This is a genomic window from Rhodococcus sp. 3258 (assembly GCF_031456475.1).
GTDB lineage: Bacteria > Actinomycetota > Actinomycetes > Mycobacteriales > Mycobacteriaceae > Rhodococcoides > Rhodococcoides fascians.
Genome location: NZ_JAVDUT010000001.1, coordinates 1,546,057 through 1,589,913, shown reverse-complemented (window position 1 = coordinate 1,589,913; position 43,857 = coordinate 1,546,057). Strand labels below are relative to the sequence as shown.

Annotated in this window: 38 protein-coding genes (1 of these 38 only partly in view); 20 read left to right on the top strand and 18 right to left on the bottom strand. The window is 64.1% G+C overall.

Annotated features, from left to right (window positions below):
- Positions 1-140: 140 nt before the first annotated feature.
- Genes J2X62_RS07360 through J2X62_RS07330 form a run of 7 tightly spaced genes read right to left on the bottom strand, consistent with a single transcriptional unit; the run spans position 141 to position 7,507 of the window.
- Positions 141-1,214 (bottom strand): SDR family oxidoreductase, encoded by a 1,074-nt coding sequence (locus J2X62_RS07360; protein ID WP_310179180.1) that lies wholly within the window; start codon positions 1,212-1,214, stop codon positions 141-143.
- A gap of 46 nt (positions 1,215-1,260) precedes the next feature.
- Positions 1,261-2,001: a sulfite exporter TauE/SafE family protein gene (locus tag J2X62_RS07355; protein ID WP_080731235.1), complete on the bottom strand. Its 741-nt coding sequence runs from the start codon at positions 1,999-2,001 to the stop codon at positions 1,261-1,263.
- Complete coding sequence (locus J2X62_RS07350; RefSeq protein WP_310179174.1) at positions 1,998-2,993, bottom strand: oligopeptide/dipeptide ABC transporter ATP-binding protein; 996 nt, start codon at positions 2,991-2,993, stop codon at positions 1,998-2,000. The genes J2X62_RS07355 and J2X62_RS07350 overlap by 4 nt, the downstream gene beginning before the upstream one ends.
- On the bottom strand, positions 2,986-4,011 hold the full coding sequence (locus J2X62_RS07345; RefSeq protein ID WP_283551029.1) for an ABC transporter ATP-binding protein: 1,026 nt from the start codon (positions 4,009-4,011) through the stop codon (positions 2,986-2,988). The genes J2X62_RS07350 and J2X62_RS07345 overlap by 8 nt, the downstream gene beginning before the upstream one ends.
- A complete protein-coding gene (locus tag J2X62_RS07340; RefSeq protein ID WP_310179168.1) occupies positions 4,008-4,994 on the bottom strand; it encodes an ABC transporter permease in 987 nt (328 codons plus the stop codon). The genes J2X62_RS07345 and J2X62_RS07340 overlap by 4 nt, the downstream gene beginning before the upstream one ends.
- Positions 4,995-4,998: 4 nt before the next feature.
- Positions 4,999-5,928 carry an ABC transporter permease gene (locus J2X62_RS07335; protein ID WP_310179165.1) on the bottom strand — a complete coding sequence of 310 codons (930 nt, stop codon included), beginning with the start codon at positions 5,926-5,928 and terminating at the stop codon, positions 4,999-5,001.
- A gap of 1 nt (position 5,929) precedes the next feature.
- Positions 5,930-7,507 (bottom strand): ABC transporter substrate-binding protein, encoded by a 1,578-nt coding sequence (locus tag J2X62_RS07330; protein WP_222061602.1) that lies wholly within the window; start codon positions 7,505-7,507, stop codon positions 5,930-5,932.
- A 436-nt stretch (positions 7,508-7,943) separates the two neighbouring features.
- Here J2X62_RS07330 and J2X62_RS07325 point away from each other — a divergent pair, with 436 nt between their 5' ends.
- Both J2X62_RS07325 and J2X62_RS07320 read left to right on the top strand, forming a co-directional pair.
- Positions 7,944-8,843, top strand: a complete 900-nt coding sequence (locus tag J2X62_RS07325; protein WP_179274288.1) for a 2-hydroxyacid dehydrogenase — start codon at positions 7,944-7,946, stop codon at positions 8,841-8,843.
- Positions 8,840-9,235, top strand: coding sequence for a universal stress protein (locus J2X62_RS07320; RefSeq protein WP_027495308.1), 396 nt, complete (start codon positions 8,840-8,842; stop codon positions 9,233-9,235). Before J2X62_RS07325 ends, J2X62_RS07320 begins: the two co-directional genes overlap by 4 nt.
- A 3-nt stretch (positions 9,236-9,238) precedes the next feature.
- Here the strand turns inward: J2X62_RS07320 and J2X62_RS07315 are convergent, their stop codons facing one another.
- Entirely contained in the window at positions 9,239-10,132 is an 894-nt protein-coding gene (locus J2X62_RS07315; RefSeq protein ID WP_027495309.1) for a LysR substrate-binding domain-containing protein, read from the bottom strand.
- Between the two features lie 173 nt (positions 10,133-10,305).
- On the opposite strand from J2X62_RS07315, the gene J2X62_RS07310 reads away from it, so the two are divergent.
- Both J2X62_RS07310 and J2X62_RS07305 read left to right on the top strand, forming a co-directional pair.
- Positions 10,306-11,814: a SulP family inorganic anion transporter gene (locus J2X62_RS07310; RefSeq protein WP_310179152.1), complete on the top strand. Its 1,509-nt coding sequence runs from the start codon at positions 10,306-10,308 to the stop codon at positions 11,812-11,814.
- 34 nt (positions 11,815-11,848) lie between these two features.
- Positions 11,849-12,253 (top strand): MerR family transcriptional regulator, encoded by a 405-nt coding sequence (locus tag J2X62_RS07305; protein ID WP_032383326.1) that lies wholly within the window; start codon positions 11,849-11,851, stop codon positions 12,251-12,253.
- Between the two features lie 11 nt (positions 12,254-12,264).
- Here the strand turns inward: J2X62_RS07305 and J2X62_RS07300 are convergent, their stop codons facing one another.
- On the bottom strand, positions 12,265-13,974 hold the full coding sequence (locus tag J2X62_RS07300) for a ribonuclease J (protein WP_045841016.1): 1,710 nt from the start codon (positions 13,972-13,974) through the stop codon (positions 12,265-12,267).
- A 252-nt stretch (positions 13,975-14,226) separates the two neighbouring features.
- Between J2X62_RS07300 and J2X62_RS07295 the strand changes: the two genes are divergently transcribed.
- Genes J2X62_RS07295 through J2X62_RS07280 form a run of 4 tightly spaced genes read left to right on the top strand, consistent with a single transcriptional unit; the run spans position 14,227 to position 18,799 of the window.
- Entirely contained in the window at positions 14,227-15,717 is a 1,491-nt protein-coding gene (locus tag J2X62_RS07295; RefSeq protein ID WP_310179147.1) for a SulP family inorganic anion transporter, read from the top strand.
- Positions 15,718-15,774: 57 nt separating this feature from the next.
- Positions 15,775-17,313 carry an NAD(P)/FAD-dependent oxidoreductase gene (locus J2X62_RS07290; protein ID WP_310179145.1) on the top strand — a complete coding sequence of 513 codons (1,539 nt, stop codon included), beginning with the start codon at positions 15,775-15,777 and terminating at the stop codon, positions 17,311-17,313.
- On the top strand, positions 17,310-18,155 hold the full coding sequence (locus J2X62_RS07285) for an SDR family NAD(P)-dependent oxidoreductase (RefSeq protein ID WP_310179141.1): 846 nt from the start codon (positions 17,310-17,312) through the stop codon (positions 18,153-18,155). Before J2X62_RS07290 ends, J2X62_RS07285 begins: the two co-directional genes overlap by 4 nt.
- Positions 18,152-18,799 carry a TetR/AcrR family transcriptional regulator gene (locus J2X62_RS07280; protein WP_310179138.1) on the top strand — a complete coding sequence of 216 codons (648 nt, stop codon included), beginning with the start codon at positions 18,152-18,154 and terminating at the stop codon, positions 18,797-18,799. The genes J2X62_RS07285 and J2X62_RS07280 overlap by 4 nt, the downstream gene beginning before the upstream one ends.
- A 7-nt stretch (positions 18,800-18,806) precedes the next feature.
- Here the strand turns inward: J2X62_RS07280 and J2X62_RS07275 are convergent, their stop codons facing one another.
- Genes J2X62_RS07275 through J2X62_RS07265 form a run of 3 tightly spaced genes read right to left on the bottom strand, consistent with a single transcriptional unit; the run spans position 18,807 to position 22,631 of the window.
- On the bottom strand, positions 18,807-20,075 hold the full coding sequence (locus tag J2X62_RS07275; protein ID WP_371832695.1) for a glucarate dehydratase family protein: 1,269 nt from the start codon (positions 20,073-20,075) through the stop codon (positions 18,807-18,809).
- Positions 20,075-21,001: a 5-dehydro-4-deoxyglucarate dehydratase gene (locus J2X62_RS07270; RefSeq protein ID WP_032374779.1), complete on the bottom strand. Its 927-nt coding sequence runs from the start codon at positions 20,999-21,001 to the stop codon at positions 20,075-20,077. The genes J2X62_RS07275 and J2X62_RS07270 overlap by 1 nt, the downstream gene beginning before the upstream one ends.
- A gap of 31 nt (positions 21,002-21,032) precedes the next feature.
- Positions 21,033-22,631: an aldehyde dehydrogenase (NADP(+)) gene (locus tag J2X62_RS07265; protein WP_310179133.1), complete on the bottom strand. Its 1,599-nt coding sequence runs from the start codon at positions 22,629-22,631 to the stop codon at positions 21,033-21,035.
- 288 nt (positions 22,632-22,919) lie between these two features.
- Between J2X62_RS07265 and J2X62_RS07260 the strand changes: the two genes are divergently transcribed.
- The 5 genes from J2X62_RS07260 to J2X62_RS07240 all read left to right on the top strand — a co-directional run bounded on the left by J2X62_RS07260 (position 22,920) and on the right by J2X62_RS07240 (position 28,664).
- Positions 22,920-24,266, top strand: coding sequence for an enolase C-terminal domain-like protein (locus J2X62_RS07260; protein ID WP_310179131.1), 1,347 nt, complete (start codon positions 22,920-22,922; stop codon positions 24,264-24,266).
- A gap of 29 nt (positions 24,267-24,295) precedes the next feature.
- Complete coding sequence (locus tag J2X62_RS07255; RefSeq protein ID WP_310179127.1) at positions 24,296-25,249, top strand: 2-hydroxyacid dehydrogenase; 954 nt, start codon at positions 24,296-24,298, stop codon at positions 25,247-25,249.
- Positions 25,250-25,322: 73 nt separating this feature from the next.
- Complete coding sequence (locus tag J2X62_RS07250) at positions 25,323-26,522, top strand: L-talarate/galactarate dehydratase (RefSeq protein WP_094622545.1); 1,200 nt, start codon at positions 25,323-25,325, stop codon at positions 26,520-26,522.
- A 170-nt stretch (positions 26,523-26,692) separates the two neighbouring features.
- Positions 26,693-28,006 carry a potassium transporter TrkG gene (locus tag J2X62_RS07245; protein ID WP_310179380.1) on the top strand — a complete coding sequence of 438 codons (1,314 nt, stop codon included), beginning with the start codon at positions 26,693-26,695 and terminating at the stop codon, positions 28,004-28,006.
- Positions 27,999-28,664: a TrkA family potassium uptake protein gene (locus J2X62_RS07240; protein ID WP_027495332.1), complete on the top strand. Its 666-nt coding sequence runs from the start codon at positions 27,999-28,001 to the stop codon at positions 28,662-28,664. Before J2X62_RS07245 ends, J2X62_RS07240 begins: the two co-directional genes overlap by 8 nt.
- Here J2X62_RS07240 and J2X62_RS07235 read toward each other — a convergent pair.
- Both J2X62_RS07235 and J2X62_RS07230 read right to left on the bottom strand, forming a co-directional pair.
- Positions 28,648-30,123 carry a mannitol dehydrogenase family protein gene (locus tag J2X62_RS07235; protein WP_222056984.1) on the bottom strand — a complete coding sequence of 492 codons (1,476 nt, stop codon included), beginning with the start codon at positions 30,121-30,123 and terminating at the stop codon, positions 28,648-28,650. The genes J2X62_RS07240 and J2X62_RS07235 overlap by 17 nt on opposite strands.
- Entirely contained in the window at positions 30,120-31,154 is a 1,035-nt protein-coding gene (locus J2X62_RS07230; protein ID WP_032383310.1) for an NAD(P)-dependent alcohol dehydrogenase, read from the bottom strand. Before J2X62_RS07230 ends, J2X62_RS07235 begins: the two co-directional genes overlap by 4 nt.
- 116 nt (positions 31,155-31,270) lie before the next feature.
- Between J2X62_RS07230 and J2X62_RS07225 the strand changes: the two genes are divergently transcribed.
- From J2X62_RS07225 to J2X62_RS07205, 5 genes are read left to right on the top strand one after another with little or no spacing between them, the layout of a single operon-like run.
- Positions 31,271-32,296 (top strand): sugar-binding transcriptional regulator, encoded by a 1,026-nt coding sequence (locus J2X62_RS07225; protein WP_032367122.1) that lies wholly within the window; start codon positions 31,271-31,273, stop codon positions 32,294-32,296.
- A gap of 14 nt (positions 32,297-32,310) precedes the next feature.
- On the top strand, positions 32,311-33,645 hold the full coding sequence (locus J2X62_RS07220) for a sugar ABC transporter substrate-binding protein (RefSeq protein WP_027495335.1): 1,335 nt from the start codon (positions 32,311-32,313) through the stop codon (positions 33,643-33,645).
- A complete protein-coding gene (locus J2X62_RS07215) occupies positions 33,642-34,592 on the top strand; it encodes a carbohydrate ABC transporter permease (RefSeq protein WP_032367121.1) in 951 nt (316 codons plus the stop codon). Before J2X62_RS07220 ends, J2X62_RS07215 begins: the two co-directional genes overlap by 4 nt.
- Positions 34,592-35,458 (top strand): carbohydrate ABC transporter permease, encoded by an 867-nt coding sequence (locus J2X62_RS07210; protein WP_027495337.1) that lies wholly within the window; start codon positions 34,592-34,594, stop codon positions 35,456-35,458. Before J2X62_RS07215 ends, J2X62_RS07210 begins: the two co-directional genes overlap by 1 nt.
- A gap of 11 nt (positions 35,459-35,469) precedes the next feature.
- Positions 35,470-36,576 carry an ABC transporter ATP-binding protein gene (locus tag J2X62_RS07205; protein ID WP_027495338.1) on the top strand — a complete coding sequence of 369 codons (1,107 nt, stop codon included), beginning with the start codon at positions 35,470-35,472 and terminating at the stop codon, positions 36,574-36,576.
- Here the strand turns inward: J2X62_RS07205 and J2X62_RS07200 are convergent.
- Positions 36,573-37,046 (bottom strand): DUF3995 domain-containing protein, encoded by a 474-nt coding sequence (locus J2X62_RS07200; RefSeq protein WP_310179109.1) that lies wholly within the window; start codon positions 37,044-37,046, stop codon positions 36,573-36,575. The two genes, J2X62_RS07205 and J2X62_RS07200, sit on opposite strands and share 4 nt — an antisense overlap.
- 77 nt (positions 37,047-37,123) lie before the next feature.
- Here J2X62_RS07200 and J2X62_RS07195 point away from each other — a divergent pair, with 77 nt between their 5' ends.
- Positions 37,124-38,839 (top strand): AMP-binding protein, encoded by a 1,716-nt coding sequence (locus J2X62_RS07195; RefSeq protein WP_371128956.1) that lies wholly within the window; start codon positions 37,124-37,126, stop codon positions 38,837-38,839.
- A gap of 288 nt (positions 38,840-39,127) precedes the next feature.
- On the opposite strand, the gene J2X62_RS07190 is transcribed toward J2X62_RS07195, so the two are convergent.
- From J2X62_RS07190 to J2X62_RS07180, 3 genes are all read right to left on the bottom strand, one after another.
- On the bottom strand, positions 39,128-39,913 hold the full coding sequence (locus J2X62_RS07190) for an alpha/beta fold hydrolase (RefSeq protein WP_204847324.1): 786 nt from the start codon (positions 39,911-39,913) through the stop codon (positions 39,128-39,130).
- A gap of 64 nt (positions 39,914-39,977) precedes the next feature.
- Entirely contained in the window at positions 39,978-41,603 is a 1,626-nt protein-coding gene (locus J2X62_RS07185; RefSeq protein WP_310179102.1) for an ATP-binding cassette domain-containing protein, read from the bottom strand.
- A gap of 133 nt (positions 41,604-41,736) precedes the next feature.
- A complete protein-coding gene (locus tag J2X62_RS07180) occupies positions 41,737-42,282 on the bottom strand; it encodes a hypothetical protein (RefSeq protein ID WP_310179100.1) in 546 nt (181 codons plus the stop codon).
- 91 nt (positions 42,283-42,373) lie between these two features.
- Here J2X62_RS07180 and J2X62_RS07175 point away from each other — a divergent pair, with 91 nt between their 5' ends.
- Positions 42,374-43,857, top strand: partial view of a penicillin-binding transpeptidase domain-containing protein gene (locus J2X62_RS07175; RefSeq protein ID WP_310179098.1) — the 5' portion only. The gene runs 346 nt beyond the window's last position; the window shows 1,484 of its 1,830 coding nt (coding positions 1-1,484); its start codon is at positions 42,374-42,376; its stop codon lies beyond the right edge, outside the window.

Here is a 43,857-nt window from a genome sequence, read left to right as displayed (position 1 = left end):
CCGACACATCACATGAAAGACAGCCATCGGCGTCAGAGCGGAAACGAGTCATACCTTCCACCTCGACGAACAACTCCAGTATCACTGAGTGGAAACTCGTAGCAGGGGTCGAGTTTCCACGCACGTGCGGCGCAGCCGCTCTAAGGAATCAGGCGCGCATCTCGGTAACGCTGAATCACCGAGGCGATGGCATCCGGCGTGGAGCGGAAGCCCAGGAAGCCGGCCTTCTTGGACTTGTTCATGTCCGTCAGGCATTCCATGTCGCGGCCGAGGTCACCGTCGGTGTGCCACCACGATGCGAGGCGGGTGACATCGCTCTCCACCAGATCGTGCTTCTCGGCGATGCGCTTCCACGCGGCGGCCGCATCGGACATGCGGGGTTCGAGGGGACGCGGCTCGGTGTCGAAGCCCTCGGGCTCGACGCCGAAGTGCTCGGCGAACTGCGGCCACAGCCAGCGCCAGCGAAAGACGTCACCGTTGGCGATGTTGAACGCCTCGTTGCGCGCGTTGTCGTCGGTTGCGGCCCAGACCATCTGCTCGGCGAGCAGGTCGGCGTCGGTGAGGTCGGTCAAGCCGTTCCACTGGGTTTCGGAGCCGGGGAAGACGAACTTCTCGCCCAGTTCCTTACAGATCGACGCGTAGACGGACAGCGTCAGCATCATGTTCATCGCGTTGCCCACGGCAAAACCGGAGACGGTGTGAGCGCGGTGCACACTCCATCCGAACCCGTATTTGTCTGCGCCGGCGAACAGTTCGTCTTCCTGCGCGTAGTAGAAGTTCGGGGTGTCGAGGCGGTCCTCGGTTTCGTGGAACGGCGTCTCGGCCATCACGGCCTCACCGTATGCATCGAACGGGCCGAGGTAGTGCTTGAGTCCGGTCATCAGCGCGACGTGCTTCACCGAATCGAGGGGGCCGAGAACATCGAGCACATTGCGTAGGGTCGCCGAGTTGACCTCGATGTTCTCCTGCTCGGAGTCCTTCTTCATCCACGCGGTGAAGAACACGACCTCGGGGCGGACGTCCTTCAGCGCGTCTTCGAGGGACTTCGGGTCGAGCAGATCCGCCGCGACCGGCACGACGCCGTCGACGGGGGTACTGCCGCTCCGACTCAGTCCGTAGGTGGTCCAGCCTGCATCGAGTGCTGCGCGGCACAGCGCCTGCCCGGAAATGCCGGTGGCACCGACGATCAACGCGCGCGTGGTGTTCGTAGTCATCGGATCCGGTTACCCACTGGAGCCGATGCAACACGTGACGCTTCACTCACGTCAGGGCCAGTACTTGCTGGACGACGAGCACGATCGCGCCCACGGCCGAGACGGCGATTGCGGTGATACGTAGGCGTCGCCGATCGAGAACTCGGTTGATCACCCGAGAGAGCAGGAACCCCAGAACTGTCGCCGGGGCCAGGAAAGCGAACAGCGTGGCGGTGTGGCTGTTCACCGCTCCGGCCACCGTCAACACCGCGATGGAGATGATCGAGCCGACGAGGAAGAAGCAACTCATCGTGCTGCGGAGTTCGGCTCCGGAGTTGCCTTGCCACACCAGAGCCATCGGTGGCCCACCGATGGAGGTGGCGGTTCCCAGAACTCCCGACGCGGCCCCGGCGACGACGAGATTACGTCTGTGCGGCAACGGAACCCAGCCGAACGACGTCAGCGCGACGCCGCCCAGGACCACGAGTGCCAACAGTATCGCCAGCCCGCGTTCGGGCAACAGGACCAGTAGCAGCGCACCCACCACCGAGCCGGGGAGTCGTCCGGCGAGTGCCCATCCGGCTCCCGAGAGATCGAGAGCCGTCCGGTCGCGTACCAGTACGAGCACGCTGACCACGACCGCGAGCATGATCAGCGTTCCCGGTACGAGTCCGGGGTCGACGATGGCCACGATGGGGGCGGCCAGCATGCCCATGCCGAAGCCGATCGACGCCTGCATCGCGGATGCGAAGAAGATCGCGAGGGCGACGACGACGAAGCCGGTGACACTCAGGTGCGTGAGTGTCATGTTCCGGCGGCGACGAGACCGAGATTCCCTGCCACGAGCGGATAATGGCATTCGGCAACATGATCGGCCTCGTCGGCGTCGTGTGCGACGGGTGGTGCGTCGCTCGCGCACAGGTCGGTCGCCCTCCAGCAGCGAGTACGGAAACGGCATCCCGACGGCGGATTCAGTGGCGACGGCACCTCGCCTTTCAGCAGAATCTTGTCCCCGCGGCTCGACGCGTCGAGTGTGGGTGCAGCCGACATCAACGCTGCGGTGTAGGGGTGCGCGGGCCGATCGAACACTGCCTCGGTGGCTCCGGATTCGACGATGCGGCCCAGGTACATCACCGCGACTCGGTCGGCGACGTGCCGGACCACCGAGAGATCGTGCGAGATGAAGACGTAGGAGATGCCGAGTTGCTTCTGCAGATCGTTGAGCAGATTGAGCACCTGGGCCTGGACCGAGAGATCGAGAGCCGAGACGGGCTCGTCGCAGATGATGACGTCGGGGTTCAGTGCCAGAGCGCGCGCGATGCCGAGGCGCTGCCGCTGACCGCCGGAGAATTCCTGCGGGAATCGGTTCTCGTCGCTCGGGCGTAGGCCCACCAGATGCAGCAGTTCGCGAACTCGTGCGGAACGATCGCGGCGAGTCTTGTACAGGCCCTTGTGGGTTCGCCACGGCTCGCCGATGATGTCACCTGCCGTCATGCGCGAGTTCAGTGAACCGTACGGGTCCTGGAAGACCATCTGTACTCGTCGACGCCACGCGAGGAGGTCCTTGCCGCGCAGCGCGAACGGATCGATGCCGTCGAAGGCGACGGTGCCCGAGTCGGGTCGTTCGAGCATCATCAGGGTGCGAGCGAGAGTGGACTTGCCGCAGCCGGATTCGCCCACGAGGCCGAGGGTCTCGCCACGTCGTAGATCGAGGTCGATGGCGTCGAGGGCCCGGAGCTTCCCGCGGCCGACGTCGAAGGTCTTGTTCAGGCCGCGCACGGTCAGCAGTTGCTCAGACATGGCTGGGTACCTCGTTCGGGAAGTGGCAGGCCGACATCCGGCCGGTGCCGACGGATTCGAGCGGCGGTCGAGTGCTGATGCAGATCTCGCGGGCGAGAGGGCAGCGGGCCTGATAGACGCATCCGCTGGGAATCGAGTGCAGATCCGGCGGGGTGCCGCCGATGGATTTGAGATCCTCGCCGCGGACGGCGTGCACGGGGACCGAGTCGAGCAGTCCCTTGGTGTAGGGGTGGCGCGGCGATCCGAACACCTCCGAAACCAACCCGGTTTCGACGACGTTGCCCGCGTACATGATTGCCACTCGATCGGCCTCTTCGGCCACCAGAGCGAGATCGTGGGTGATGAGTACGACGGCCATGTCGTGCTCGGTGCGCAATTCCTTGAGCAGTGCCATGATCTGCGCCTGCACGGTCACGTCGAGGGCGGTGGTCGGTTCGTCGGCCAGCAGTACCGACGGACTCAGGGCCACAGCCATCGCGATCAGCAGGCGTTGCCGCATGCCGCCGGAGAACTGGTGCGGGTAGGAGTCGGCGCGTGATTCGGGCTCGGGGATACCCACGCGGGCCATCAGGGCGATCGCTTCGACTCGCGCCTGCTTGGCCGACATACCCCGGTGGATCCGAAACGGCTCGGCCAGTTGAGTTCCCACGGTGTAGACGGGATTGAGTGCGGTCAGTGCATCCTGGAAGACGATGGCCAGTTCGGTGGCCGCGATGGTGCGTCGCACCTTGGTCTTGGCGGTGACCAAATCGACGTCGCCCATCTCCACCGAGCCGCCGGTGATGTCGGCGATCGGCTCGAGCAACCCGACGATGGCCTGCGCCGTCATGGACTTCCCGCAGCCGGATTCGCCGAGCAGAGCGAGGGTTTCACCGCGGCGGGCGGTGAAGGTGACGTTGTCGACGGCGCGAATGACGCCTGACGGCGTCCGCAGGTCGACGGTCAGTCCGCGTACGTTCAGGGCGACACTACCGGTGTCGGGTCGCGCCGACGGTGCGCTGGTTGCCGGTGCGCTCATGAGACGACCTTTCGTGCGGGGATCAGGCGAGACCGCTTGGAGCGGGGGACATTGAGTCGCCACCGCTGCGCGGGATCGGTGGCGATGCGGGCCCAGGCGGCGAGAACGGTGGCCGAGACGGTCGTCAACACGATCGCGAGGCCGGGGAAGAAGGAGAGCCACCAGGCGGTCTGCAGGTAGGTACGGCCCTGCGAGACCATCAGGCCCCAGGAGACGTCGGGCGGCTGAATGCCGATGCCCAGGAAGCTCAGTGACGATTCGGCGAGAATGACGAAGCAGAAGTCCAGGGTCGCGACGGTGAGCAGGGTCGGCAGCAGGATCGGGGCCACATGGCGTCTGATCACCGATCCGCTCGTCGCGCCGAACGTACGGGCAGCGTCCACGAACAACCGACTCTGCAGTTCTGCGGACTCGGCGCGGGCGGTACGCAGGTAGATCGGGATACGCGTGACCGTCAGGACCAGAACGATGTTCGCGGCACTGGGCGAGAAGACGTAGAGCACGACGACGGCCATCAGCAGGGACGGAAAGCTGAGGATGACGTCGGCGACGCGCATCGCCGCGGTCTCGCGCCAACCGCGATGGAAGCCGGCCCACATTCCGATGAACGAGCCGATGATCGCCGAGAGGATCACGGCCGGAATGGCTACCGACAGTGTGGTTCTGCTCGCCACGATCAATCGGGCCAGCACGCTGCGTCCCAATGGATCGGTGCCGAGGATGTTCATCCAACCGGTGTCGAGGGTGAACGGTGGCAGGTTCGAGCGATCGAGATCTTGGTCGGTGGCGGTGTCCCCGACCAACATCGGGCCGAAGACTGCGGTGAGGAAGACCAGCACCAGGATTGCGGCAGCGACGGTGGCGACCCGGTCCCGCAGGAGTAGCTTCCACAGCGGGGCCGACGCCTTGCGGGCTTCCACCGGAGCCGTCGGTGGAACATCCTCCGGCTCGGATGTTTTCGGTGCTTCGAAGTCGAGTGACATGTTCTTAGACCTTCACCTTGTCGCGAACCCGGGCATCGAGCAGTGCATAGCAGGCATCGATGACGATGTTGAGCACGAAGATGCTCACCGCCGTCAACAACACGGCCGCCTGCAGAACAGCGAAGTCGCGCTGCAGGATGGCGTCGATCATCAGTTTTCCGATACCCGGCCAGCCGAAGATGGCTTCGACGACCACCGCGCCGTTGACGAGTCCGACCATCAGGTCGCCGGCCACGGTCAGCGCCGGTGCCGCGGCGTTGCGCAGAGCGTGGTGGGTGACAACTCGAAGGTCGTCCGCCCCTTTGCTTCTCGCCAATCGAACGTACGGTGCCGACAGTGCCGAGACCATCGCGCCACGGACGACCTGAGTCAGGACGCCGAGCGGTCGAATGAGCAGCGTGGCGATCGGCAACACCCACGAGAGCATTCCGCTGTCCACCCCGGAGGTAGGCAGCCAACCGAACAGGATGGCGAAGACGTAGACGCCCATGATGGCGAACCAGAAGTCGGGAATGGACGCCGCCGTCATCGACAGCAGGCTCGAGATGCGATCGGCGAGCGAGTTCGGCCGGTATGCGGCCCAGCAGCCGATGATCACCGCACCGAGGATGGCGAGGAACATCGTTGCGAACGCCAGCTGCAGCGTTGCGGGGAAGGCGCGCAGGGCCATTGCCGACGCGTCCTCGCCGGTGCGCAGTGACTGCCCGAAGTCGAGTTGTACGACACCTTTGAAGTAGTCAAGCAACTGAGTCAGCACCGGCTGATCGAAGCCGTTGGTGGCGCGGAACGCTTCGCGCTGCGCCTGGGTGGCCGACTCGGGTAGGTACAGGCTGGTGGGGTCGCCGGTGAGCCTGGCGAGGAAGAAGACGCCCAGTAGAACGACGAACAGCGGGATCAGGCTGGTGTAGATCCGTCGGCGCAGAAATCTGAACATGTCAGGGCCTCTCGGTCTCGGCGCGGGTCATCGCGGCCAGATGCATTTCGTCGACCGTGGCCGAGTCCGGGGTGTAGTCCACGGAGGCGGCCTTGGCGAGCACCCCGTTCATGTGCGCGATGTAGGCCATCTGCATGATGTCCTTCGGTTCGTCGGCGAACACCTGCGCGTACGCGGCCTGCCTGTCTTCTCCGGTGAGAGCGCCGGCAGCGGCGATCTCCTTGTCGAAGTCCGCTGTGCCGTAGGCACTCTGGAACCCGTCACTGGTGAAGTACTGATCGACCGTGAAGGCGGAGTCGCCGGCCTGGTTGCCGTGCTGGATGACCAGCAGGTACGGACCGACGTCCGGGAACGGCCGCTCCTGGTACTCGGCAGTTCCTGCGGCGTCCATCATTTCGATCTTGACATTCATGCCGATCTTGGACAGCGAGTTCTGAATGACCTCCACCGTTTCGTTGATCTTCGGGAACTGACCGGTGCGTCCGATGAGACGGATCTCGGTGTCCACCGGAACCCCGTCGGCACGGGCCTGCTCGATCAACGTCCTGGCCTCGTCCATGTCGTAGGGCCAGGGAGTCAGGTCTTCGTTGTAGCCGACGACGCCCTCGGAAATGAGCTGTGCTGCAGGTGAACCGAGTCCGCGGAACAACGCCTTGACGATGCCGTCGCGATTGATGGCGTAGTTGATCGCCTGCCGAACCCGCATGTCGTCCAGTGGCGGTTGCGCGGCCTGCATGCGCAGTGCCGTGGTCTCGTTGTTGGGATAGGCCACGCCGAGGTCGCCTGCACCGTCCTCCGGTCCGACCGACGTGGCGATCTCGGCCTCGCCGTTGGTCACCATCGACGCGCGGACACTGCCTTCACTGCGCCATTGGTATTCGGCCCTGGCGTATTCGGGCTTCGGGCCCCAGTAGGTCTCGTTGCGTACCAGGGAGAGCTTCTGGCCGTAGTCCCACCGCTCGATCGCGAACGGGCCGGTGCCGATCGGTTCGCGTACCCGCTCGGTGTAGCTCGAAGTGCGCGGAACCATTTCCACGAACGAGAGCCGCAGCGGCAGAATGGGATCGGGCTCGGGTGACTGCACCGTCAGCGTCAACGGGTCGACGGCTTTCACCACCAGGTCGGCGTCGCCGAAGACGTATCCCTCGACGTTGCATCCCAGTTCGGAGTTGACGGTGCGGTCGATGGAGAACGCTGCATCCTCGGCTTCGAAGGGGCTGCCGTCGCTGAACGTCACGCCGGGGTGAATGGCGAACGTCCACTCGGTGTCCGAGGTCTGCTCCCACGAGTCCGCCAACTTCGGTTCGAGATCACCGGTACTCGGATTGCGCTCCATCAGCGGCTCGGTGATGTTCGAGCGAGTGACCACTCCGACCGACGTCAGCGATACGTCGCAGGCTTCGAGGGTGGGCGGTTCCTGAGGCAGAACGATGCGCAGGGTGTCTGCGGGGGCTGCGGCTCCGTTGCTCGAGTTCGCGACGGTGCAGCCGCTTGCGATCAATGAAAGTGATAGTGCGCCAACAGCAATAGCGGCGACGCGATGGGTCCGTCCCTGCTGCACGGAGAGTGCAGGGCTCATGGTGGCCTCCAGTGGGAAAAGGGATACGCGTCATCGAGCCGCATTCGGATCTGTGACGGTAGACACACGGTAGGAGTGGGTGATCTCCACCGTCAACCGGACGAAAGCGACGTTTCGGCCCGTTATCCACGTCACAATCGTGCCGGATCAGTGCGGCTGCTTGCAGTTCAGCGCCTCTGAGCAGGTCGAACGTCCAAACGGGTTAGGGCTACCTGCATGCTGAGGGTCATGTTCATGCCGTTTGAGTATCGGTCCATGTTATTTGCGTGTTGGACAGGTATCCGAGAAGCGGCATACCGTACAGGAAACGCGCACGCTCCACCACATCGCGAGGAGAACAACGGTGACCACCGGTCAACAGGAAAAGTCTGTGTTGCAACAGGATTCACGCCAAGGGGGCCGCGTGCTCCGAGTCGGGCCGCTGAAGCCGTCCCTGATGGACACTCTGGTTGCCGACTACGACGCACTGACCTTGCCCGACGGGGACGAGCGTGAGCAGTTCCTGGCCGAACACGGCCCGTCGATCACCGCCGTCGTCACCTCCGGCCGAACCGGCGTCGACGCAGCGCTGATGGAGCGGTTGCCGCAGCTCGGAGCCGTCGTGAACTTCGGAGTCGGATACGACACCACCGACGTCGACGCGGCCACCGAGCGTGGCATCGGGGTCAGCAACACCCCGGATGTGCTCACCGACTGCGTCGCGGATCTCGCTGTCGGCCTGGTGATCGACACCGTGCGTGGGCTCTCGTCCGCGGAGCGATTCGTACGGGCCGGCCGCTGGCCGGCCGAGGGCAACACTCCGCTGACCCGCCAGGTCACCGGCAAACGAGTCGGGATCATCGGGCTCGGCCGGATCGGATCTGCAATCGCGGACCGGCTCACCGCATTCCGATGCCCCATCTCGTACCACAACCGCAACGAGATCGACGGTTCACCGTATGCGTACGCGGCCAATCCTGTAGCGCTCGCCGAGAGCGTCGACGTACTGATCGTCGCCGCCTCGGGCGGCTCGGGAACGGCCCATCTGGTCGATCGCGCGGTGCTCGAAGCGCTGGGGCCGCAGGGCTATCTGATCAACGTGGCGCGCGGAAGCGTCGTCGACGAGGAGGCGCTGATCGAACTGCTCGCCTCCGGGCAGCTCGCCGGTGCGGGTCTGGACGTGTTCGCCCACGAACCGAACGTGCCCGACTCTCTGCTCGCGATGGACAACGTGGTGCTGTTGCCGCACGTGGGCAGCGCAACGGTGGAGACTCGCGCCGCCATGGAAGCACTGACACTGGAGAACCTCGATCGATTCCTGGCCGACGGCTCCCTCGTCACGCCGGTGACGAAGTGACCGTCGTCGTCGGCTACTCGCCGACCACCGAAGGAAAAGGCGCGCTGCCCTTCGCATTTCGCGAGGCCCAGATGCGCGGAACGGATCTGCTCATCGTCGCCGAGGACAACAGCGCGGCAGACGCCGACTTCGCTGCCACCGTCGAATCGGCTCGCGAGGAGGCGTCGGCGGTCGGTGTCACGACGAAAATTCACGACAACGAGGCCGGCCGCTCGCACGCCGACAACCTGATCGACCTGTCGTTCGACGAGCAGGCTCAGCTGGTCGTCATCGGCATCCGACGTCGATCGCCCGTCGGAAAGTTGTTCATGGGCAGCATCTCTCAGCGCGTACTGCTCGAAGCGCATTGCCCGGTGACGGCCGTCAAGCCGCCGGTGGGGACGCCGCGGTAGTCGTCACGCCCACTCGCGCGTCGGCAGCACGTCGGTCATGAAGCGGTGCAGTGCCGGGTTGTCGTTGTCGACGCGCCAGGCGGCGTCGAGTTCGACGGGGCGTTCCTTTACGGTCCGAACCGGTCGGAACACAACGCCTTCCGGCCGCATGGTCGACGCCGACTCGGGTACCAGCGCCAGTCCGATTCCCGAGCGAACGAGCACCAGCATCGTGTGTACCTGGGTCACGTACTGCACGTAGCGCGGTGAGACCCCGACGATGGTGAAGGTGCTGATCAGCAGTTCGTGGAAGTACCGCGCGTCGACGGGCGAGTACATGATGATCGGCTGCTCGTCGAAGTCCTCTACCGACAGCTCGTCCTTCGCGGCCAGTGGGTGTTCTTCGGGCATCGCCGCGATCAACGATTCGTGCAGCACCGGCCGAGACGCGATGCCCGGTCGCTTGAGCGGGGGTCTGGCCAACCCGAGATCCAGATCGCCGATGGCCAGAGACTCCATCTGTACCGCCGAGACCATCTCGCGTAGAACGATTTTCACGTCCGGTAGCTTCTCGCGCGCGGCGTCGAGCAGCTGCGGGAGCACCGCATGCGCCGATGCCCCGGTGAATCCCACGATCACAGTCCCCAGGTCTCCGGTGGGAACGCGTCGCACCGTCAGCAGTGCGCCCTCGGCGAGGTCGAGGATGCGTCGGGCCTCGGGTAGGAAGGCCAATCCCGCGGCCGTCAGGGTCACCGACCGGCTCGTGCGGTCGATCAGCTGCACGCCGACTTCGCTCTCGAGTTGTTGGATCTGCCTGCTGAGCGGCGGCTGCGTCATGTGGAGACGTTCGGCGGCGCGGCCGAAGTGCAATTCCTCGGCGACGGCGATGAAGCAGGACAGCCTGTTGAGCGAGAACATCGATTCATTCCTTGCATCGCGCTGGGAGTTCCGGCGTGCCTTTTCGTATAAATCTAGCGCACGTCGTCCGTGCTTCGACGATTACTAACCTTCCCTCCGGTAAGAGTAGAGTTGCTCGCGGAGTGGACGCCCATCCCGGTTGTCGTCCCTCATAACCATCGAACGGAGTCGTCGTGTCTCGAGCTGCCCAGGTGTCTGCCACCGCCGTCGAAGACGTCTCGGTTCTGGGCGCGTTGCGCTCGCCGCGCCGGCTCAAGATCGAGGTACTCGGCGGCCTCGTCGTGGCCCTAGCGCTGATTCCCGAGGCAATCTCGTTCTCGATCATTGCAGGAGTCGATCCGCGCGTCGGGCTGTTCGCCTCGTTCACCATGGCCGTCACCATCTCCATCGTCGGTGGTCGCCCGGCGATGATCTCTGCGGCTACCGGAGCAATAGCCTTGGTCGTGGCCCCACTGGCGCGGGAGTACGGCCTCGACTACCTCATCGCCGCGGTGATTCTCGGCGGAGTTCTGCAGATCGTCCTCAGCGTTCTCGGCGTCGCCAAACTGATGCGGTTCATCCCGCGCAGTGTCATGGTGGGTTTCGTCAACGCGCTGGCAATCCTGATCTTCACCTCGCAGGTGCCGTACCTGATCGGGGTGCCGTGGTTGGTCTACCCGATGGTCGCAGCCGGCCTGGTCATCATGTTCTTTCTGCCCAAGCTCACCACCGTGGTACCGGCTCCGCTGATCGCCATCGTGATCCTCACCGCCGTCACGCTCGTCTTCGCTCTGGCTGTCCCGGATGTCGGCGACGAAGGAGAACTGCCGTCCTCGCTGCCGTCGTTCCTGATCCCGAACGTGCCGTTCACGTTCGACACCCTGTCGATCATCGCGCCGTTCGCACTGGCCATCGCTCTGGTGGGGCTGCTCGAATCGCTGATGACCGCCAAACTCGTCGACGACATCACCGACTCGCACTCCAACAAGAGTCGTGAGGCGTGGGGCCAAGGAGTGGCGAATCTCGTCACCGGTTTCACCGGCGGTATGGGCGGCTGCGCGATGATCGGCCAGACCATGATCAACGTCAAGGTCTCCGGTGCCCGCACCCGTATCTCGACGTTCCTCGCCGGCACCTTCCTGCTGATCCTGGTGGTCGGTCTCGGCGAAATCGTCGCGCTCATTCCGATGGCCGCATTGGTCGCCGTGATGATCATGGTGTCGGTCGGCACCTTCGACTGGCACAGCATTCACCCGAAGACGTTGCGCCGCATGCCCAAGAGCGAAACTCTCGTCATGGTGGCCACCGTGGCTGTCACCGTGGTCACCCACAACCTCGCGTACGGCGTCGTCGTCGGAGTGATCACCGCGATGGTCTTGTTCGCCAGGCGGGTTGCGCACCTGACCGAGGTCGTCGACGTCGCACATCCCGACGACGACACCCGCGTCTACGCCGTCAAGGGCGAGTTGTTCTTCGCGTCGAGCAACGATCTGATCTACCAGTTCGACTACGTCGGAGATCCGAAGAACGTCGTCATCGACATGTCCGAGTCGCACATCTGGGACGCGTCGACCGTTGCGACCCTCGACGCCATCACCACCAAGTACGCCGCCAAGGGCAAGACGGTGGAGATCGTGGGCCTGAACGCGCCGTCGACCGAGCGGCACGATCGTCTCAGTGGAAACCTGGGTGCCGAGCACTGACTAGGGTGGTTGGTCGGGCGAAGAGAGGCGGCACATGACAGACGACGGCGTACACATGCAGATCGGGCAGGTAGCTCAGCGAACCGAGCTGTCGATTCGCACGGTTCGTCACTACGACGATGTCGGTCTGGTCACGCCCTCTGCTCGGACCGTCGGCGGCTTCCGGCTCTACACCGAGTCCGACGTCGAACGCCTGCTCGTGATTCGCCGGATGAAGCCACTCGACTTCACGTTGGCCGAAATGAAACAGCTACTCGAATCCCTCGACATTCTCGGCGACGAGAACGCGACCGACGACGCGAGGTCGTCGGCCGCGGCCTTCGTTCGTGAGTGTCACACCAAGGCCGAGGAAAGCTGCCGCACGTTGCGGCGGCAGCTCGCCTACGCCGAGGAGCTGACCGAGGTGCTGTCCACCCGTGGTGCGGCAGCTCAGATCTGACCGGACCGGCTTTAGCCGTCCACGACCACCGGGACGATGAGGGGCTGGCGGCCCAGGGTCTGCTTGGCCCAGCGGGCCGATTCCTGCACGATGCGCTTCTCGATGTTCTCGCGGGAGGCAACCTTGACGTCGCTCTCGCGTGTGAGGGTCTTGCCGATCGCCTTGGCCAACGAGTCGAAAGCGTTTGCCTCATGAGCGAATCCGCGTCCGATGAAGTCGACGTCGTCGACCAGCAGGCCGGTGTCGGGATCGACGATGGCGATGACGGTCAGCACGCCCTCGTTCGCGAGGAGGCGACGCTCGGCCAGTGAATCCTCCGTCACGCCACCGACGGCACTGCCGTCGACGTAGATCAGTTCGATGGGGACGGAGCCGGTGATCTGCGCGACGCCGTCGTACAGGTCGATGACGCTTCCGTTCTCGGCGATGATCACGCGATCGCGAGGAACACCGGTCCTGATGGCGAGATCGGCATTGGCACGCAGGTGCCGCGACTCACCGTGTACGGGAAGCACATTGGCGGGTTCGAGGATGTTGTAGCAGTAGACGAGCTCGCCGGCGCTGGCGTGACCGGAGACGTGCACCTTCGCATTTCCCTTGTGCACCACGCGTGCACCCTTGTCGACGAGGCCGTTGATGACGCGGTAGATCGCGTTCTCGTTGCCGGGGATCAGGCTGCTCGCCATCAGCACGGTGTCGCCGTCGCCGACCTTGATCTGATGCTCACCCGACGCCATCCGCGACAGCGCCGCGAGGGGCTCGCCCTGCGAGCCGGTGCAGATCAGCGTGATCTTGTTGGCCGGGAGCCGGTTGAGCTTCGGGAGGTCCACGACGAGGCCGTCGGGAACGTCGAGGTAGCTCAGGTCGGTCGCAATCTTCATGTTGCGCACCATCGATCGGCCGACGAACGCCACCTTGCGGCCCTGCGCGTGCGCGGCGTCGAGTACCTGTTGGATGCGGTGCACGTGACTGGCGAAGCTCGAGACGATCACGCGTCCCGTTGTTTCGCGGAACACCTTCTCGATGGCCGGGACCAGGTCGCGTTCGGAGACCATGAACCCGGGCACTTCGGCGTTGGTGGAGTCGACGAGGAGTAGATCGAGCCCTTCCTCGCCGAGGCGTGCGAAGCTCCGGAGGTCGGTGATCCGACCGTCCAGCGGGAACTGGTCCATCTTGAAGTCACCGGTGTGCAGCACCAGCCCGGCGTCGGTACGAATGGCGATGGCCAGACCGTCGGGAATCGAGTGGTTGACGGCGATGAACTCGAGCTCGAACGGGCCTTCCTGCCGGGTTTGTCCCGCCTCGACCTCGATCAGCGTCGTCGAGACCTTGAACTCCTCGAACTTGGCAGCCAGGAAATGCAGCGTCAGCCGCGACGAGATGACGGGAATGTCGCCACGCTCGCGCAGCAGATACGGGACGCCGCCGATGTGGTCCTCGTGTCCGTGCGTCAGAACGATGGCGACGACGTCGTCGAGGCGATCCCGGATGCAACTCCAGTCGGGGAGGATGACGTCGACGCCGGGCTGATGCTCCTCGGGAAACAGCACGCCGCAGTCGACTATAAGCAGCTTTCCGTCGAATTCGAAGACGGTCATGTTCCGGCCGATCTCGCCGAGACCGCCCGTCGCGATCACGCGAAGGTGCCCTGCCGACAGCGCTGAGGAGGATCGCTTTCGAGGTGCGGCGGGGGATCTGCGTTGGCGTGGTGATCTAGACATGACCTCAACGCTACGGGGGACTGCCGACCTGGCGTTCACCCCGGTCCGTAGATCGCCGATTTGCGTCAACTCTACTATTGCGTAAGAGTAGAGATCAGTTCCTGTCTGTACTTTCCCGCCGATGTGTGTGGGACGCGCGAGATGCCCATCGGGCTCCGCGAAGTAAGCCTTCGGGCGCCGCGATGCGCCCACCCGTGGATGAGACCGGCCGTTCGTCGGCACGTCCCATCCATCGATCACGAATGGAGAGATATGAGCGACTCCGCCGAGCGGATTCCGACCGTCATGGGTGCCCTGCGGTCCCCCCGAATGCTGAAGACCGAGGTGCTGGCCGGCCTCGTCGTCGCACTGGCGCTGATCCCCGAAGCCATTGCTTTCTCGATCATTGCCGGCGTCGATCCGCGAGTCGGGCTGTTCGCGTCGTTCACGATGGCCGTCTCCATCGCCTTCCTCGGCGGTCGCCCCGCGATGATCTCGGCCGCCACCGGTGCCATTGCGCTGGTCATCGCTCCGGTCGCCAAGCAGTACGGCCTCGACTACTTCATCGCCACCGTCATCCTCGCCGGCCTCTTGCAGGTGGTTTTCGGCGTCCTCGGTGTCGCCAAGTTGATGCGCTTCATTCCGCGCAGCGTCATGGTCGGCTTCGTCAACGCACTGGCAATACTGATCTTCACCTCGCAGTTCCCGTCACTCATCGGGGTGCCGTGGCTGGTCTACCCGCTGGTGGCCGTCGGTCTGCTGATCATGTTCCTGCTGCCCAAAGTCACCACCGTCGTACCTGCGCCACTGGTGGCAATCGTGCTGCTGACCGTTGCCACGGTGGTGTTCGCGCTGAACGTTCCCAACGTCGGTGGCGAGGGCGAATTGCCGTCGAGCCTGCCCGCGCTGCTGATCCCCGACGTGCCGTTGAACCTGGAGACGCTGAGCACCATCGCTCCGTACTCCCTCGCCATGGCCATTGTGGGACTGCTCGAATCGTTGCTGACGGCCAAGCTCGTCGACGACGTCACCGACACGCACTCGAACAAGACCCGCGAGAGTTGGGGCCAGGGCGCAGCCAACGTCATCACCGGCTTCTTCGGTGGCATGGGTGGTTGCGCGATGGTCGGCCAGACGATGATCAACGTCAAGGCCTCAGGTGCCCGGACGCGCATCTCCACGTTCCTGGCCGGGGTGTTCCTGCTGATTCTGGTGGTCGGTCTCGGCGACATCGTGGCGCTGATCCCGATGGCCGCACTCGCCGCCGTCATGATCATGGTTGCGATCGGCACGATGGATTGGCACAGCATTCACCCGAAGACGTTGCGGCGCATGCCCAAGAGTGAAACAGCAGTCATGCTGGCAACCGTGGTCGTCACCGTCGCCACCCACAATCTTGCGTACGGCGTCATCGTCGGCGTCGTCACTGCGATGGTGCTGTTCGCTCGGCGGGTGGCGCACCTGACCGAGGTCGTCGACGTAGCGCATCCGGACGAGGACACCCGCGTGTACGCGGTGAGGGGCGAGCTGTTCTTCGCGTCCAGCAACGATCTGATCTACCAGTTCGACTACTCGGGCGATCCCGAGAACGTCATCATCGATCTCAGCGATGCCCACATCTGGGACGCGTCCACGGTCGCGACCCTCGATGCCATCACGACGAAGTACGAGGCGAAGGGCAAACGCGCCACGATCATCGGGCTGAACGCGCCCTCGGCCGAACGGCACGGTCGATTGAGCGGACAGCTGTCGAGCGGGCATTGACTCACGAGACTGCAATCGCGGAACCATTGCGGAATCGAGCGTCATCACTTTAATGTGATGACACGCAACATCGGATTGCGTCTTGTGCTGGAGGGGTTCGTCGATATGCGTATTCACACGGTGGTGATCATCGGTAGCGGCTTCGGAGGTCAATGCGCCGCCAAAGCCCTGCTCGACCGCGGTATCGACGACCTCGTCATTCTCGAGCGAAGGCCCTTTCTCGGTGGGACCTGGAAGCAGAATCGCTACCCGGGCGCGGCAGTCGACGTGCAGAGTCCCCTGTACTCCATTGCCTCCGAGCCGTTCGAGTGGTCGCGCATGTTCGCCGAGCGGGAGGAACTGGAGCGCTACACCCAGCACGTGCTCGAGTCCAACGGACTGCCGCAACGCACACATGCCGACACCGACGTTCGGAAGATCCAGTGGGTCGGCGATCACTGGCTGATCACCACGTCTCGCGGTGACTACGCAGCGAAGTTCGTCGTCAATGCATCCGGCCCGCTCAGCACCCCGGTGATCCCACCGTTCTCGGGTCGAGAGAAGTTCCGCGGCAAGCAGTTCCACACCAACGACTGGGACACTTCCTACGATCACGCCGGAAAACGGGTAGCCATCGTCGGTAGCGGTGCCAGCGCCGCACAGGTGATCCCCGCGATCCAGCCCGACGTCGAAGCGTTGCACGTCTTCCAGCGCACGCCACACTGGGTGATGCCGCGTCACGATCGCGAATTCACGCCGCTGCAACGAAAGTTGCTGCGATTCGAGCCCATTCGTCGGCTGGTGCGAGCCGGCATCTACTGGAGCCTCGAGACCCGCATCATCGGATTCAAGTACTCGCGGCGGATGCTGAAAGCCGTGGCCCAGCGGACTGCCCTGAAGCACATCGAGTCTCAGGTTCCGGACTCCCAGCTTCGGGCGAAAGTCACCCCCGACTACACCATCGGGTGCAAGCGGGTGCTGCTGTCCAACACGCTGTATCCCGCACTGGGAGAAGCGAACGTGACCCTGCACGACAAGAACGACGGTATCGCCGAGATCACCGAAACCGGGATCGTGACCACCTCGGGGGAACACGTCGACGTCGACCTGCTGGTGTGGTCGACCGGATACGACGCCACCGACGGGGTCATCTCGTATCCGGTGATCGGGCGGGACGGCCGGGCGCTGTCCGAGGTCTGGGATCCCTACCCCCGCGCTTACCTCGGCACCACGATTCCCGGTTTCCCCAACCTGTTCGTGGTCACCGGACCGAACACCGGAATCGGGCACACCTCCGCCATCTTCCTCATCGAGGCGCAGATGGAATACATCGTTCGAGCCGTCGACGCAGTTCAGCGCGCGGGTGCAACCGCCATCGAGGTCACTGCCGCCGCCGAGCAGGAATACACCGACACGATTCACCGCGAGATGGACGGCACCGTCTGGAAGGACGGCGGCTGCCACAGCTGGTACCAGTCGAAATCCGGGCATGTTGTCGCAATGTTCCCCGGCTTCAGCTTCACGTTCCGACGGTGGGCCAAGCGTTTTCGGCCGGAAGCCCATCACATCCATCGGTCGTCCACCGACGTGACGACGAAGGATGAGGTATCGGCATGAAGAATCATTCGGGCCAGGTAGCGCTGATCACCGGTGCGGCAGGCGGTATCGGCTCTGCTGTGGCGGCAGCACTGCATCGGCGCGGTGCCTCGATCGTTCTGGTCGACATGGAGTCGACCGATCTCGAATCGGTTGCTGCGAAGCTGGGCAACCAGCGCGTAGCGATCGCCCATGCCGACGTCACCGTGCGAGAGCAACTCGACGCGGCGGTCGCCACCGCGATCGACACCTTCGGCTCGCTCGACATCGTGATGGCCAACGCCGGAATCTCCAGCGGTGCACAGGCATCGACGATCCGTGCCGTCGACGACGGTGTGTTCGAGAGAGTCGTCGGGGTCAATCTCGTCGGTGTGTGGAACACGGTGCGAGCGGCGCTGCCGCACATCGTCGAGTCCGGGGGCTACGTGCTGCTCACCTCCTCGACGTACGCCTACCTCAACGGTCTGGCGAACGCACCGTACGCGGCCTCGAAGGCGGCGGTGGAACAACTCGGTCGTGCTCTGCGTGCGGAACTCGCGGGCACGAAAGCAACAGCGGGAGTGCTGTATCCGGGGTGGGTGGCGACGCCGATCGCCGACGTTGCGTTCGGCGGCGACACCGTCGCGACGGCGATGACTGCCCGCGCCTTTCCCTCGCCACTGCTCCGCCCGATCACACCGGACAAGCTTGCCCGCGTGGCCGTACGAGGCATCGGACGCCGGGCGGCGCGCATCGCCGTGCCCGGTCGCTGGATCCCGATCTCGATATTGCGCGGCATCGTCAACCCGATCATGGACGCCGCGATGGAGCGGGATGCCGAATTGATCCGTCTGACTGCCGAACTGGATGCCCGACAGTCATGAGCACGGTGTCCGAAGCGGCCGGCCGCGCCTACGGCGGTGAAAGCGCGGCCGACCGCGACGATCGCAGGCGGCGACAGTTGCTGGACGCGGGACTGCGGGTGTTCGGCAGCGTCGGGTACCGCGCCGCAACCGTCCGTGGACTGTGCCGTGAGGCCAAGATCGCCGATCGGCACTTCTACCAGTATTTCGACAAGACCGAGGATCTTCTGCTCGCCGTCTACGCAGAATGCATTGCACACCTGACCGACTCCGTGTCCGAGGCCATGGCCGAGGTGGATCCGGACGGCGACCTGAAAGCGGTGGCCGAACACTTGCTCGAACCGTTCTTCCGAGTCGTCGAGGACCCGCACCTCGCCCGGGTGGTGTGGATGGAGGTGCTCGGCGTCAGCCCTCGCGTGGAGCAGACGTATCTGACGGTGATGAAGCAATTCGGCACCCTGCTGCTCGGCTACCTCCGCACGTTGGCCGGTGAGGTGCCGTCGGGCCCCGATCTGGATGTCGACCTGCTCGCCACCGCTGCCATCGGCGCCATCAGCCACACCGCCATGACCTGGTACCAGAGCGGCTACGCCGCAGAACGACGCATCGTCGTCGCCACGATCGCGACCATGCTCGCCAATATCGTCGCGCCGCTGCAGACGTAGAGTTCGATCACCAGCGCGGGCAGGTGTTCTCGAAGCTCGGATCGATGCTCTGCATGTATCCGGTGTCGTCGCGGTCACGAATTCCGCAGTCGAGGTACTGCTGATGCAGTGCCGCGAGCGCGTCCTCGTCGATCTCGATGCCCAGACCGGGTCCGGTGGGAACGGCCACTGCGCCGTCGACGAAGTTCAACACCCCCGGCACGACGACATCCTCGTTCTTCCAGGGCCAATGCGTGTCGCAGGCATAGGTCAAGTTCGGTGTCGCCGCTGCGAGATGAACCATGGCGGCCAGACTGATTCCGAGGTGGCTGTTCGAGTGCATCGACAGTCCCATCTCGAACGTCTCGCAGATTCCGGCGAGCAACCTCGATCGCTGGAGTCCGCCCCAGTAATGGTGGTCGGACAACACCACCTGCACCGAGTCCTTCACCACGGCAGGCTTCAGGTGATCGAAGGCAACGACACACATGTTCGTCGCCAGCGGCATCTTGGCTTCGCGCGCGACCTCGGCCATCCCGTCGAGCCCGGGTGTGGGATCTTCGAGATATTCGACGATGCCGTCGAGTTCGGCGGCTACCCGGATGGATGTGTCGACAGTCCAGGCGGCGTTGGGATCCAACCGCAACGGTAGCTCCGGGAACGCCTGCCGGAGCGCCTTGATTCCGGCGATCTCCTCGTCGGGCGCAAAGACGCCGCCCTTGACCTTGATTGCCCCGAAGCAGTACTCGTCGATCATCTTTCGGGCCTGACGAACCAATCCGTCCGGATCGATCGCCTCGCCCCATTCGTCGGGCTCCTGGCCGGGATGAGCTGCCCACTTGTAGAACAGATACGCACTGAACGGAACGGAGTCCCGAACCTTGCCGCCGAGCAGGTCGGACACCGGTCGACCCAGGACCTTGCCCTGCACGTCCAGGCACGCGATCTCGAAGGGGGAGAACACCCGATCGGTGGTGCTGGCTGTGGTGATCATGCCTGCGACGCCGTCGCCGCCTGTGATCGACAGGGTTCCCAGGACGGCATCGATGGCATCTCGGATCTCGTTGAGCGCGAACACGTCCAGACCGGAGATGGCGGTGGAGGCCGCTTCCAGTCGAGCCAGATGAGCAGTGTCGGCGTACGTTTCACCGAGTCCGACGACACCGGCGTCGGTGTCCAGCTGAATTATCGCGCGGAGCGCATACGGCTGATGTACGCCGACGGTGTTGAGCAACGGAGGATCGACGAAGGCGATCGGTGTGATTCGAGCGCCGGTGATCAGGACCGGTTCTTGCATCAGTGCACCGCAAGCTCGTCTGCCAGCACGGCCCGGCCGGCGGCAACGATTGCGGTGAGTTCCTCGAGGTGCGGTGCGCTGATGTCCACCAGGGGTGGGCGAACCGGCCCTGCTTCGATGCCCTCCATCGTCACGCCGGCCTTGATGAGGGAGACGGCGTAGCCGGGAACCTTGTCGCGCAAGCGCACGAGCGGGTGGAAGAACTCGCGGAGCAATGCGGCAGTGAGCTTTTCGTTTCCGCTGTCGAGAGAGCGGTAGAACGCCAGTGCCAGTTCGGGTGCGAACGCGAATGTCGCGGAGGAGTACAGCGTGACACCGATCGCTCGGTACGCCTGCTGGGAGACCTCGGCGGTCGGTAGTCCGTTGAAGAACTGGAAGGGCTTGCCCGACGGCTCCAGAGCGTCCAGTACCGCGCGGACGATGCGGCCGACCTGGTCGAGATCGCCGGTGCCATCCTTGAATCCGACGACCGTGGGAAGCTGCGCAACCTCGACGGCGGACTCCTCGGTGAAGCGAGCGTTGCCGCGGTTGTAGACGATCAGCGGCAGATCCGATGCGGCGGCAACGGCCTTGGTGTAGTTGACGAGACCGGCTTGCGGCATCGTCACCAGGTACGGCGGCAGCAACAGGATGCCGTCGGCTCCGTTGGCCTTCGCCGCGTGTGCGAATGCCTTTGCCTGCGCGACGGATCCGCCTGCACCGGCGTAGACAGGAACGCGGCCTGCGACGCTGTCGACTGCGGTACGGACGATCTTGCCGAACTCCTCGAGTTCGAGGGCGTGGAATTCGCCGGTGCCGCAGGCAATGAACACTCCACCGGGTCCCGCGTCGACACCCTTCGTGATGTGAGCGGCCAGGAGGTCGTAATCGACCTCACCGGATGCGGTGAACGGGGTGACGGGGAAGAACAGAACTCCGTCGAGCATGGGGGTCTCCTCGAGAACTAGGTGGGGTGTGTCAGTCGTGGGTGAGCTGGCCGTCGATGCGGCGGAAGATGCCGTCCGGATTTCCGTCTGCGATGGCGTTGGGCAACAACGATTTCGGTACGTCCTGGTACGCGACCGGGCGCAGGAAGCGTTCGATCGCGAGCGATCCGACCGACGTGGTCCGGGAGTCCGAGGTCGCGGGGAACGGCCCGCCGTGCACCATGGCATGGCCGACCTCGACTCCGGTGGGCCATCCGTCGAACAGGATCCGGCCGGCCTTGAGTTCGAGCACCGAGAGCAGCTTTCCGGCCTCGGAATGATCGGATTCGTCGGCATGAATGGTGGCGGTGAGCTGACCTTCGAGCTGTGACGCCACCCGCCGAACCTGCTGGGCATCTGCACAGCGCACGACGAGGCTCGACGCGCCGAACACCTCGGCCTGCGCTGCCTCCGAGGTGAGGAACGTGGCCGCATCGGTGTCGAACAGCGCTGCGCGGCAGGCATTCGGGGCGTCGGTGTCGGATCCCCGCGCTACCACCGTCACCGCGTCGGACAGTGTTCGCACACCCTCGGCGTAGCTCGAGGCGATGTTCGGCGTCAGCATCGTCGAGGGAGCGGATTCTTGCACTGCGGCGGCAGCGGCGTCGATGAACGACTGCAAGCCCGGGCCGTCGACGGCGATGACCAGACCGGGATTGGTGCAGAACTGGCCCGAGCCCATCGTCAGCGATGCGACGAACGCGCGGCCCAATTCGGCTCCACGGGTGGCGAGTGCACCGTCCATGACGAACACCGGATTGATGGAACTCATCTCGGCGTACACCGGGATGGGCTCACGACGACCCGCCGCAGCAGCAACGAGAGCTGTTCCACCCGAACGCGATCCGGTGAATCCGACGGCCTTGATGCGAGGGTCGGTCACCAGAGCGGTGCCGAGTCCGCGGCCGGAGCCGAAGAGCAACGAGAATGTGCCGGAGGGCATTCCGGTGGAGATAACCGCGTCGGTGATGGCGCGGGCGACCAGCTCGGACGTTCCTGGATGGGCGTCGTGTGCTTTGACCACTACGGGGCATCCGGCCGCGAGGGCAGAGGCGGTGTCGCCACCGGCGACGGAGAAGGCGAGGGGGAAGTTGCTGGCACCGAACACAGCAACCGGCCCGAGGGGGATCTGACGCTGACGGATGTCTGCACGCGGCAGCGGGCTGCGCTCGGGCTGGGCGGGGTCTATGCGGGCTCCGTTCCAACTGCCCTCGCGCAGAACCGAAGCGAACAGACGGAGTTGACCGGTGGTGCGGCCGACCTCGCCGGTGATGCGTGCCAGCGGCAGACCGGACTCGGCGACCGTCCGCTCGATGAGCGTGTCGCCCAGGGCCGCGATGTTGTCGGCGATGGTCTCGAGAAACCGTGCGCGAGTGTCCGACGAGGTAGCGCGGTAGTCGGCGAAGGCGTCGGCCGCTGCGGCACAGGCGCGCTCGACATCCGAGTCGTCGCCGTGGCCGTAGGCGGGTTCGAGATTCTCTCCGGTACCGGGATCGATTCCGTGAATCTGCGTCCCGGCACCGAAAACCGGAACGCCGGCGATGATCATCCGACCGGTGAGGTCGGTGGACTGTGTCGTCGACGCTGTCATGGGGTGACTCCTAAGGCTGTGGTGCGGTACGTGCAGTGACGCCGAGGCCGTGACCTGGCTCATAGCTCACCACGGTAGGAGCCGGATCGATACATGTCCAAGTCTAAAAATGTTGTGTTTGATGCAGTCTCGGTATCGCCTCGCTGACCGTCTACTCGAGCGTGGATGCCGGTCCTCGATACCTCGACTGCATCAGTCGATGCGCAGATGGTGTTGGACGGGAATCGATAGCTGGCCCTACTGTCGTCTGTGAGCCGAATCACCAGAGGTATGCGAGAAAGGTCGGGCATGGTCGTCCACACCAGCACCCCCGTCGTCACCGAAATGCGTGTCATTCCCATTGCCGGTCACGACGACATGTTGCTGAACCTCAGCGGCGCGCACGCGCCGTATTTCACCCGCAATCTGGTGGTGCTCACCGACTCGGACGGGCGCACCGGCGTCGGCGAAGTGCCGGGCGGGGAGCCGATTCGGCAGACGCTCGAAGACGCGCGCGTGCTGGTCGAGGGGCAGAACATCGGCCGGTACAACGCGGTGCTGGCCGCCATGCGTCGCGCGTTCGCAGATCGTGATGCCGGTGGCCGCGGCGCGCAGACGTTCGATCTGCGGATCGCCATTCATGCGGTGACCGCGGTGGAATCGGCATTGTTGGATCTGCTCGGTCAGCATCTCGGCGTCAGCGTCGCGGCGTTGTTGGGCGAGGGGCATCAGCGCGAGAAGGTGCAGGCGCTGGGCTACCTGTTCTTCGTCGCCGATCGCAACAAGACGGATCTCGCGTATCGGAGCAGCGCCGACGAGGCGGCCGGAGCCGACGACTGGCTGCGGATCAGGCACGAGGAGGCGATGGATCCGGAGTCGATCGTGCGCCTCGCCGAGGCTGCGCAGGCACGCTACGGGTTCCAGGATTTCAAGCTCAAGGGTGGTGCACTGCCGGCAGCCGAGGAGGCCGCCGCTGTTCGTGCTCTGGCCGAGCGCTTTCCCGAGGCTCGAATCACGTTGGATCCCAACGGCGGCTGGCTGCTGAAGGATGCGATCGAGACCTGCCGAGGGCTGCGTGACGTGCTGGCGTATGCCGAGGATCCCGTCGGCCCCGAGGGTGGTTTCTCGGGCCGCGAGGTGATGACGGAGTTCAAGCGGGCCACCGGGTTACAGACCGCGACCAACATGATCGCGACGGACTGGCGCGAGATGGGCCACACCGTCCGGTCCGGTGCCGTGGACATCCCGCTGGCCGATCCGCACTTCTGGACGATGGCCGGGTCGGTGCGTGTCGCGCAGCTCTGCGACGCGTGGGGCCTGACGTGGGGATCGCACTCCAACAACCACTTCGACGTCTCCCTGGCGATGTTCACGCATGTCGCTGCTGCAGCTCCCGGGAACATCACCGCCATCGACACCCACTGGATCTGGCAGGACGGGCAGCGAGTGACCAAGGAGCCGTTCACGATCGAGGATGGCTACCTCACGGTGCCCGACAAGCCGGGTCTGGGTGTCGAACTCGACTTCGAGCAGATCGATGCGGCGCACGAGCTGTACCAGAAGGAAGGACTGGGGGCCCGAGACGACGCCATCGGCATGCAGTACCTGATCGAGGGCTGGACATTCGACAGCAAGCGCCCGGCCCTCGTTCGATGAGTTCTGGTGCGTCGAGTTCTGTTGGGTCGATGAAGATCGTCGTCGGTGACCGCAACGTCGTGCCGCATCGCGAGCAGTTCGAGGCGGGTTTGCCGGCGAACGCCGAGGTGGTGTGGAGCGTTCCCTTCGACGAGCAGGACGTGATCGCGCATCTGCACGACGCCGACGTCTATGTCGGCGGCAAGTTCAGTGCGGCCATGGGCGCGGCTGCCCCGAGGCTGCGGATGGTTCACGTTGCCGGTGCCGGTACCGACAACGTGGATCGATCCGAAATGCGGCCCGATGTGCAGGTGTGCAACACCTTTCACCACGAGCAGTCGATTGCCGAATACGTCGTCGCGGCAACGGTGATGTTGCGACGAAAGTTCCTGCAGCAGGACCGCGCCCTCCGCTCGGGATTGTTTGCCACGTCCGTGTACGACCCGACCATCCCGCAGCCGTTGTCGCTCAGCGGTGCGCGGATCGGGTTCGTCGGGTTCGGACACATCGGCCGGCAGACCTGGCAGCTTTTACGGGCATATGGGGCAACCGGTGCTGCCGTCACCGGGAGCGGTCGGGCTTCGGACGAGGGTCTCGAATGGGTCTCGGATACAACAGGTCTCGCCGAGTTGGCAGACTTCGCCGATGTACTCGTGGTTTCCGCACCGCTGAACAAGCACACCCGCGGCATGATCGGTGCCGAGGAACTGCGCAGGCTGGGAAGCGGAGGGATCGTCGTCAACGTCGGTCGAGGCCCACTGATTCAGGAACTACCACTGTTCGACGCCCTGTCTCGCAACGAGATTGCCGCGGCTGCCATCGATGTCTGGTACAGCTACCCGGGGCCGGACGGGCGTGGTGAGCCCAGTTCCCTGCCGTTCCGCGAGCTGGAGAACGTGCTGATGACGCCGCACTCGTCGGGCGTCACGCATCACACGTTCGTCGGCCGGGTCGCCGACATCGCGTCGAACATCAATGCACTTGCCGTATCGATGGCCCGCTGAATTGTGTTGGACGCGTATTGGAACCCGAATTAGGCTGTGAGGCAATACCCTTCGCAATCACAGGAGATGTGAGATGACAACGTACATCGACAAGCCCTCGAGCGGTCTCACCGCGCCCGATGCGGCGATTCGGGCCCTCGCATCCGGTGACGCGTCCGTCGACAGCATCTCCGAGGTGACGCTGTCCTCGATCGTGCTGCCGCTGCGCAATCCGATCAGCGACGCCAAGGTTCTCACCGGTCGACAGAAGGCGATGACCGAGGTGGTGTTTCTGTTCGTCGAAATCCGTACCGAACAGGGCCATGAGGGAATCGGTTTCAGCTATTCGAAGCGGGCGGGTGGGCCTGCCCAGTTCGCGCACGCCCAGGAGATCGCGCCGGTTCTCATCGGTGAGGACCCGAACGATATCGGCAAGGTCTGGACCAAGTTGGTGTGGGCCGGCGCTTCGGTCGGCCGCAGTGGCGTTGCGACACAGGCCATCGCTGCGATCGATATTGCCCTGTGGGATCTCAAAGCCAAGCGTGCCGGGTTACCGCTGGCGAAGCTGATCGGCGCGTCCCGCGATTCGGTGCAGACGTACAACACCTCCGGTGGATTTCTGCATACTCCGATCGAGGAGGTCATGGACAACGCGGCCGGGTCGCTCGCGAACGGAATCGGCGGTATCAAACTGAAGGTGGGCCAACCTGATTGGCGCACCGACATCGCCCGCGTCACCGCGGTACGCGAGTTCCTCGGTGACGACGTCCCGCTGATGGTCGACGCGAATCAACAGTGGGATCGTCCGACGGCGAACCGCATGTGCCGCATCCTCGAGCAGTTCGACCTCGTCTGGATCGAAGAACCGCTCGATGCCTACGACGCCGAGGGGCATGCGATGCTGGCCAGGAATTTCGACACCTCCATTGCGACGGGGGAGATGCTGGCCAGCGTCGGCGAGCATGTCCGTCTCCTCGAGGCCGGCGCGGTCGACATCCTGCAGCCCGACGCACCCCGCATTGGCGGCATCACCCAATTCCTGAAATTGGCTGGGTTGGCCGAACACCACAATGTTCAGCTCGCCCCGCACTTTGCGATGGAGATTCATCTGCATCTCGCAGCGGTGTACCCACTGCAGACCTGGGTGGAGCATTTCGACTGGTTGGACCCACTGTTCGACGAGCACCTCGAGACGCGCGACGGCCGGATGCACCTGTCCGCTCGCCCGGGGCTGGGATTCACATTGAGCGAGCAGGGCCGGGCCTGGACGGTGGCGAAGGCAGTGGTGCGCTGACGTGGAGCGCTGACGTGGAGCGCTGACGTGCGCGGAAACTCGACCCCTGCTACGAACTTCCGCGCACGTGCCGCGAAGCGGCTCGTCCCACCGGTACTGTCTGCCGGGTGACAGACGCTCACCAGGCATCACGACGGTTCGCGCTCTTCAGGCCGACGCCGGTCAGAGTGATGGCAACGGGTTTCGCGGTGGCCATACTCCTCGGTGCGGGCATCCTGATGGTTCCGGCGGCCACCGTGCCTGGAAACGACACCGGGATTCTGCAGGCGCTGTTCACGTCCACCTCGGCGGTGAGCCTGACGGGTCTGATCGTGGTGGACACCCCGGTGTACTGGTCGGGTCTTGGCCAGGGCGTCATTCTCGGCCTGATTCAGATCGGCGGGTTCGGGATCATGACGATCGCGTCCTTGGTCGGTCTGCTCCTGGCGGATCGGATCGGTCTTTGGGGCAGGTTGAATGCGGCAGCCGAGGTACGCACATCCGGGCTGGGCGACGTTCGTAGCGTCGTCGTGGGTGTGTTCCGTACCAGTCTGATCATCGAGGGTGTTGTCGCGCTCTGTCTGGCGGCGCGCTTCTTCTTCGGATACGACGAGCCCCTCGGGCGTGCGCTCTGGCTGGGGATCTTCCATTCCGTCTCGGCGTTCAACAACGCCGGATTCGCGCTCTTCAGCGACAACATGATCGGGTTTGCCACCGACCCGTGGATCTGTGTGCCGTTGTTGATCGCGGTCGTGCTGGGCGGCATCGGGTTTCCGGTTCTGTTCGAGATCGCCCGTCGTATCCGATCACGTGCTCGCGGCGTTCGTTCTCGCAAGCGCTGGACCTTGCACACCCGGATGACGTTGTCCGTCACCGCCGTTCTGTTGGTTCTCGGTCCGACGGTGGTGTTGCTTTTCGAGTGGTCGAGAACCCTGGGCGGATTCGGGTTCTGGGATAAGATGCTCGTCGCGACGTTCCAGGGCGTCATGCCCCGCACCGCAGGCTTCAACAGTGTCGATTACGCGGATGTGGACAACGCGACCCTCTTGATCACCGATGTCCTGATGTTCATCGGTGGTGGCAGCGGCGGTACGGCAGGCGGCATCAAGGTCACCACATTTGCCTTGCTGCTGTTCGTCATCGTGGCCGAAATCCGCGGTGACCGCGAGGTGACGGTGTTCGACCGTCGAATAGATCCTCGGGTGCAACGTCAGGCATTGACCGTCGCGTTGATCGGTGTTGCGTTGGTGTTGGTTCCGGTCGTGGCGCTGCTGGCGGGCACGAACTTCGACCTCGATGTGCTTCTCTTCGAGGTCGTCTCGGCATTCGCGACGGTGGGCCTGTCCACCGGAATCACCGCACAGTTGCCCGGCTGGGGCCAGATGATTCTGATCGTCCTGATGTATCTGGGCCGCATCGGTTCCATCACTCTGGTCAGTGCTCTCGCCGCCCGCGACCGCGGTCGGCGCTACATGCTTCCCACGGAAAGGCCGTTCATTGGCTAGGAAACCGTCCTCCGACGTCGTCGTCGTTCTCGGTCTCGGCCGCTTCGGTAAGTCGCTGGCGCTGGAACTGATGAGCCAGGGAGTCGAGGTGCTCGGCGTCGACAGCGACGAGGCCGTAGTGCAACGCGTGGCAGACCGTTTGACGCATGCTGTGGTGGCCGATACCACCGACGAGGAGTCGTTGCGACAACTTTCGGTACACGAGTACGACCGCGCCGTCGTGGGCATCGGTTCCAATCTCGAAGCGAGCCTGCTCACCGCATCGGCTCTGGTGAATCTGTCGATGTCGACCATCTGGGCCAAGGCTCTGAGCAACGCGCACGCCAAGATTCTCAGCCAGATCGGCGTCCACCACGTTGTCAGGCCCGAGCACGACATGGGTAAGCGAGTAGCTCACCTGGTACGTGGTCGGATGATGGACTACATCGAGTTCGACGACGGCTTTGCCATGGCGAAGACGTCGCCCCCGGCCTCGCTGCTAGGAAAAACTCTGGGCGAGAGTGGAATTCGCACCAAGCACGGAGTAACCGTCGTTGCAGTCAAGCGTCCGGGTGAAGGGTTCACCTACGCCACGGCAGACACGGTGATCGGCGCAGGCGATACCGTCATCGTCTCCGGCCAGGTTCGAGACACCGAAAAATTCAGCGAGTCGACATGAGCGCCTCCAGGGTCGCGCGCGCACCGTTCTTCTGAAGTGATGTCAGCTGTTTCGTGTACTCGGCGACGAAACGGTCGTTGTCGATCAGATCGCCGAACACTGCGCGATTGGCGATGAAGGCCGTCGGATTCTCTCGCTGACTCCGCGCGATCGGAACGAGTGAATCCCTCAGTTGATCGACGATGTCGATGGGCTCACCGGCCTCGTCGACTGCCTCGGCGTAGCGTGCCCAACTGGCAACGACTGCGGTGGAGCGAGTGATCTCACCGCCGCCCTCGAGATTCTTGCGGATGACGGGCAAGAGCCACTTGGGAATTCGATCCGAGGACTCGGCGCACAGGCGTGCGACGGTGTCGCGGATTTCCGGGTTGGAGAACCGTTCGATGAGCGTGTGCTTGTATTCGGCGAGGTCGATGCCGGGAACGGGTTGCAACGTGGGCGTTGCTTCCTCGTCCATGTAGGCGAGCAGGAACGCGGCGAACTGCGGGTCCTGACAGACTTCGTGCACCAGTCGAAATCCGCTGAGGTAGCCGAAATACGCGAGCGCCTGATGGCTGGCGTTGAGCAGCCGTAGCTTCATCAGCTCGTACGGCGTGACGTCGTCGACAACCTGAACTCCGACGTCCTCGAGAGGGGGTCGTCCCAGCGTGAAGTTGTCCTCGAGCACCCACTGTGTGAACGGCTCACCGGCTACGGGCCACTGATCGTCAATGGCGTAGCGAGCCGAGAGTTCCTCGATCACTTCCGGTGTCGTGACCGGAGTGATGCGGTCGACCATGGAGTTGGGGAACGCCCCTTCTGCGGCGATCCACTCTGCGAGAGCTGGATCCTTCAGGCGGGCAAAGGTGGTGAATGTCGATTGTGCGATGTGGCCGTTGCCTTCGATGTTGTCGCACGACATGATCGTGAACGGCTTCAGTCCGCGTTCCTTGCGCCGTGACAATGCCTCCACGACGAGCCCGAATGTCGTTGCCGGAACGGCCCCGTCCACGAGATCGGCGACGATGGCGGGGTTTTCGACGTCGAACTCACCCGTCGTCGCGGAGAAGTTGTAGCCGCCCTCGGTGATCGTGAGGGAGACGATCCTCGTGGTCTCCGCGGCCATCTTCTCGACGACGGCCTCTGCGTCGTCGGGCGCGAAGAGATATTCGACGATGGATCCGATGACGCGGGTGTCCCACGTGCCGTCGGAATGCTTGAGCGCCAACGTGTACAGGCAGTTCTGCGCCTCCATCACGTCCTTCATCCGGCGGTCTCCGGGAAGTACGCCCACTCCACAGATGCCCCACTCGGACCCTTGCCCCTGTTGCAACAACCGGTCGATGTACATCGCCTGATGTGCTCGATGGAAGCCGCCGACACCGAAATGCACGATGCCCACGGTGACGTCGGAACGGTCGTAGGTGGGAACGGCCACGTCCTCGATGAAGTCGTCGAGATTGCGCGAGTTCAACTTCATACGTTCGTCTCCTTCGATGGGCTCTGGGAAAGACCCGGAATCACAACGGCTTTGATGCTGCCGGGTTGCTTGTCTGCATTCAAGGCATCCTCGACGCGATCGAGGCCGAAACGCGCGGTGACCATAGCATCGAGGTCGACGCGACCGGCCAGGACGAGCTCGCGCGCGATCGGCCACGTGTTGGCGTACCGAAAGACGCCGGTGAGAACCAGTTCTCGGTTCTGAATCAGTGAGATGGGGAGCGGGTAATCCGAGCCGCCCATGCCCACCAGTACGACGGTACCCGCCGGCCGCACAGCATGAATACCGTCGACGACGGCCCGAGCGGCACCCGACGCGTCGATGAACGCGTCCACTTCCAGCGCACGTACGTCCTCCACTGCTGGATCGAGCACCCGCGTCGCACCGAGTTTCGCGGCATTGTCACGTCTCGGTGCGTCGATATCACTGACGATCACCTCGGTGGCACCGAAAGCACGGGCCACCTGGGCGGTGACGATGCCGACCGGGCCTGCGCCCGCGATGAGCACGCTGGATCCGGCGGTGATTCCGGCCTTTTGCGCCGAGGCGATACCGACCGACAGCGGCTCGAACAGTGCTGCGGCCTCGTCGGAGATCGAGTCGGGGACGTCGTGGGCGAACACCGACTGGATCAGTACGTACTCTGCCAGCGCGCCGTCGATCGGCGGCGTGGCGAAGAATTCCATGGCCGGGCACAGGTTGTAACGGCCGGCGCGCGACTGGGCGCTGGTGGGATCGGGACGCTGCGGTTCGATGGACACCCGCTGCCCGACGCGGGCGTCGGACACATCGGAGCCGACCGCGACGATCACACCGGCCGCCTCGTGACCGAGGACCAGCGGGCCGTCGACCACGTACTCGCCGATGCGTCCCTCCCGGTAGTAATGCGCATCGGACCCGCACACGCCGACGGCAGTGACCTGGACCAGCACCTCGTCGTGGGCGGGGGTCGGCACCGGCCGGTCTTCCATTCGTATCTCGTGCACGCCGGTGAGCACGCTGGCCTGCATGGACTGTGGCACGGGCCGCTGGATGCGAGGGGGTGTTGTGTAGATCACACCTTAATGTTAGCTTAGTGAGCAGATGAACACGAGCTGAGCATTTGCTCACTGGTCAGGGAGGCGTCATGGACGGATCGGAGCCCGGCGGGGCGAAGTCCGCGCGGTCGGGAGAAGATCTCCGGCTGGCTCTACGCGCCGCCACCATGTATCACCTCGAAGGTGCGACGCAGGCCGAGATCGCCGTGAAGCTGGGCGTCTCGCGCCCGACTGCAGGACGGTTGGTCGCGCGGGCTCGTTCCCAGGGGCTCGTGACGATCGAGATCAACGTCCCCGACGATCTGCAGGGCACCGTGCATGCGGACGTCGAGCGTGAGCTCGAAGCGAAGTTCGGACTCACCGAGGTGTTGGTCGTCTCGGACGTCATCGACGGCACGGACACCGGCTACGGATCCCTCGGCCGAGCGGCAGCGACGTTGCTCTCGCGTCGACTCAAGGATCGCGACGTCCTGGGGTTCACCTGGGGCCCCGAAACGGTGGCGGTGGCGAGCTCGCTGAAGACCCGATCCACCAAATGTGCTGCGGTGGTACAACTCGACGGCTCGATCACCTCGGCCGACTATCAGACCGGTGTCGAGTACACACTCGGACGGTGCGCTGCGTACCTGCAAGCGACACCCATCAGGCTCAACGCGCCGCTGTACGCCGATCAGGCGACAGTCGTTGCGTTGGAGCAGGATTCCGTGATCTCTCGCGCCCTCAAAGCCGGGACCGATGCCGATGTGATGATGTACGGCATCGGTCCCGTTTCCACGTCCACCACCTTGTTCGAGGGCAGCTTCATCGACCTCGACGTGCTCGAAGAATTGCGCCGCCTCGGTGCAGTCGGCGAGATCGGCGGACGGTTCTACGACGCCGACGGCATCGATACCGGAGGATCACTCCCCGGCCGAACCGTGTCGGTGGGGCTCGACGCCATCAGGGCGTGTGATCGGGCTGTGCTCGTCACCGGTGGGCAACGTAAACACGAGGCGCTCCTCGGTGCTCTGCGCGGCGGACTGGCCTCGATCCTGGTGACCGACATCGAAAGTGCACGCTGGCTCGTTGCGCAAGCTCCTGCAACGGCGACCTCCAATGGAAAGGTATTTCAGTGAGGGTTTTACCGAAAGTGGCTGTCGCGGCATCGCTTGCGACAACCTTGGTGCTGTCCGGCTGCGCCGGAGCCGGCTCGTTCGGTGGTGACGGTGACGGCAAGACGATCACCGTCGCGATCGTCTCCAATTCACAGATGTCCGACGCCATTTCGCTCGCTCCGGAGTTCGAGGCGGAGAACCCCGGCATCAATCTGAAGTTCGTGTCGCTGTCGGAGAACGAGGCGCGGGCCAAGATCACCGCCTCGGTCGCCACCGGCGGCGGCGAGTTCGACGTGGTGATGATCAGCAACTTCGAGACCCCGCAGTGGGCCGAGAACGGCTGGCTGACCAACCTGTCCGAGTATGCCGACGCAACACCGGGCTACGACGAGGACGACTTCATTCCCACCCTGAAAGAGTCGCTGTCGTACGAGGGGAGCATGTACTCGGTGCCGTTCTACGGCGAATCCTCCTTCCTGATGTACCGGAAGGACCTGATGGAGGCTGCCGGCATCACCATGCCGGAGGAGCCCACCTGGCAGGAGGTCGCCGACGCGGCCGCGAAGCTCGACAGCCCGGACGTATCGGGAATCTGCTTGCGCGGCAAGCCCGGTTGGGGTGAAGTACTCGCCCCGTTGGATACCGTCATCAACGCATTCGGTGGTCGGTGGTTCGACGAGAACTGGAACGCACAGCTCAACAGCCCAGAGGTGGAACAGGCCGTTCAGTTCTACGTCGACCTGGTACGTGAGCACGGTCAGGCAGGCGCAGCGACGAGCGGTTTCAGCGAATGCGGAACGCAACTGTCGCAGGGAAATACGGCAATGTGGTACGACGCCACATCTGCAGTGTCGGTCCTCGAAGACCCGACGTCGTCGAACGTCGTCGGCAAGATCGGATACGCCAAGGCACCGTCGGCCGCCAAGGGCGACAACGGGTGGCTGTACTCCTGGGCCCTCGGAATCCCGAAGACGTCCGAGAATCCGGACGACGCCTGGAAGTTCGTCTCGTGGATGACCAGCAAGGAATACCTGAACAAGGTCGGCAACGAATTGGGTTGGGAGCGAGTGCCTCCCGGCAGTCGTCTGTCGACCTACCAGATTCCCGAATACGAGGAGGCGTCCGCTGCGTACGGTCAGGTCACCCTCGATTCGATCAACGGCGCGGATCCGAACAATCCCACTGTGGATCCGGTTCCGTACACCGGAGTGCAGTTCCTGACGATCCCCGAGTTCCAGGACCTCGGAACCCGTGTCAGTCAACAGATCAGCGCCGCAGTAGCAGGACGAATCAGCGTCCACGACGCGCTCGAACAAGCGCAGCAATACGCCGAAGTGGTCGGTAAGACGTACCAGGAGGACCAGGGATGACCACCACCGCAACACGATCGGCGCAGGCCGATTCCGAGGAGTTCGTACCGAGACCGAGGACGATCTCCAAGGCCGAAGGGTGGCGTCGCCGCGGCCCGCTGCTGCCGGCCATGGTGTTCGCCATTCTCGTCACCCAGGTTCCGTTCCTGTTCACGCTGTACTACTCGACGCAGTCGTGGAACCTGGTTCGACCGGGTTCGCAGAAGTTCAACTGGCTCAACAACTATGTGGCAGTCTTCCAGGACAGTCAGTTCCGTGAGGTCGCCCTCAACACGGTGATCATGATCGTCGGAACCGTCATCATCTCGGTGGTTCTCGGGTTGTTCCTGGCTCTGCTGTTGGACCGGAAGTTCATCGGCCGCAGCCTGATTCGCACCCTATTGATCACCCCGTTCCTCATCACCCCGGTTGCCGGCGCGTTGATCTGGAAGACCACGATGTTCGATCCCGTCTTCGGCCTGATCAACTTCGCGCTGAGTCCGTTCGGTGTCGATCAGATCGACTGGGTCTCGCGCTACCCATTGCCCGCCGTCATGGCGAACCTGATCTGGCAGTGGACCCCGTTCATGATGCTGCTGATCCTTGCCGGCCTGCAGTCGATGCCGAAGGACATCGCCGAGGCCGCACGGGTCGATGGTGCGGGTCCGGTCAAGCTGTTCCGTGAGTTGACGTTGCCGCATCTGCGTCGATTCATCGAGCTCGGTGCGGTGCTCGGGGCCATCTATCTCGTCAACACCTTCGACGCGGTCTACATGATGACCTCCGGCGGACCGGGTGTGGCGAGCGCGAACCTGCCGTTCTACATCTACCAGCGAGCGTTCCTCGGCTTCGACATCGGCCAGGCCGCGGCCATGGGCGTCGTCACCGTCGTGGCCACCATCATCGTCAGCACCCTGGCGCTGAGACTGATCTTCAAGAGCTTCAGCGGAACCGAGGAGGCTGCGTGATGAGTACCGCAACTGTGGACAAGACAACTACTTCCGCGCCGATCAAGCGCAAGAGCAAGTGGGGCCCGGGTTCCATCTGGTCCTTCGTCGCCTGGGTCGCAGGCATCGCGTTCTTCTTCCCGGTGCTGTGGATGGTCCTCACCGGTTTCAAGCAGGAGGCCGACGCCTACTCCGACCCGCCCAAGCTGTTCTTCACACCGACCCTCGATCAGTATCGAGGGGTCCTGGAGAGCGGCATCGGCACGACGTTGCTGAACTCGGCGTTCGCGACCGTCGTCTCGACGATCTTCGTTCTGCTGCTGGGTGTTCCGGCTGCCTTCGCGCTGTCGCTGCGACCGGTCAAGAAGACGAAGGACGTGCTGTTCTTCTTCATCTCCACCAAGATGCTGCCCGTCGTCGCCGCGATCGTCCCGCTGTACGTCATCGTCGGTGACATCGGAATGCTCGACAACATCTGGACTTTGGTCGTGCTGTACACCGCGATGAATCTTCCGATCGCCGTGTGGATGATGCGATCGTTCTTCCTCGAAGTGCCGAGCGAGCTGCTCGAAGCCGCGAGTATGGACGGCGCGTCACTGTGGACCTCGGTACGTGAGGTGATCCTGCCGCTGGTCTCGCCCGGCATCGCGGCCACGTCGTTGATCTGCGTCATCTTCTCGTGGAACGAATTCTTCTTCGCAGTCAACCTCACTGCCGTTCAGGCCCAGACGATTCCGGTGTACCTCGTCGGATTCATCACCGGTCAGGGCCTGTACTGGGCCCAGCTTTCCGCAGCTGCGACGTTCGCAGCACTTCCCGTCGTCCTTGCCGGATGGTTCGCGCAGAACAAGCTCGTGCGCGGCCTGTCCTTCGGCGCAATCAAGTAGGAGAAAGTCTTATGGCTGCAATCACGTACAAGAAGGCATCCTGCGTCTACGAAGGTGCCGACAAGCTCGCCGTCGATTCACTCGACCTCGACATCCAGGACGGCGAATTCGTCGTGCTGGTCGGGCCTTCCGGCTCCGGCAAGTCCACTGCTCTGCGGATGCTCGCCGGTCTCGAGGAGATCGACGGTGGTGCCATCGAGATCGGTGGCAAGAACATGGTGGGTGTGCCGTCGAAGGATCGGGACATCGCGATGGTGTTCCAGAATTACGCCCTGTACCCCAACAAGACCGTCGGGGAGAACATGGGTTTCGCCCTGAAGATGCGTGGTGTGTCCCTCGAGGAGCGCACGAAGAAGGTGGCCGAGGCCGCAAAGATCCTCGACCTCACCGAGTACCTGGATCGCAAGCCCGGCAAGCTCTCGGGTGGTCAGCGTCAGCGAGTTGCCATGGGGCGTGCCATCGTTCGTGAGCCGCAGGTGTTCTGCATGGACGAGCCCCTGTCCAACCTCGACGCGAAACTGCGAGTCCAGACTCGAACGCAGATCGCGGCGTTGCAGCGTCGACTCGGCACCACGACGGTCTACGTCACGCACGACCAGGTCGAGGCCATGACGATGGGTGATCGCGTTGCCGTGTTGCGCGGTGGCAAACTGCAGCAGTTCGCCTCTCCCACAGATCTGTACGACAACCCCGTCAACGCATTCGTCGCCGGTTTCATCGGCTCGCCTGCAATGAACCTGATGACGGTTCCCATCGGCTCGGGTGGCGTTCAGATCGGCTCGTTCCTGCTTCCGCTCGAACGCGACGAGCTGACCAAGCTCGCGAGCCTCGGCCTCGACAACGTCACCGTCGGGCTACGCCCGGAGCAGCTCGGCATCGTGCAGGGCGGCGGCGAAGGCTTCGAGGGCAAGGTGGATCTGATCGAGGAACTCGGCAGCGAGTCCTACCTCTACGCACACCTCGACGACCCGAAGGTCAAGGGGCTCGACGGCGGGCCGGTCTCACTCGTCGCCCGCTCGGCCGTTCGAGCTCCGGCCAAGATCGGCGAGAGCATCGGGCTGACGCGACTCGACGGTGCGATCCACCTCTTCCACCCTGAGACGGGGGAGCGCATCTAACGCGGTTGGTACGGGACTTTTCTGGACAGGATCAGTGCCGTCAGAAGCGCTGCGCCCCAGAGCAGGAAGATGCCGTCGAAGAACAGGTGACCGTACATGACTGATCGGTTCTCGTCCGAGACGACCAATCCGATCACCGCTCCGATGAACGACGCACCGCCCCAGACAATTAGCAGTACAGAGCCGGGCCAGGATATGCCGAAGATCAACGACGGCACCCTCGTCCGGTTCTGTGCTGCCAGGCGCGGCCGGTTCAGATAGGCGAGGGCCGGAAGAATTGCTGCGGCGAGTTTGACGAGGGCAAGCACCAGCAGTGCCGTTCGTGCCGTTGCCGGTTCGGAGTCGACCCACTCCGTGGCGAAGGCACCGACGGTGTCGAGCAGCCATCGACCGCCTGCAGCCCAATAGGCGGAGAACGCGGCGTGAACGATCCCCAGTACGCACGCGATCGCAAAGAATCGGATGGCCACGGTGATCGAGGCTAGCCGAGTTGCCACCCCCGTTCAGGGGTAGCGAGGAATTGTTCATCTCCCCTACCGTGGCGGTGATGGGCATCACAGGCGCAGGAGGAAACATGGTCGACTCGGCATATACGGCATTCAGAAACGCACGCGATCTTCTGCTCGACACCTACGGCGACTACGACCGTGCGGTAGCGACTTTCGAATGGCCGTCGTTCGGCGAGACGTTCAACTGGGCCATCGACTGGTTCGACGCGATTGCCCGTGGCAACGACGGCACCGCGCTGTGGATCGTCGAAGAGGACGGCAGCGAGGCCAAATACAGTTTCGACGACATGGCGCGTCGCTCCGATCAGGTGGCTCGTTGGCTCGAATTGCAGGGAATCGGCCGCGGCGACTCGGTGATCCTGATGCTGGGCAACCAGGTGGAACTCTGGGAGTCGATGCTCGCGGTGATGAAGCTCGGAGCGGTCTTGATGCCGACGACCACGGCCATCGGGCCCGCCGACCTGACCGACCGAGTGGTGCGCGGCAATGCTCGCGCCGTGATCGTGAACCCCTCGGACACCGGCAAATTCGACGACGTGCCCGGAGACTATCTGCGAATCGCCACTACCGCCCACGACGGTTGGGTCGACTATTCGGATGCCCGCTCCGTCGAGGCCAGGCCGTTCGAGTCCGTCACCGCACCCACCGACCGCCTGCTGATGTACTTCACCTCCGGTACCACCAGCAAGCCGAAACTCGTCGAGCACACTCAGATCTCCTATCCCGCGGGGCATCTGAGCACGATGTACTTCCTCGGATTACGCCCGGGCGACGTGCACCTGAACATCAGCTCGCCGGGCTGGGCCAAGCATGCGTGGAGCTGCTTCTTCGCACCGTGGATCGCCGAGGCGACCATCTTCATCTACAACTACGGCAAGTTCGACGCGAAGGCATTGCTCGAGCAGATCCGCCGGGCCGAGGTGACGACGTTCTGCGCGCCACCGACCGTGTGGCGCATGCTGATTCAGGCAGACCTCGCCGGCGGGGGTGGTTCACTGCGTGAGGCAATCGGTGCCGGTGAGCCGCTCAACCCAGAGGTGATCTCGCGGGTACAGCAGGACTGGGGCCTGAACATTCGGGACGGCTTCGGCCAGACCGAAACCACTGCGCTAGTTGCCAATACGCCGGGTGCGGTGCTGAAGTCCGGATCGATGGGCCGGCCACTGCCCGGCGTCCCCGTGGTGATCGTCGACCCCACCACCGGCGAATTGGCCGACGAGGGAGAGATCTGCCTCGACCTGGCGCAGCAGCCGTTCAACCTGATGACCGGCTATCTCGGCGACCCCGAACGCAACGCTGCCGTCATGGCCGACGGTTACTACCACACCGGTGACGTCGCATCGCGGGATTCCGAGGGGTACATCACCTACGTCGGCCGCACCGACGACGTCTTCAAGGCCTCGGATTACAAGATCTCCCCGTTCGAGCTCGAAAGCGTGCTGATCGAACACCCCGCGGTGGCCGAGGCGGCCGTCGTTCCGGCTCCCGACGAGACGCGGTTGGCCGTCCCCAAGGCGTACGTTGCGCTCGCAGCTGGCTGGGAACCCAACGAAGACACGGCATTCGAGATCCTGAAGTACGCCCGCGAGCACCTGGCCCCGTTCCTGCGAGTTCGGCGTATCGAGTTCTTCGAGCTACCCAAAACTATTTCGGGCAAGATCCGCCGCGTGGAGTTGCGCGCCCGCGAGGACGCGGCCGTCGGACCACTGGACAGCGAGTGGCGTGACGACCAGTTCCCTGCGCTGAAGAGGTGACGTGAGCGTCCACTATTGGTTGTTGGAGGCGGGATCCCGATTCTGGACGGGAATTGTGGACGCTCAGATCAGTTGTGGGTGGGGCTGGCAGGGTCGGTTGTCGTAGGTGAGGTGAGCGCCCATTATTGGCTGCTGGAGGCGGGATCCCGATTCTCGAGGCGAATTGTGGGCGCTCAGATCAGTTGTGGGTGGGGCTGGCAGGGTCGGTTGTTCTAGGTGACGTGAGCGCCCATTATTGGTTGTTGGAGGCGGGATCCCGATTCTCGACGCGAATTGTGGGCGCTCAGATCAGTTGCTCCAGAACCGCTCGAGGAAATCGAGCACCTCGGCCGATGCGGCCATCGTCGTCGCATGGTCGAAGCCGCGAACGATGTGCAGTTCGGAGTCGGGCACCAGGGCGGCAGCGGCACGGGTGTCGTCGAGCCGGGTTCGATCCTCGCTGCCGACGTAGAACAGCGACGGTTGGGTGAAGTGCTGCAGGACGTCGTCGGGTAGGCCGGGATCGGCGTCGGACGCTCGGATGTACGCAGCCATGGCCCGAGCATCGTTGGCGGAGAACACCGCTCGTGTTCCTGGGTCGATCGGGAACATGCGGTGCTCGTTCCACGCCTCGAGGAACCCGTCCATGCCGCTGCGCTCCAACACGTCCGCGCAGCCCGGGAAGAAGAGCCTGTCGAACGCTCCCGCCTGAGCGCCGTGACTACCGCCGCCCACCGCGAGTGAACGCACGCGTTCGGGCCTCGCCGCCGTCAACGCGAGACCGGCCCGCGCACCGAACGAATAGCCGAGATAGTCGACGGTCGGAGCGCCGACCGCGTCGAGAACCGCCGTCAGATCTCCGACGATATTGGCCATGGCATAGGCGTCGGGAGTATGGGGCTTCTCGCTGCGGCCATGACCGCGACTGTCGACCAGTATGAGCTGCCGAGTCCCGCGCAACGCCTTCACATATCCGAACGTCCGCCAAATCGTGTGCGTCAGGAAACTGCCGTGCACCATCAACAACGGCGGCCCGGACCCCACCACCGTGTATGCGATCTGCGTCCCATCATCTGCATTCGAGGCGTATTCCACTCCGCGATTGTTGCCCGTCGAGTCCACTCAACGTGACATTGACCCCCGAAAAGGCCACCGAACGTCACATTGACTCCTCCCGGGTGGGTGTTTCCCGGGTGGGTGTTTCCGCGGCCGACTCGGTGGGCTGGGCGATCGGCGTCAGGTCGATGCTGCGGGTAGGGGCGATCGCGTCGAGGAACGGGCGATCGTGGCTGGCGATGATCAGCGCACCCTCGAATGTGTTCAGTGCGTCGATGAGGTGTTGGCGGCTGGCGATGTCGAGGTTGTTGGTGGGCTCGTCGAGCATCAGTAGTTTCGGTGCAGGCTCGGCCAGCAGGATTCGTGCCAGTGCGGCTCGCAGTCGCTCGCCTCCGGAGAGGGTGGAGACGACGGCGTCGGCGTCGGATCCGCGGAAGAGGAATCGTGCCAGTTGTCCACGGATCTGTTCGGCGGTGGCGTGCGGTGCCACGTCGGCGATGTTCTCGGCAACGGTGCGTGATTCGTCGAAGATGTCGAGGCGTTGCGGAAGGTATTTCCATGGCACTTCGGCCTCGGCGGTGTCGAGACTGCGCAGCAGGGTGGTCTTGCCACTTCCGTTCGGCCCGACTAGCGCGATGCGTTCGGGACCGACGATGTGAACGTCGTCATGAGTCAGAACTACCTGTCCCGGATGAACTTTCGTTGCGGGCAGGTCGACGCGTATCTCGCGGTCGTCGCGCAGGAGATCCTCGGCGGCGGACAGTGACGTTCGGGCATCGTCGACGCGGTCGCTGTGGGTACCGCGTAGTTTGCCGGCCGATTCCTGCGCGGCCCGCTTGCGTCGGCCCGCAAGGACCGGCGGTACGCGCTTCTGCTCCGCCATCTTCTTGCCGTAGCGCAACCTGCGATCCAGTTTGATTTGTGTGTCGACCAATTCGCGTTCCTGCTTGCGCACGTCGTTCTTGGCGTCTCGGATGCTCGCCCGAGCGGCTTCCTGTTCGGAGTCGATCACGGATTGGTACTGCGTGTAGTTTCCACCGAACAGGCGTACTCGGGAGGTGCCGCTACGTTCGGCGCGGACCTCGGCGATGGTATCGACACGCTCGAGCAATTCGACGTCGTGGCTGCAGACGACGAGCACCCCCGAGTATCCGTCCACGGCCGCATACAGTCGTTCTCGTGCAACACGATCCAAGTTGTTGGTCGGCTCGTCCAACAGCAGTACGTCTGGTTCGGCGAGCAACTGCGCGGTGAGAGCCAGCAGCATCGCTTCGCCACCGGACAGCGTGCCGACCGGTCGATCCAGGTCTTCGAGGGTGCCGACGATGCCGCCCAGCCCGAGCTTGTTCAGCAACGCCAGCGCGCGCTCCTCGACGTCCCAGGCCGATCCGACGATGGCGAAATCGTCCTCGGAGGATGTGCCGGATTCGATGCGATGCAATGCCTTTCGGACCGAATCGATGGCCAGCACGCGATCCACCGGGAGCTCGGGGTCGAGTGCGATGTCCTGACGGAGATAACCCAGGACGCCGGGCATCGAGATCGAACCGCGCTGCGGCGTCAGTTCTGCGGCGAGCAATCTCAGAAGGGTCGACTTTCCGGCACCGTTCGATCCGACGAGACCTGTTGTGCCGCTGGGGAAGATGGCCGACAACGCGTCGAACACGGGGTCGCCGTCGGGCCAGGAGAACGTCAGATCGGAGACAGAGAGGGAAGATGAATGAGGCATGGATGCTCCAAAGGTGTGCGTGCGGTCGAACTGCAGGCGTCTAGAACCTTTGGAAGAGCAATGGCCTCTCCGAATCTGTGGGCAACAAGGCGATCTCCACGCTAATGCCGAACGTGGGCAATCCGCAAGCGATTTAGACCGAGGGCCCCTTCTTGCGTAGTTCGTCCACTGTCGACATGGCTCCGCGCAGTTCGTCCAACCAGTCCTGCGTGTGCTCGCCGACCAACTTCACGGCCCACGACAGAGCGTCTGCACGAGACCGCGCGACTCCGGCATCGACGAGGGTGTCGAGGACGCGTCGTTCGGGCTGACGCAGGCGGGTCATGACCGGGACGGCCAGGTGGGTGAACAGGACTACCTCGGAATCGGTCCGAACGCCCCAGGCAACCTTGCGTCCGTAGCGCTTCTCTGCCTCGTCGGCAATCTGCATGCGCTCGGCCCGGGTGCCTTCTCGGAATCGGGCGATGCGGCCTTCGGTGGCGGCAGGTGAACTGCCCTCCTCGGTGGGCAACGTCCCGACCACCACGATCTCTTCGCGATCCACCTCGACCGACGAGGTGCCCTCGAACCAGCTGTCGGGCAATCTGCCGCCGAACCAGTCGCCGGCATCGGTGGCGTCGGGAACGTCTGCGTGCTGCCAGCCGCCGGGGCGACCGAACGAGCGTCCACTGGGTTTCATGGTGACTCCTCTGTAGGTTCAGTAATACTGATTACATGATTACACCCCATCTCGCGTTCGCGCCACCGCCGGTTCGTCGGAGGCCTGGGGCATGATCGACTCCGTGCGCACAACGAGAAGACCGACGACTCTGGCCGCAATCGTGTCCGTACTGGCGCTGGTGGTCGCTGCCTGCGGAAACAGTGGGCCCGATCAGCCGCAGACGGTCGCCGAGCAGTTCGCGGCCGCCGTCAGCAGCTCGAACATCGATCAGGCAGCTGCGCTGACGACCGATCCCGCGGGCGCGAGCGCCGCGCTCACCCAGCTGTACGACGGGCTGTCCGGCGGCGGAACGGTGACGGCCACTCCCGATTTCCAGGCTGTCGACGCGAACGAGGATGCGGGCACGTTCACGCTGAACGCCGGTTGGCGCTTCTCGACCACCACCGACGGCACGGCGGAACCGGACGGCCAGCCGAAGGAGTGGAACTACACGACATCTGCGACCGCGGCGGAGACTCCGCAAGGGTGGAAGATCACCTGGGACCCGGCCATCTTGGTCCCCGGACTGACGGCCGATTCCTCGGTCCGATTCACCCCGACCGACGCGCTGGTCGCGCCCAGGGTGTTCGATGCCAACGGCAGCGAGCTCATGTCGCAGCAGGTCGTCACCCTCGTCAACGTCGATGCGACGGCCGATCCGGTGGCCGTCGCCGCTCTCGTCGGATCCGTCGTTCCCGGGATCACGGCCCAGTCTGTTGCGTCGTCTGTTGCTGCTGCACAGGGTAATTCGGCGACCGTAGTCTCGCTCCGTCAGGCGGATATCGATCCCATCGGCGCGCAGCTCGCAGCCGTTCCGGGAGTCACCCTGGCACCACAGACTCGGCTGCTGGCCACCGATCGCAATCTTATCTCGCCGGTTCTCAGCGACCTGACGACGCTGTGGGAACAGGAGCAGACGGCCAATCGAGGCTGGGCGATCCAGTCGGTCGCTGCCGACAACACCGTCACCCAGCTTGCCGGTCGCGATGCCTCCACCGGTGACGACATCGCGACCACCGTCGACTCGGCGTTGCAGATCAAGGCCGAGAACGCCCTGGCGTCGGTGCCGCAGCAGGCTGCGATCGTCGCGCTTCGGCCGTCCACCGGAGAGGTTCTCGCCGTCGCACAGAACGCCGCGGCGGATGCGGAAGGCCCGATTGCTCTGACCGGTCTCTACCCGCCCGGGTCGACCTTCAAGACGGTCACCACCTCGGCTGCTCTGCAATCCGGTGCCGTCACCCCCGACACGGTGTTGCCGTGCCCGGCGACGGAAAACATCGAGGGACGTCAGATTCCCAACGACGACAACTTCGCGCTCGGCGACGTTCCGTTGCACACTGCCTTCGCGAAATCGTGCAACACGACGATGGGCCGACTCGGCGTCGCCCTGCCGCCGAACGGTCTGACCGACGCGGCCGCGCAGTACGGCCTCGGCGTCGACTACGTGACCCCGGGCCTGACGACCGTCACCGGTTCGGTGCCGTCGGCCGACACCCCGGCGCAGCGCGTCGAATCCGCCATCGGCCAAGGGCAGGTGACTGCGTCGCCGTTCGG

Excerpts from the sequence above, each read along its gene's own strand:
- J2X62_RS07325 (WP_179274288.1), top strand. The coding sequence starts at position 7,944 with ATGGACACTCTGGTTGCCGACTACGACGCACTGACCTTGCCCGACGGG.
- J2X62_RS07345 (WP_283551029.1), bottom strand. The coding sequence starts at position 4,011 with ATGAGCGCACCGGCAACCAGCGCACCGTCGGCGCGACCCGACACCGGT.
- J2X62_RS07280 (WP_310179138.1), top strand. The coding sequence starts at position 18,152 with ATGAGCACGGTGTCCGAAGCGGCCGGCCGCGCCTACGGCGGTGAAAGC.
- J2X62_RS07235 (WP_222056984.1), bottom strand. The coding sequence starts at position 30,123 with ATGAAGTTGAACTCGCGCAATCTCGACGACTTCATCGAGGACGTGGCC.
- J2X62_RS07180 (WP_310179100.1), bottom strand. The coding sequence starts at position 42,282 with ATGAAACCCAGTGGACGCTCGTTCGGTCGCCCCGGCGGCTGGCAGCAC.
- J2X62_RS07350 (WP_310179174.1), bottom strand. The coding sequence starts at position 2,993 with ATGTCTGAGCAACTGCTGACCGTGCGCGGCCTGAACAAGACCTTCGAC.
- J2X62_RS07335 (WP_310179165.1), bottom strand. The coding sequence starts at position 5,928 with ATGTTCAGATTTCTGCGCCGACGGATCTACACCAGCCTGATCCCGCTG.
- J2X62_RS07210 (WP_027495337.1), top strand. The coding sequence starts at position 34,592 with ATGAGTACCGCAACTGTGGACAAGACAACTACTTCCGCGCCGATCAAG.
- J2X62_RS07275 (WP_371832695.1), bottom strand. The coding sequence starts at position 20,075 with ATGCAAGAACCGGTCCTGATCACCGGCGCTCGAATCACACCGATCGCC.
- J2X62_RS07185 (WP_310179102.1), bottom strand. The coding sequence starts at position 41,603 with ATGCCTCATTCATCTTCCCTCTCTGTCTCCGATCTGACGTTCTCCTGG.
- J2X62_RS07225 (WP_032367122.1), top strand. The coding sequence starts at position 31,271 with ATGGACGGATCGGAGCCCGGCGGGGCGAAGTCCGCGCGGTCGGGAGAA.
- J2X62_RS07250 (WP_094622545.1), top strand. The coding sequence starts at position 25,323 with ATGACAACGTACATCGACAAGCCCTCGAGCGGTCTCACCGCGCCCGAT.
- J2X62_RS07315 (WP_027495309.1), bottom strand. The coding sequence starts at position 10,132 with ATGTTCTCGCTCAACAGGCTGTCCTGCTTCATCGCCGTCGCCGAGGAA.
- J2X62_RS07260 (WP_310179131.1), top strand. The coding sequence starts at position 22,920 with ATGGTCGTCCACACCAGCACCCCCGTCGTCACCGAAATGCGTGTCATT.
- J2X62_RS07245 (WP_310179380.1), top strand. The coding sequence starts at position 26,693 with ATGGCAACGGGTTTCGCGGTGGCCATACTCCTCGGTGCGGGCATCCTG.
- J2X62_RS07305 (WP_032383326.1), top strand. The coding sequence starts at position 11,849 with ATGACAGACGACGGCGTACACATGCAGATCGGGCAGGTAGCTCAGCGA.
- J2X62_RS07265 (WP_310179133.1), bottom strand. The coding sequence starts at position 22,631 with ATGACAGCGTCGACGACACAGTCCACCGACCTCACCGGTCGGATGATC.
- J2X62_RS07255 (WP_310179127.1), top strand. The coding sequence starts at position 24,296 with ATGAAGATCGTCGTCGGTGACCGCAACGTCGTGCCGCATCGCGAGCAG.
- J2X62_RS07360 (WP_310179180.1), bottom strand. The coding sequence starts at position 1,214 with ATGACTACGAACACCACGCGCGCGTTGATCGTCGGTGCCACCGGCATT.
- J2X62_RS07355 (WP_080731235.1), bottom strand. The coding sequence starts at position 2,001 with ATGACACTCACGCACCTGAGTGTCACCGGCTTCGTCGTCGTCGCCCTC.
- J2X62_RS07205 (WP_027495338.1), top strand. The coding sequence starts at position 35,470 with ATGGCTGCAATCACGTACAAGAAGGCATCCTGCGTCTACGAAGGTGCC.
- J2X62_RS07285 (WP_310179141.1), top strand. The coding sequence starts at position 17,310 with ATGAAGAATCATTCGGGCCAGGTAGCGCTGATCACCGGTGCGGCAGGC.
- J2X62_RS07230 (WP_032383310.1), bottom strand. The coding sequence starts at position 31,154 with ATGCAGGCCAGCGTGCTCACCGGCGTGCACGAGATACGAATGGAAGAC.
- J2X62_RS07330 (WP_222061602.1), bottom strand. The coding sequence starts at position 7,507 with ATGAGCCCTGCACTCTCCGTGCAGCAGGGACGGACCCATCGCGTCGCC.
- J2X62_RS07195 (WP_371128956.1), top strand. The coding sequence starts at position 37,124 with ATGGGCATCACAGGCGCAGGAGGAAACATGGTCGACTCGGCATATACG.
- J2X62_RS07300 (WP_045841016.1), bottom strand. The coding sequence starts at position 13,974 with ATGTCTAGATCACCACGCCAACGCAGATCCCCCGCCGCACCTCGAAAG.
- J2X62_RS07270 (WP_032374779.1), bottom strand. The coding sequence starts at position 21,001 with ATGCTCGACGGAGTTCTGTTCTTCCCCGTCACCCCGTTCACCGCATCC.
- J2X62_RS07295 (WP_310179147.1), top strand. The coding sequence starts at position 14,227 with ATGAGCGACTCCGCCGAGCGGATTCCGACCGTCATGGGTGCCCTGCGG.
- J2X62_RS07215 (WP_032367121.1), top strand. The coding sequence starts at position 33,642 with ATGACCACCACCGCAACACGATCGGCGCAGGCCGATTCCGAGGAGTTC.
- J2X62_RS07340 (WP_310179168.1), bottom strand. The coding sequence starts at position 4,994 with ATGTCACTCGACTTCGAAGCACCGAAAACATCCGAGCCGGAGGATGTT.
- J2X62_RS07290 (WP_310179145.1), top strand. The coding sequence starts at position 15,775 with ATGACACGCAACATCGGATTGCGTCTTGTGCTGGAGGGGTTCGTCGAT.